The organism is Comamonas resistens (assembly GCF_030064165.1).
Lineage (GTDB): Bacteria > Pseudomonadota > Gammaproteobacteria > Burkholderiales > Burkholderiaceae_C > Comamonas > Comamonas resistens.
The window spans coordinates 5173333-5230851 of record NZ_CP125947.1; the positions used below are offsets into that span (position 1 = coordinate 5173333).

Sequence of the window (57519 nt, forward strand, 5' to 3'; positions counted from 1 at the left end):
ACATCGTCGCCCAGAAGCTCGAAGGTCAGCGGCGCAGCGGCAGAGCTGCGCGCCTCGCCCAAGGGCGGCTTGCGGGCCGCTTGCTGCAGCGCCTGGACACAGGCCTGTAGCCAGGCGGCGCGGTGCAGCTGGAAGCCGACCCAGGCTTCGCGCCACTCCTGCATCTCGCCCTGAACGGTCACTGCAGAACTTTGGTTGCCGAGGAAGGTTTCGAGCTGGCCGGCCACAGCGGGCAAGCCCTGGCAGATGCCATGAGCCCAACGCAAACGCGCCTGCCAGCCCAGTTGTTGCTGGGCCGCAGGCGCGTAGGAGGAAGACTGCGTGGGGGTCATTCCATTAGTGTAAAGCGGCAATCGACCTCAGAGCCGCTGTCGCACCACGACATGGATCAGACCACGGCTCCGGCGTTCGGGTCGTTGGGATCTTGCGACGAAGACTTGGCAGGTCCCTTGACCAGATCTTCACGCTTGACGCCCAGCCACATGGCAATGGCCGCAGCCACGAACACCGAGGAGTAGATACCGAACAAGATGCCGATCGTCAGCGCCAGTGCGAAGTAGTGCAGGCTGGGGCCGCCAAAGAAGAACATGGACAGCACCATGGCTTCGGTAGAAGCGTGGGTGATGATGGTTCGGCTCATGGTCGAGGTGATGGCGTGGTCGATCACCTCGTGCGTGTCGAGCTTGCGGAACTTGCGGAAGGCTTCGCGGATACGGTCAAAGATCACGACCGATTCGTTGACCGAGTAGCCGAGCACGGCCAGCACGCCGGCCAGCACCGAGAGCGAGAACTCCCACTGGAAGAAGGCGAAGAAGCCCAGAATGATGACCACGTCGTGCAAGTTGGCGATGATGGCCGCGACGCCGAACTTCCACTCGAAGCGGAAGGCCAGATAGATCACGATGCCCAGCACCACCATGCCCAGGGCCATGAGGCCATTGTGCATGAGTTCGTCGCCCACCTGAGGGCCCACGAACTCGGTACGGCGCAATGTAACCTCCGCATCCTCAGCCTTGAGAGCAGAAAGCACCTGCTCACTTTGCTGAGCTGTGGTCACACCTTTCTGTACGGGCAGACGGATCATCACATCCTTGGATGTGCCAAAGTTCTGCACGATCACATCGGCATAGCCGAGCTTGGAGATGCTCTCACGCACCTTGCCGATATCGGCGGGCTGGGTGTAGGCCACTTCCATGACCGTGCCGCCCGTGAATTCCACGGACAGATGCAGGCCGCGCGAGAACAGGAAGAAGACGGCCAGCGCAAAAGTGATGAAGGAAACCGCGTTGAGAAACAACGCGTACTTCATGAACGGGATGTCTTTTTTGATACGGAAGAATTCCATGCTCTTCCTCCTTAGTTGTTGCTGCCGCGGCTGGCCACGGAGCGGTGTTCACCGCCTTCTGGCTTCCAGACCTGACCAATGGCGAGGCTCTTGAGCTTCTTGCGACCACCGTACCAGAGATTGACCAGACCACGTGAGAAGAATACCGCCGAGAACATGCTGGTCAGAATGCCGATGCAGTGCACCACGGCAAAGCCGCGCACCACCCCAGAACCAAAGGCCAGCAGCGCCAGACCCACAATCAGCGTGGTCACGTTCGAGTCCAGAATCGTGTGCCAGGCGTTCTCATAACCGGCGTGGATGGCCGCCTGGGGCGAGGCACCGGCGCGCAGCTCTTCGCGAATGCGCTCGTTGATCAGCACGTTGGAGTCAATGGCCACGCCCAGGGCCAGGGCCATGGCGGCAATGCCGGGCAGGGTCAGCGTGGCCTGCAGCATGGACAGGATGGCCAGCAGCAGCAACACGTTGATGCCCAGAGAGATCGTGGAGATCACGCCGAACAGCATGTAATAGACACACATGAAGGCAGCAACAGCCACCATGCCCCAGACCACGGAGTGGATACCGCGGTCGATGTTGTCGGCGCCCAGGCTTGGGCCGATGGTGTATTCCTCGATGATCTCCATGGGCGCGGCCAGCGAGCCGGCGCGCAGCAGCAGCGAGGTGTCGTTGGCTTCCGCCGTGGTCATGCGTCCGGATATCTGCACGCGGCCGCCGCCGATCTCACCGCGGATCACAGGCGCCGTCACCACCTCGCCCTTGCCCTTTTCGAACAGGATGATGGCCATGCGCTTGCCCACGTTCTCGCGCGTCACGTCCTTGAAGATGCGCGCGCCCTTGGCGTCCAGCGTCAGGTTGACGGTGGGCTCCTGGGTCTGGCTGTCAAAGCCGGGCTGGGCATCGGTCAGGTTCTCGCCGGTCAGAGTCACCTGCTTTTGCACGATGACGGCCTGGCCGTTGCGATCCAGGTATTTTTCGGAGCCAAAAGGCACGGGGCCTGTGCCCAGCTCCGCCGAGCGAGCTTCGGCGGACTCATCCACCATACGCACTTCCAGTGTGGCGGTACGGCCCAGAATATCCTTGGCCTTGGCCGTGTCCTGCACGCCGGGCAGTTGCACGACGATGCGGTCCAGACCCTGCTGCTGGATCACGGGCTCGGCCACGCCGAGTTCGTTGATACGGTTGTGCAGCGTCACGATGTTCTGCTTGAGCGCCTGCTCCTGCACCTTGCGCAGCGCCTCGGGCTTGATCGCAGCGACCATCTTGAAGCCCGTGCCATCAGGCTCGGAAGTGCTGGTCAGGTCGGGGAACTGATCGGCGATCAGATTGCGCGCAGCCGTCTGCGTCGCTTCGTCACGCACGCGAATGGTGATGTTGTTGCCATCGCGGCTGATGCCGCCGTGGCGAATGTTCTTGTCGCGCATGGTGGTGCGCAGATCGCTGGCGTAGCTTTCGGCCTTCTTGGTCAGGGCCGCAGCCATGTCCACCTGCAGCATGAAGTGCACGCCGCCACGCAGGTCCAGACCCAGATACATGGGCTTGGCACCGATGGAAGTGAGCCAGTCGGGCGAGCGAGAGACCAGATTCAGCGCCACGATATAGGCCGGGTCGCTGGGATCGCTGATCAGCGACTTCTGGATGATGTCCTTGGCCTTGAGCTGATCGTCAGGCGTATTGAAGCGGGCACGCACCGAAGTGCCCTCCAGCGACAGCGAGTCCGGCTTGAGGCTGGCAGCGCTCAGCGCGGATTCCACTTTTTGCAGCACGGCATTGTCCACCTTCACAGTGGATTTGGCCGAAGACACCTGCACAGCAGGTGCTTCACCGAAGAAATTGGGCAGGGTGTAGAGCACCCCCACCAGCAGCGCGATCACGATGATCGCGTACTTCCAGACCGGGTATCGGTTCATGATCGCGCTCTTTGTATTACAGCAACGCACAAAGGGTACGCACGCCCGGATCAGGCGCCGCACCCCTACTCAAACGACAGACAGGCTAAGAGCGTATTCACGATCTCTACGCCGCCGCGTTGAAGCGCAATCGGAATGAGTTCGAAGCGATGGCTCGCCGCTTGCACCGGAGTGCAAGCAAGAGACAGCGCACAGAAATCGCCCGATTTCGCTCCAACCCTGCGGGACAGCGTCTTTGCGGGCGGTCTGCGGCGTTGCAAATCCTCGCAATAGCACGGCTATTGCTGCGGTGTTGCGCCTGGCATTCCATCCCGCAAAGCCGCTGTCGCGGCGCGAGGAGATTGTGAGCACGCTCTTACTTAGCCGTGCCCTTGGGCAGCACCTGCACCACGGCAGAGCGCTGAATCTGGACTTCCACGCCAGAGGCCACTTCGATGAAGATGAACTGCTCGGCCATGCGGGTCACGGTGCCGATGATGCCGCCGGCAGTCGCCACCTCGTCGCCCTTGGCCAGAGCTTCGATCATGGCGCGATGTTCCTTCTGACGCTTCATCTGGGGACGAATCATCACGAAATACAGCACCACGAACATCAGCACCAGAGGCAGCATGCCGGTGAGCGAACCCATGAAGCCGCCTTCAGCGGCGGCAGCGGGGGCAGTCTGGGCGAAAGCGGAAGAAATAAACACGGATCAAACTCCAATCACAACAATAGCGGTACGGAACCGTTGTTACCGGCCTCGCAAATTAACGGAACATTGTATTCGGCTGAATCGTTCCCGACCCTGGCGAGGGCAGTCACTGCGCGCGCGCTTTCCCTGATGCCGGCAGGGAGTCCTTCTTGCGCGCCGCTCATCAACAGCGACAAATTCAAAATTCATAGCTGTCACCGCTTGATATGGTTTGATTTTTCGATGTTTTAATTGTGAATACCAATGGTGATGAGCGCTATCAGCTATCAAAAGCAGAGACTCCAATACCCACAGCGCCGTGACCAATACAAAGGCCGGGGCGAACCCCGGCCTTTGTCTGACGGCCTTGGCCGCAATTAGTTCACTGCCAGTTTCTGCCCGGCAATGGTCGCGGGCATCGCAGGCGCGCTCCAGCGCTGCATCAGCCCCTGCCACTTGGTGCGGGCCGCCGCCAGGTTGCGCTCCTTCACATGGCCGTAGCCGCGGATCTCCTCGGGGATGGAAGCAATCTCCACGGCCAGTGCCAGCTTGTCAGCCGTCAAGCCCTTGAGCAGGGTTTCGATGCACTGGCGGTATTCGGCAATCAGCGCGCGCTCCGTCTTGCGCTCCTCGGTACGGCCGAACGGATCCAGCGCCGTGCCGCGCAAGCCCTTCATGCCCGCCAGCACGCCCATGGCCTTGTGCATCCAGGGGCCATAGGCTTTCTTCTGCAGCTGCCCCTTGTCATCCTTCTTGGCCGTGGTGGGCGGCGCCAGATGGTGAACGATCTTGAAGTCGCCCTCGAACATCTCGCCGATCTTCTGGGTGAAGACCGCATCGGTGTGCAGGCGCGCGACTTCGTACTCATCCTTGTACGCCATGAGCTTGAACAGATAGCGCGCCACGGCCTGCGACAGACGCGTGCCCTGACCCAGGCTTTCCTCCTGGGCCCGCACCCGGGCCACGAAGTCCTGGTACTGCTTGGCGTAGGCGGCGTTCTGGTAACCAGTGAGGAATTCCACCCGCTTGCCCAGCATCTCGTCCAGCGACGGCTTTTTGACAAACTGGATGACCTGCGAGGCCTGGAACAGCGCGCGCACCGCATTCAGGTCATGGGCGCAGCGGCGACCCCACTCGAAAGCGGCCTGGTTGTTCTCGATCTGCACGCCGTTGAGTTCCATGGCGCGCATCAGCGAGGCACGGGTCAGCGGCACGCGGCCTTTTTGCCAGGCGTAGCCCAGCATCATGGGGTTGGCGTAAATGCTGTCACCCAGCAGCGCTGTCGAGGCTTTTTCGGCATCGAAGCTGCCAACGCCCTCGGCACCCACCGCGTCGGTCAGCGCCTGCACGCAGCGGGAATCTGGCGACTGCCAGTCGGGGTTGCCCACAAAAGCGGCTGTGGGCGAGGCGTGGGTATTGAGCGCGATAAAGGTGCGCCCCGGCTGCATGACCGACATGGTGGTCGGCGTGGCCGCGACGATGGGATCGCAGCCGATCACCAGATCAGCCTTGGCCATGTCCACCTTGGTCGTGTAGATGGCATCCACGCGGTTGGCAATCTGGATATGGCTCCAGGTGGAGCCGCCTTTTTGCGCCAGACCTGCGGCATCCTGGGTGATCACGCCCTTGCCTTCCAGGTGCGCGGCCATGCCCAGCAGCGAGCCAATGGTGATCACGCCCGTGCCGCCCACGCCGGCCACCACAATGCCCCAGGCCTGCTCGGCCACCGGAATCACCGGGTCCGGAATGTTGGGCATGGCGTCCAGGCTGCCTTTTTTCTCTCTCTTGGGCTTTTTGAGCTGCCCGCCCTCGACGGTGACGAAGCTGGGGCAAAAGCCGTTGACGCAGGAGTAATCCTTGTTGCAGCTGTTCTGATTGATGCGACGCTTGCGGCCGAATTCGGTCTCTACTGGCTCAACCGAAAGGCAGTTGGACTTGACCGAGCAGTCACCGCAGCCCTCGCAGACCAGCTCGTTGATGATGACGGTCTTGTCAGGCGTGCTCATGGTGCCGCGTTTGCGGCGGCGGCGCTTTTCGGTGGCGCAGGTCTGGTCGTAGATGATGGCCGTGCAGCCCTTGATCTCACGGAATTCGCGCTGGATACGGTCCAGCTCGTCGCGGTGGAAGACCTCGATGCCCGGAGGCAGGTCATTGATCAGCTCATGGTGCTTGGCACGCGCCGGATTGGCATCGAGCTGATGCGTGCGTCCATGGTATTTGCCGGGTTCGTCCGTCACCACCACCAGCTTGACCACGCCTTCGGCGCGCAGGCTGTGCGCAATCTGGGCCACCGAGTGGCCTTCGGGCCGCTCTCCCACGCGCTGGCCGCCGGTCATGGCCACGGCATCGTTGTACAGCACCTTGTAGGTGATGTTCGTGCCGGCGGCGATGCTCTGGCGGATGGCCAGCAAACCGCTGTGGAAGTAGGTGCCGTCACCCAGATTGGCGAAGACATGCTGCTCCCGGGTGAACGGCGCCTGACCCGCCCAGGTCACGCCCTCACCGCCCATCTGCGTGAAGGTGCTGGTGTTGCGGTCGGGCATCCAGGTCGTCATGTAGTGGCAGCCGATGCCGGCCACGGCGCGGCTGCCTTCAGGCACGCGGGTGCTGGTGTTGTGCGGGCAGCCGCTGCAGAACCAGGGCGTGCGGTCGCCTGTGGCGACTTCCTTGGCCGCCTTCATCGCCGCCTCGCGCGCATCCAGCACGGCGATGCGTTCGTGCATGCGCGTCTCGATATGTTCGGGCACGCCCAGCTTGTGCAGCCGCGCGGCAATGGCACGCGCGATGATGGCCGGCGTCAGGTCGGCCGTGGGGCGCAGCAGCCAGTCCGTGCTGGGGTTGGGCAGCGACCATTCGCCGCCATGCTCGTCGCTGAACTTGCCCACCACATTGGGGCGCACGTCATCGCGCCAGTTGTAGAGTTCTTCCTTGATCTGGTATTCGATGACCTGGCGCTTTTCCTCAACGACCAGGATCTCCTGCAAGCCACGAGCAAAGTCGCGCGTGATCGTGGCTTCCAGAGGCCAGACCACATTGACCTTGTGGAGGCGGATGCCCAGCTGGCGGCAGGTGTCGTCATCAAGGCCCAGGTCGGCCAACGCCTGGCGCGTGTCGTTATAGGCCTTGCCGCTGGCGATGATGCCGAAGCGGTCATTCGGTGTGGCGATCACATTGTGGTTGAGCTTGTTGGCGCGCACATAGGCCAGGGCCGCATACCACTTGTAGTTCATCAGCCGCGCTTCCTGCTCCAGCGGCGGATCGGGCCAGCGGATATGCAGGCCGCCGGGCGGCATGACGAAGTCCTCGGGAATGATGATGTTGACGCGGTCCGGGTCCACCTCGACGGAGGATGAGGACTCCACCACTTCCTGGATGGTCTTCATGCCCGACCACAGGCCCGAGAAACGGCTCATGGCAAAGGCATGCAGGCCCATGTCCAGGATGTCCTGCACATTGCTGGGAAAGAACACCGGCGTGCCGCATGCCTTGAAGATATGGTCGCTCTGATGCGCGGCAGTGGAGGACTTGCTGATGTGGTCGTCACCGGCAATCGCAATCACGCCGCCATGCTTGGCCGTGCCGGCCATATTGGCGTGTTTGAACACGTCGGAGCAGCGGTCCACGCCCGGCCCCTTGCCGTACCAGATGCCGAAGACGCCATCGAACTTTTGGGTATCGGGATACAGATCCAGCTGCTGGGTGCCCCAGACGGCCGTGGCGCCCAGCTCCTCGTTCACGCCGGACTGGAAGACGATATTGTTCGCCTCCATGTACTTCTTGGCTGCCCAGAGCGACTGGTCGTAAGTGCCCAGCGGCGAGCCGCGATAGCCGCTGATGAAACCCGCGGTATTGAGGCCGGCCTGGGCATCGCGCAGGCGCTGCAGCATGGGCAGCCGGACCAGGGCCTGCACGCCACTCATAAAGGCGCGGCCGCGGTCCAGCGAATATTTGTCGTCCAGAGTCACAGACTCCAGGGCACGACGGACTTCATCGGGCAAAGGGGCATTCATGGCTTGTCTCCATGTGGGTGACCACCCGTGGCAGCTGTTGGCTACCAGAGCAGCATATTGCTTTGGACGTTCCTGCGCCATAGGCACCGAACGCAAGCTGTTTGCCCAAAGTTTAAGGAAAACGCCTTGAATAGAGCTTTCTTTTTATTGCCGGGGTTTACCTAGTTTTTGAAAGAATCTTGCTTTACATTTCAAAATATGAATCAAATTGATAGATTTGACTGGGCAATCCTGAATGAGCTGCAAGACAATGCACGCCTCACGAATGCCGAGCTGGCCCAGCGGGTCGGTCTGTCTGCCGCACCCTGCTGGCGGCGCGTGCGTGCACTGGAGGAAGCCGGCTACATCACCGGCTACCACGCCACGCTGGACCGCCACAAGCTAGGCCTGGGCGTACTGGCCTTTGTGCGTGTGGATGCCGCGCAAAACACGGCAGATATCACACAGGGCATGGAGGAATCCATCCGCCTGCTCCCCGAGGTCACTTCCTGCCACTACATCAGCGGAGCAGGCACTTTTGAGCTGCAGGTCGTTGCCCGCGATCTGGAGAGCTTTTCCGGCTTCATCCGCAATGTGCTGCTGCGCCTGCCTCATGTGAAGGACGTGCACACCACGTTTTCGCTGGGGGAAGTCAAATCCAGCAGCTCGCTACCCTTACCGGCTGTGCCGACCAACAAGACTGCCGCTAGCCACAAGCAGCCATAGCATCCAGAAGAGAGGGAGAGCATGAAATCGAATCAAAAACGTCTAACACCTATATCTACCAAGAGCTACAAGCTATTATTTCTGATGAGCCTGGCCAGTGCTTCCATGCTGCACAGCGCACAAGCGGCAAGCATCTACCAATGCAAGCAACCCAACGGGCAGGTCGCATTCCAGCAAGCCCCCTGTGCGCACGGCGATGCGCAAACCCAGATCCGCCAGGCCCCCGGCACCGCTGCTGCACCGCCATCCACATCGCCCCAACCGGCTGCCAAGACCGCAGCCCCCGCCCCCGGCAAAGCCGATATCAGCATGGCAGGCTCCAGCGACCGCCAAGCCTGCAACGACGCTGGCGTCGCTGTTCTTGAGCGCAAGCTCAGCCATCCCCAAGCCGTGTACCAGGCCTGCAAAAAGGAGCTGCCCGGCCGCCAGACGGATCAGGCTTGCATGGAGGCCTGCCTCCAGACCTGGCTGCGTGGCTACGAGAAGAGCTTGAAGAGCCAGTAGGCGAGTCGTTGACGAAATAGGCCTGTTTCGTCCAATGATTGAAACAAAGAGAGCTGCCAGCGCTTATCCAGCATTGATTTCAGATGGTTATCCACTGAAACCCAAAGCCTGACAAGCGCTGGCAGCTCCTGTTTTCGATAAACGCTTAGCGCAGATGCGGCGCCGAACCCGCTAGGCTCTTGGGCCAGAAGGCCCAGAGCTTGAGCGGCTGCTTGATGCGGCCGGCCAGATCGCCGGCCTCGGCGCCCCAGCCCATGAAGTAGTCGGCACGCACGGCGCCCAGGATGGCGCTGCCCGTATCCTGCGCAAACACCAGCCGGTTCAGGGCCACCGTGGGCCCGGGCGTGGACAGCCAGACCGGCGTGCCATAGGGAATGCTGTTGCGGTCCACTGCAATCGAGCGGCCCGGCGTCAGCGCCACGCCCTGCGCGCCCTTGGGGCCGAACTGGGCATCGAACTCATTGAGTTCCTCTTCGCGGAAGAACACATAGCGCGGGTTGCTCCACAGCATTTCATTCACACGCGAGGGATTGGCCGCAATCCAGGCACTGATGCCGGGCCAGGTGGCATCGCGCACCAGGCCCTGATCGAGCAGCCAGCGCCCCACGCTCTTGTAGGGCTGGTCATTCGTGCCCGCATAGGCCACGCGGATCATGCGCTGCGAGCCATTGGCTTCGGTCAGCTGCAGCCGGCCCGACCCCTGGATATGCAGCACCAGCATGTCCACCGGGTCGCGCAGCCAGGCGATCACACGCCCCGACAGTGCGGCCTGCGCCTCGGCATTGGTGTCGATCTGCTGGCGCGTGAACCAGGGCTTGCGCTTGCCGAAGCCCATGGGCGTCTGATAAATCGGCACATTGAAGCCGTCACCCTGCACACGACGCGCTTCGTACATGGGCTCGTAGTACGAGGTCAGCATGCCGTCGGGGCTGCCCGTCGTGGCCTCGATGCGATAAGGCTGAAGCTGGGCCATCATCCAGCTGCGCTGCTCGTCCTCGGTGGCGATGCTCAGGCGGCGCACATCACCGCAGAGCGTGGCAAACACGGTGCTGGGGCGCTCGCAGTTCTTGATCCAGGCATTCCAGGCCTCGTTTAATGAATCTGTCGCGACACCGGGTAAATCCCCCCAGTCCACTGGAACCCAACGGCTCTTTGTGGGTACATTGGCGGTGAACGGTGGCTTCTGGGCAGAGGCGCCGGAGCCGCCATGCGGCTTGAGCTCGGCCACGGACGAGGGATCATTGTGCTGCTTGGTGGTGGTGCAGGCCACCAGGGTTCCGACAATCAGCGCCAGCGAGATACGGCGCAGGAGATGGACATTCATGGGTCTGATTTTGCTTGAAGCATTGCTGGCGTTGGCAATTCTGGTCGCTATTGTGTGGTGGACCATGTTCTCGGGCCGTCAAAAGGGTGAGATACCCTCCGGCACCAAGGCCCAACCCCGGAATGAGGACAACGAGCCACCTTGCTGATCTTGTCACCAGGCCGATCGCCCCTCCCCTACAAAGGGGGTCGCGATTGGCTGTAGTGACAAATTTTTGCATCCGCAATAGGCTCTACGCGTGCGTCCTACGCTTTTAGGTCCCCCGGGCGCAGTACGCTCACTGCCTTGCAGCTTTGACATCAAAGCTGGTGTGTCCGGTCCCATCATCGGGTCAATCAACTAAGGAGTTTTCTATGCGCAAGCAAATGGCTGTGACGGCCGCTCTGGCCTCTGCATTGTTCATCACCGGCTGTGCCAACACCGGCGGCATGTCGGACACCACGCGACGCACTGCCACCGGCGCGGGCGTTGGCGCTCTGGGTGGCGCAGCCATCGGTGCCATCGCCGGCGGTCACGCTGGCTCCGGTGCACTGATCGGTGCCGGCGTAGGTGCCCTGGGCTCCTACATCTGGTCCAAGAACCTGGAAAAGCAGAAGGCTGAAATGGAAGCCGCAACCCGGGGTACGGGTGTGGGCGTGACCCAGACTTCCGACAACCAGCTGAAGCTGGACATCCCCAGCGACATCTCCTTCGCTACCGGCAAGGCGGATATCCAGTCCAACTTCGCCCCCATCCTGGATCGCTTCGCCGACGGCCTGCGCAACAACCCCAACGCGGAAGTCCGCATCATCGGCCACACCGACAGCACCGGCTCCGACGCCATCAACGACCCCTTGTCGCTGCGTCGCGCCGAAGCCACGCGCAACTATCTGACATCGCGCGGCGTCAACGGTGCCCGCGTCCAGGTGCAGGGCATGGGTTCGCGTCAGCCCGTGGCCTCCAATGACACCAACGAAGGCCGCGCCCGCAACCGCCGTGTGGAAATCTTCGTGGGCGAGCGCGCCCAGCAGTAATCAGGTCCCCCTGAAAAAACCAGCCCCGCATTCGCGGGGCTTTTTTTGTGCCTACGGCCCTGACAAAGGCATGCCCCAAACGAGAGACGCCGAGCAAGGGCCGCCCCGCAGCAATGGCGTCGTTCCCCTTTCAGGGGGAAGGCGCGCAGCGCCTCAGGGGGTTCTCAACAAGTTCGCCAGCTCAACCGCCGACTTGACCTGCATCTTGTCAAACACGCGGGCGCGATGCACTTCCACCGTGCGCACGCTGATGTCGAGCTGATCGGCAATCAGCTTGTTGGGAACACCCTCGACCACCAGACGCATCACATCTTTTTCACGGTCCGTCAGCTCCTCCAGGCGACCGCGCACGGCTTCACGCGCACGGTCGGACGCCAGATGCTCGGCCGATTTGAGCAGCGCCTGCTCGATACGGTCCACCAGTGCATTGTCGGAAAACGGTTTCTCGCAAAAATCGAAAGCGCCCCGCTTGACGGTATCCACCGCCGTGGGGATATCTGCATGTCCGGTCAGAAAGATGACGGGCATGGCCTCGATCTCGCCGCGCTCCAGCATGCGATTGAAGAGCGACAGACCACTCATGCCGGTCATGCGCATGTCCAGCAACAGGCAGCTGGGGCGGCGCACCACGGGCGGCCGCCTGAGCACCTCGACCTCAAAGTCTTCGGCACTGCGATAGCACTCACTCAGCAGTCTGCGCGAGCGCAGCAGCCATGCCAAAGCCTCTCGGACATCGGCATCGTCGTCCACGATGTAGACGGTAGCGTCGATTACAGGTTCCATGAAAACTCAGTTCTGCCTTGCATCCCTATGGGCTGGCAGCGTGAATATGAACTCCGTGCCCGAAGGGAGGTGGGGGCGATAGTCAAGATGACCACCATGTTGCTCCACCACGGTGCGGCACAGGCTCAAACCCAGGCCCATGCCCTCGGCGCGCGTGGTGAAAAAGGGGGTGAACAGCTGTTCGGCCACTTCCTTGGGAATGCCGACGCCACAGTCCATGACTGAAAATTCTACCCAACGCGGCTCCTGCTGCTCTTGAGGGGCTTGCCGCACGCGCAAGGTTAATACGCGCTCCTTGAGCTCCGGCAGGTCCATGGCCTGCATGCCGTTGCGTGCCAGATTGAGCAATACCTGCTCCACCATGGTCAGGTCGCAGAGCACGCTGGGCAGACCAGGCTCCAGCTCCACCTGCACCTTGACGCGCAGCTTGTGTGCCTGCAATTGCACCAGCGGCATGACGGCATCGATGAGCTCCGCCGGGGGTACAACCTCCCGCGATTTGTCACGGCGACGCACGAAATCACGCACGCTCTTGATGACACGGCCCGCACGCTCGGCCTGGTCGCCAATACGCTCCATCGCCATGCTCAAATCCTTGAGCTGGCTCTCGGCACTGCTGACCCCTGCCTCATGCTTGAGCATATTGAGCGAACCTGCGGCGTAGCTGGAGATGGCCACCAGCGGCTGCGTCAGCTCATGACTGAGCATGGACGCCATCTCGCCGACGGTGGCCAGTCTGGCCGTGGCCTGCAGACGCTCCTGCGAGGCGCGTGAAAGCTCCTCCATGCGGCGCTGCTCGCTGATATCGATGAAGGCACTCATCCAGCCCGTATGCATGCCCTGGGCATTGATCAGCGGTGCCTCGAAGATCAGCACCGGAAAGCGCGAACCGTCCTTTCGCATGAACACGCTTTCATGTCCTTCTCGCGGTGGAGGCGATGCGCCGGAGAGACGGTTGTCCCGGCGCTGGGTGTACTCCTCGGCCAGCTCCGGCGGCCAGTAAGGGGCAACGCTCAGGCCCAGCAGTTCTTCTGCCGAAAAACCAACCATATTGCAAAACGCCGGATTCACATAGGTGATGCGCCCCTGCAGGTCGCGTGCTCGCATGCCCGTGACCAGCGAGTCCTCCATGGCCTTGCGAAAGGCCAGCGCGTCACCCAGATCACGCTCGGCACGCAGGCGGCGGCGGTTGTCACGCACCAGCACCACCAACACCGAGATCAAGGCAATCGACATGGCGGTGACCAGCGCCGTCATCACATTGGGAAAGACGCTGGGCGCATGGTGCCAGCTGTCCATACGCAACACCAAGGTGCTGCCGGGCAGGTCCAGCAGCTGCTGGGCCGTGAACATGCGCGAGCCGCGCCAGGCCGCGCCCACCAGCGCCAGCCGGGTGCCGTCAGGCTCGGTGAACGAGACTTCCTGCGTGCGCGGTAGCGCCTTGCCTACATGGCTGACCAGGATGCCGTGCAGGCTGTAAGTGCCCAGCACATAACCCACCACATGGCCGTTTTCCGTCAGCGGCATGCAGACCAGCATGGTTTCCGTGCCAAGACCATCGCCGAGCAACTGAAAGCGGCTGGGCGAATAGCTGGGGCCGTTGAAACGGCGTGCCTGGGTGCAGGTCAGCATCTCCGCCGAGTGCAGTTCCGTGCCATGCTTTTCATCCTCCCAGGGCACGGTACGGTATGGCGTCTCCGCATGGGCCTGCAGGCGCATATCCATGCCGCGCCATTCGATACGCATGAGCTCGCGGCGCTGCTGCAGCATCTCGCTGGCATGAGCGCGCCAGGTGTTGGCATCGACGCTGTGGGCATTCAGGGCCTGCAGATCCTGCAGGTTCCGGCTCAGTGCCGCGCGTACATCGCCCACCGCATTGGCCGTGTCGCGCTCCAGCTTTTCCTGCACCTGCGTGGCTTCATAGCGCCCCGCCAGCCACACCATCGTGACCAACATGCTGACGACCAGCGCCACCAGCACGCTCCAGAGCGACCAGCGACGCCAGGCCAGACGCCAGCGACGCCAGGGCCAGCGGGCGAGATGTCGCTCAAACGGGTCGGGGGAAGAGGAATGGGTTTCGGAAGAGGGGTTCACAGCACGCGATGGGTCAGAGCAGGCAATTGTTGCCGCACTTGCTGCATCCGTTCACGACTGAGGCTTCCCAGCACCACGCCGGCGCCGCTGGCTTGTAGCGCCATCACCTCACCCCAGGGGTCTATCAGCAGGCTGTGCCCCCAGGTTCTGCGGCCATTTTCATGCACCCCACCCTGGCCCGGCGCCAGCACATAGGCCTGGTTTTCGATCGCACGGGCACGCAGCAGAATCTCCCAGTGCGCCTGGCCCGTGGTGTGGGTAAAGGCACTGGGCACCAGCAGCAGGTCCGCGCCCTGCGCGCTGAGCATGCGGTAAAGCTCGGGAAAGCGAAGGTCATAGCAAACACTCAAGCCCAGACGCCAGACCTCACCATTTCTGGCCTTGATATCGCAGACCACGGGCTGCGCACCGGCCTGCACCACATCGGACTCGGCGTAATGCTCGCGTCCGTTGTCGAAGCGGAACAGATGAATCTTGTCGTAGCGGGCGACACAGTCGCCCTGCGGCGAGTAGACCAGGCTGGTGTTGAGCACATGCTGCGCGTCATCGGCCTGCAGCGGCAAGGTTCCTGCCACCACCCACAGCCGCAGCTCCCTGGCGGCCCGGGCCATGAAGTCCTGGATGGGCCCCACGCCGAAGGCTTCGCAATAGGCAATCTTGTCCGTGTCCCTGGCACCCATGGCGCAGAAATATTCGGGCAGCACCACCAGCTCGGCCCCCAGGCTGGCGGCCTGCTCCATCAGTTGGCGCGCCTGGGCCAGATTGGACTGCAGCTGAATGCCGGAGACCATTTGCAATGCGGCGATTTTCATGGCGTTTCCTCCTTCTCGACAGGGGCTGCGGGCTCGGCAGGCACTCCCATCGGTGCCTTGTCAGCCGCAGCATCCCTGGGCGTTTTACGGCGCGGCAGCTCGGTCACCTGCGGGTCTTCCCAGCTGCCATGCACGCGCAGCTCCTTGGTCGTGGCTGCAATCAGCGGCCCACGCAGCACCATCTGTGCCAGAAAGCTGCTCAGCCCCACCAGCGGGTTGATGGCCGTGGCCACCAAGGAGGCCGACAGCGCGTTGATCTCGGGCACCACCACCACATGCAGATCCTGGGTTTCCTTGTCGATGTCGGCCACGCCCTCCATCAGCACCGCCGCATTCACCCCCTTCATCTGCATATTGTTGGTCTTGGCAATGCCCTTTGTGATGTTGACATCTCCGCGCATGAAGTCAAACGAGAAGCCGTTGCTGAACACATCGCGGAAGTCCAGCGTCAGCCGCCTGGGCAACGATTGCAGGCTCAGCACGCCCAGCAGCTTGGCCAGACCGGGTTCGGCCTTGAGGAAGCGGCCTTTTTGCACATCCAGATGCACCACTCCGGACAGTGTCTTGAAGTCCGGCGTCACCGGCGATCCCGTCCAGCTGATATCGCCCTGCAGGCTGCCCTGGCCATTGGCCACCACGCCAGGCATCTCGAAACGGTTGAGCAGCTTGCCCACATCGCGCAGATTGAGCTGAAACTGCAGCTGGGTCTGACCAGGATGCTTGTGATCGGCAGAGCTCACGCTCCAGAAGCCCTTGGCGGTCAGCACCGCCTCGGGCGTGCTGATATTGAAGCGCGACAGCTCCCATTCGCGCAGCCCCGGCCCTACGGTCAGCCAGCGGTTGCGGGCCTGCACATCCACACTGCCCAAAGAGCGTTTGCCCAGTTGGAGATCGTCCACGCTGATCTTCAGCGCGGGCAGCTCGCGCAAGGAGTTATCGGCAGGTCCGGCAGGGCTGTCCAGCCCATTGTCAGGCCCTTCGGGTACGGTCAACCGTGCCAGCTTGGCCACTACCAGCCCGCCAGGCTCCTGAGGCGATGCCTCGTGATAGTCAATGCGTCCCGCCAGTTCACGCGCCTGAATCTGGTTGCTCCAGACCTTGCCCGAGCGGCTGAGCTGCAGGGACACATCGTGCAATTTGCGCTCATGCAGCTTGACCTCGCCGGCTTTGAGCATCAATTGCTGCGGCAGCCAATCGCTCCATGGCGCATTGGGTGTGCCGCCAGCAGTGGATTCGCTACCTGCCGCATCGTCGGGCAGCAGATGGGTCCAGGCATCCAGATCCAGCGTTGGCAGCTGCACGCTCGCCTGCAGGCCCGAGGATGGCAAGCTGGGCGTAGCAGCAACCGCCTCCCCCACCTGAATCTGTCCACGCAGCAGACGCGGGCTGGCCGCGCTGATATCGCGCTCGATCAGCGCCACCGCTGCCTTGCCCCATTGCAGACTGATCTGATCGCTCTGCGGCTTGGCAACAGCCGCCACTGTGCGGCTGATACGCAGCGGCAACGCCGCTTCTGCCTGCTTGCCCATGGGTGCAGGCAGTTGCACGCCCATGCCCACCAGGTCCGATTGCAGCTCGATCTCGGGCACATCGTGCAGCACCTTGATCTGCAAGCCATAGCGCGCTTGCCCCTTCAGATGCTGGGCCAGCACCGGCAGGCCCTCCAGCTCCTTGGCATCGCGCAGGCCCTGGGCCGTGGCCAGACCCTCGACGCGCACCAGCACCGGATCCTTGCCGGACTTCATGCCGCCCTCGATACGCACATCGCCCCCTAATGCCCTGGCCTGCACGTTCTGCAGCTGAAAACCGCCTTCGGAGAACAGCACGTTGCCGCGCGCATTGGCCAGCACTGGCACTTCGGGCATCAGTTGCAGGGAATTGCCTGCCAGCGTGATCTCGCCCTGCACCTTGCTGCGCTCCATATGCGAGGTAGGCAGATGCAGATTGAGCTTGAGCCGCCCTTCTCCCGTCGCGCGGGAGCTATCCAAAACATGAGCTGTCAGCGCAGACAGGGCGGACATTTGCACCACTTTCAGCATCTCGTTGAGAGGGCCATTGGCCTTGGCAGCCACTTCCACCTCGGTCAGATTCCAGTCGGCCACGCCGGCCTGGGCCTCTTCCACCACGATGGCGGTATGCCCCAGGAATCCCTTGGCCTTGCGCACGCTCATGGAATTGCGGTCGAAGACCAGCTCCCCGGACAGCCTGGTCAGCGGCGGCCAGGACTTTTCTCCGGGGCTCAGCAGGTAGTCGGGTACAAACTGGTAGTTCACATCACGTACCTGGGCACTGATGTGAAATTCGCCCTGACCGGGTTTCTCGAACGGCACATGGTCCAGCTCACCCTTGACGCGAAAGTTCACCGCGCTGGCCTGGCCCGATGTGATGGACTCGCGCACATAGCGCAGTGCATCCTGCCCCAGGTCTCTGGGCAGATAGCGGTGAATGCGCGCGCCATTGGCCCGGCTCAGTTGCCCCTGCAGGTCCAGCAGGCCAGGAAAGCGCGGCTGCGCATCCGTGCCGGCGCCGGTCTGCCAGCTCGCCTGAGCCTGGCCTGCCGTGTCTTCGTTGGCAAAGCGCAGCCTGGGCACCTGCACCTTGATGGCACGGCCCTGGTCCTGCAACTGCCAGCGCAAGCTGGCCTCCAGCTGGTCCAACGGCACGTCGGGATCTTCGAACACACCGGGGAAGCTCATCATGGCCCGCTCCACACCGGGTGACTTCGTCAGCGTGGCCTCACCGCCGTCCTGGTCGAGCTTGAAGCTGCCGCTCAGGCTCTGTACCCCGGGCACGCCGATGCTGTGCGGCCCATCGTTGGAAGGCTGGGCATGCAAGCCCAGTTGATGCAGCTGGCCCGAAGCCTTGTAGTGCTCGGGATGCTCCAGCGGACCACGCCAGGAAAATTGGATCTGCTGCAACTGGCCGCTGGGCTGCAAGACCTGCAACTGATGCAGCACAGCTTGCGGCACGGGCAGACGCTGCGCCAGCTGGGCAGCAATGGCCAGCTCAATCCCGTCGGCCTGCACCTGGCCATGCTCGCCGCCGCTGCCCTGGCCAGCCGTCCCTGTCGGAAAGTAGCTCAGGCGGAAATCCCCGCGCGGCCAGTGCAAGCCATCGCTGGCAGTGAATTCCAGCCCCTGCACGGAGAACTGATAACCATCGCGCTGGCTGGCGCGCAGCCTTCCCTTGAGCGCCTGCAGCGCCAGCGGCTCGGGCTTGTCCTTCCATTTCAGCTCGAAGGCCTGCACCGCCACATCGGCCACCGCCCCCACAGCTTGACCACGGGCGATATCCACCCAGGCACGCACGGAGCCCTTGCCCTGCTGCAGCCGCCAGTCCTGCGGACTCAGGTAGTGCCCCAGCTGCGACAGATCGACATGGCTGAAATCCAAAAAAGTCTGACCACTCCAGCGCTGGGTCTGGCCCGAGTGCACTGACAGCAGCGGCTCCTTGAAGTTTCCCATGACGGTAAAGCGCTGGCCCCAGTCCTGCGGCGGGGTGGCATCCAGCCGCAGCGAATGCGTCCAGCCCTTGCTGCGCAACACCAGATCCACCTCGCTCAGCGCCAGCGGCGGGGCGGACAGCATTTCATCCACCCATTCCAGCCGTCCATGGCGTATGGCAATTTCGGGTTGGGAAAAAATCCAGTCCGCATTGCCATCGGTGCTGCTGTCCGAGCTGTCGGAAAGCGCAATGCCCGCCACCGAGATCACGCCGTTGGCATTGCGGCGCACGGTCAGCTCAGGAGCCTCGACATAAATCTGCTCCACACCCAGGGTCATCAGCGAACGTGCGGATACGGCGACCACCACCTTGGGCAGTTGCAAGGCCTTGCTCTGGCTGTCCGGGTCATGCAGAACCACATCCGCCAGCTCAACCGCAGGCATCAAGCCGTCGCTGTGCGCCGCCAGCGAACCGATGGTGACGGGTATACCCAGACTGCGTGAGGCCAGGGATTCCAGCTCGGGGCGCCACTCATTGATTCGCGGCACAATCCAGAACTGGAGCACCCCCCAGATAACGGCCAGCATCAGCCACAGGCCCAGCACCAGTCTCAGCGACCACCGTGCCAGGCTGGCCAGCCGGTGGATATGGCGAGATGGGAGAGGTTTCGGTTCGATCATCAGCGGCCCAGCAATGGCAGGAATTATGACCGGCGCCTTGACGCGCATTTTGGTAACCATACGTTGCCAAGCTGGTTTACCACTTGCTGGACACCATTTTTAACGGTCCGTATGCAGTCCCCAGAGCAAGCAATGGCAGAACAAGCCCTCAATGTGTCGTCCCCGGCCCAGTACTCGCGCTTTGTGCAGCGTCTTCACCGCCGCTACGAGAACTGGTTTGATGCCTTGCCCCCAGGCCCTCCCGACCGCGCCTTGATGGAGCAGGCACTGAGCACGCTGCAGGCCCGCGGTCTGGACCTCTCTGCCGCGCTGCGCGTGCTGCGCCAGCTGGTCATGGAGCGCTGCATTGTTCTTGACTGCGAACAAAGCGCTCCTCTTTCCGTAGTGGTCAAGGCAGTCACCGAGCTGGCCGAGCTGGCCCTGGACCGTGCAAGCGTCCAGGTTCGCAACGAACTCGATGCCCGCCATGGCGCGCCGTGCGGCCCGGACGGCCAGAACGTGCAGCTATGGGTCATAGGCATGGGCAAGCTGGGCGCACGCGAGCTCAATGTCTCCAGCGACATCGACCTCATCTATGTCTACGAGCATGACGGCGAGACTGCAGGCCAGACCGACGGCCGTGGCGTGATCTCCAATCACGAGTACTTCGGCCGCGCCGTCAAAGGCATCTACGCCCTGATCGGCGACACCACCGAGCACGGTTTCGTCTTCCGTGTGGACCTGGCCCTGCGGCCCAATGGCAACTCGGGCGCTCCTGCCGTATCCCTGGCGTCGCTGGAGGAATACCTGCAGATCCATGGCCGCGAATGGGAGCGCTTTGCCTGGCTCAAGAGCCGCATCGTGGCGCCGCAGGCCGATATCCAGACGCCCAATGTGCAGGCTCTGCGCGGCGTGGTGCTGCCCTTTGTCTTCCGGCGCTACCTCGACTACTCGGTGTTCGATTCGCTGCGCAGCCTGCACCGCCAGATCCGCGAACATGCCGCCAAGCGCAGCGCCGGCCACCCCGAGCGTGCCAACGACGTCAAGCTCTCGCGCGGCGGCATCCGCGAAATCGAATTCATCGTGCAACTGCTGCAGGTGGTGCGCGGCGGTCAGTTCCCCGAGCTGCGCTGCCGCCCCACGCTGGAAGCCCTGCAGCGCCTGGTGCGCGCCAACCTCATGAGCGAGGAGATTGCCGGCGCCCTGGCTCAGGCCTATACCTTCTTGCGTCAGGTGGAGCACCGCATCCAGTACCTGGACGACCAGCAGACCCATGTGCTGCCCACGCGCGATGACGATCTGCTGTGGATTGCCCGCACCATGGGCTTCCCTGACGCCTGCGCCTTTTTGCATCAGCTTGACGAGCACCGTGAACTGGTAGCCCAGGAATTCGACACCTTGCTCGGCGGCGACGCCCAGCAATGCAGCAACGGCAGGTGCAGCTCGGCCAAAGCCGCCGGGGAAACGCCCTCGCCGCAGGAAATCGAAGACATGATTGAGCTGCTGCCGCCCTCATTGGCGGGTCAGGTGGCCGACTGGCGCAGCAACGCACGCATCACCGGCCTGCGCGATGAGGCCCGCGCCCGCTTGTTCCGTCTGGTGGAGCGCACGGCTCAATGGGTGGAGCGAGGCCAGGCCAGCGAAGAAGCCGCCAGGCGCTTTCTGAACTGGCTGGAGCCGCTGCTGCGCCGCGAAAGCTACCTCGCGTTGCTGCTGGAGCGCCCGGCAGTCCATGAAAGACTGCTACATCTTTTGGGTGCTGCGCGCTGGCCGGCCCGCTATCTGCAACAGCACCCCGGTGTGATCGACGAGCTGGCCAGCGACGCCATCTTCAAGGAGCGCTTTGTCGCCGCAGACTTCGAGCATGAACTAGCCCTGCGCCTGGCTGCACTGCAGTCCACAGGCGAAGACGATGACGAAACCCTGCTCAATCTGCTGCGCCGCGCCCACCATGCCGAGGTCTTTCGCACGCTGGCACGCGATATCGAGGGCCGCATCACCGTCGAGCAGGTCGCCGACGACCTCAGCGCCCTGGCCGACAGCCTGCTGCGCGTCACGGCCCAATGGTGCTGGGATCGCCTGAAAAACCGCCACCGCGAAACACCACGCTTCGGCATCGTGGGTTACGGCAAGCTGGGCGGCAAGGAGCTCGGCTATGGCAGCGACCTGGACATCGTCTTTGTCTTTGACGACGACGACGAACGCGCTCCCGAGGTCTATGCGGCCTATGTGCGCAAGCTCATCAACTGGCTCACGGTGAAAACCGGCGAAGGCGATCTGTTCGAGATCGACACCGCGCTGCGGCCCAACGGCAACTCGGGCCTGCTGGTCACCAGCTTCGAGTCCTATGCCAACTACCAGCAGCAGCGCGGCAGCAATACCGCCTGGACCTGGGAACACCAGGCCATGACCCGCGCCCGCTTCGTCTTGGGCAGCCGTGACTTCCCGTCCCCGGCAGGCGGGCCTGTGACCGATCTGCATCTGCACCAGCGCTTTGATGCCGTGCGCGAGTCCGTCATCACCGCCCCGCGTGACGCCGCGGCGCTGCGCAGCGAGATCAAGACCATGCGCGAGCGGGTGCGCAGCGCGCATCCGGTGCGCGGCGGCCTGTTCGACGTCAAGCACAGCCCCGGCGGTATGGTGGACGTGGAGTTTGCCGTGCAGTATCTGGTGCTGGCCCATTCGGGCAAGCACCGCGAGCTGATCGCCAACGTGGGCAATATCGCCTTGCTGCAGCGCGCCGAAGACGCGGGCCTGCTGCCCAAATCGGTGGGTTACGAGGCCGCCAAGGCCTACCGTGAACTGCGCCGCCTGCAGCACGTGGCTCGGCTCGATGAGCGCTCGGGCCAGCTGGAGCAGGATCAGGCCCAAGCCCAATGCGACGCGGTGCTGGCCTTGTGGCAATCCGTATTCGATAGCCCAATTTGACGGCTCGGCGATGGCCTGGCCCCGAAAACAGGCGTGCAGACATGCCTGTTTTTTAGGCACTGGCAGCATTCATCAAAAAATGCTTACAAGGGACCTGCAGGTCAGCACCAAACTGTTACAAAAATATCACCCATCAGGGCTGGAACTTCTGCAACAGTGTCTCATCTGATAGACAGGTGCAGCGAATTCGAGAGACCTGCTCCCCCAATTTCATGTTGCGAAGCCCTTGGGTCAATCCATTGAAGAAACCCCGGAGCGCTTCTCCTCCCTCCCTCTCTTAATTCGTTTCGGGATGCTTCGCAACTTTTTTATGCCAGCAAAAAGGCCACCGTCAGGTGGCCTTTTTCATGCTGTCAAGCACCGCCCCTACTGTGGAACCGTATTGACAAAGCTGGGGCGGGAGCCGATTTTTTTCAGCAAGGCGTCGAGATTGGGGTGATCTGCACGCCAGTCCAGCTCTGGAAAGCGGAAATCCAGCCAGGCCAGCGCGCAGCAGACGCTGATATCGGCCAGCGTCAGATGCGTGCCGCCGCAACAGAACGGCTTGTCGCCCAGTCCCTGGGACATGACTTTCAGCGCCGCCTTGACCTTGCCCATCTGGCGGTCCATCCAGGCCTGGCTGCGCTGCTCGGCGCTGCGGCCGGGCCAGGTGGCCTCCAGCCGCACCAGAACCGCAGCGTCCAGCATGCCGTCGGCCAGCGCCTCCCAGGTCTTGACCTCGGCGCGCTCGCGGCCCGTGCCCGGAATCAGCTTGCCGACCGGCGAAAGTGTGTCCAGATATTCGACGATGACGCGCGAGTCGAACATCGCCTCCGTGCCGTCCATCACCAGACGCGGCACCTTGCCCAGAGGATTGCCCGTACCGGGTGAAAGCGCTTCCTCCCAAGGGTTCTCTTCGACGAATTGATAGTCCAGCTTCTTTTCGGCCAGCACGACGCGGACTTTGCGCACAAAGGGGCTGGTGGTGGAGCCTATTAGTTTCATAGCAGCGGTTCCATGACACGAGTCACCGGCGACGGGCCGGTGCGATGATTCTATGCGCTGGCATGACGGCACGGCTGCTGCCGCAAAGGGCTTGCATGCCAGCCACGGCCGCCGAGCAACCCAGCGCTGCGTGCGACTGATGCGGCGCACCTACAATTGCGCCACCATGAACCTGTCCTCCCTCACCGCCATCTCTCCCTTGGACGGCCGCTACGCCGCCAAGCTGTCCGCACTGCGCCCCATCATGAGCGAATACGGCTATATGCACCGCCGTGTTCAGGTCGAGGTGACCTGGTTCATCGCCCTGTCCGATGCCGGCTTTGCCGAATTCCCCGCGCTGTCGCCCGAATCGCGTGACTATCTGCACGCGCTGGTCGCCAACTTCTCCGAAGCCGACGCAGACGCCATCAAGGCCATCGAAAAGACCACCAACCACGACGTCAAGGCCGTGGAGTACTGGATCAAGTCCAAGTTCGACGGCCGCGCCGAGCTGCAAAAGGCCGCCGAGTTCGTGCACTTTGCCTGCACCAGCGAAGACATCAACAACACCAGCCACGCCCTGCAGATCCGCGTCGGCCGCGACACCGTGCTGCTGCCCGCCATCGACGGCATCATCGCCAAGCTGCGCGAGATGGCTCACCTCTACGCCGAAGTGCCCATGCTCAGCCGCACGCACGGCCAGACGGCCTCTCCCACCACCGTGGGCAAGGAACTGGCCAACGTGGTCGTGCGTCTGCAAAAGGCCGCCGCCAACATCGCCGGCGTGAAGATTCTGGGCAAGATGAACGGCGCCGTGGGCAACTACAACGCCCACCTGTCGGCCTGGCCCGAGTTCGACTGGGAAGCCTTCAGCAAGAACGTGGTGGAATCCGCCGAGCCCAAGGGTCTGGGCATCAGCTTCCAGCCCTACTCCATCCAGATCGAGCCCCATGACTACATGGCCGAGCTGTTCGACGCGATGGCCCGCACCAACACCATCCTGATCGACCTGTCGCGCGACATCTGGGGCTATGTGTCCCTGGGCTTCTTCAAGCAACGCCTGAAGGCCGGCGAGATCGGTTCTTCGACCATGCCCCACAAGGTCAACCCCATCGACTTCGAGAACTGCGAAGGCAATCTGGGCATGGCCAACGCCATGCTCAAGCATCTGGCCGAGAAGCTGCCCATCAGCCGCTGGCAGCGTGACCTGACCGACTCCACCGTGCTGCGCAACATCGGCGTGGCCTTCGGCTACACCACGCTGGCCTACGCCTCGCTGATGACCGGCCTGAACAAGCTTGAACTCAACGAAGAGCGCCTGCAGGACGACCTGAACCACGCCTGGGAAGTGCTGGCCGAGCCCATCCAGACCGTGATGCGCCGCTATGGCGTGCAGGGTGCCTACGAAAAGCTCAAGGAGGTCACACGCGGCAAGACCGTGCTGGCCGAAGACCTGCACCGCCTGATCAACGGTCTGGAAATCCCCCAGGCCGACAAGGACCGTCTGCTGGCCATGACGCCTGCTTCCTATATCGGCAAAGCTGCCGAGCTGGCCAAGCGCGTCTAAAAAGATAGCTGTCAGCGCTTGATATTCAAGCGCTTCAGCATCAAAGAGCTGCCAAAGCCAAGATTGATTGGCGCTGGCAGCTCTTGTTTTTGAATCTGTTTTTCCATTTTTCGGACTGCCTGCGGGCAGCGCTGCCCACCGCCATGGCCATCAAGTCCACCATCTTCAAAGCCAATCTGTCGATCGCCGACATCGACCACAACTACTACGCCGACCACAACCTGACCCTGGCGCGCCATCCCAGCGAGACCGATGAGCGCATGATGGTGCGGCTCGTGGCCCTGGCGCTCAATGCCCACCAGTTGCAGGATCTGTGCAATGGCGACGGCACGCTGGGCTTTGGTATCGGCCTGTCCAACCCTGATGATCCCGATGTGCACATCACCGACTACACCGGCCAGAAGCGCCTGTGGATCGAAGTCGGCCAGCCCGACGAAAAGCCCATCACCAAGGCCTGCAACAAGTCCGACCATGTGCTGGTCTACCCCTTCCACCACGCTTCCCATGTCTGGTGGAAAGGCCTTGAAGGCAAGGTAGGCCGCCAGGACAAGCTGGAAGTGCTCTACATCGACTCCGACATCGCCCAGCAACTGGGCAGCCTGGCCGAGCGCAGCATGCAGCTGCAGGCCACGATCCAGGAAGGGCAGCTCACGCTGTCGAGCAATCTGGGCACGGTGTTTGTCGAGCCCACGCGCTGGAAATAAGCCTTAGAAGCTCTGGCCACGCCGTTCCGCCGCGCGCTCGGCATAGCGGTTGAAGCGCCAGGAATCGCCCTCGATTGTGATGCGGCGCCATACGGCGCGCTTCTCGGCAGGCTCCATGGCCGTCCAGTGCTGCACCTCGTCAAAACTGCGGCCGCAGCCCTTGCATTTTTCATCGCCCTGGCTGGTGGAGCAGATGGCGATGCAAGGCGTATCAGGCATGGTTTCGAACCAGACCAGCCAGGCCGCCATGGCATGTGACGGGAAGCCCTCCACGGCCACCTCGGACTCGCGTGCATGGATCATCAGCGCATACACCTCGGCCAGGGCCTTGACCTCGGGCGCCATCAGCACGCCGTCGGGTGACGGGGCTCGGCCTCGCCAGTAATTGATGGCCGCTTCGATGTCGGTGATGTGAATGGCAGTCATGGAGCAGGCATCATAAGCCGCTGCCATGAGGCCTGCGCCAGCAAGGTTGCTGCATTTTTGGTAGCTGCCTGCTCTTTGTACAAAAGCGCTGCAAGACAGATATTCAATATAAAACCTGTGAACTAGATGGGTTTTGAAGCTTGTCATCGGCGGCATGCTGTGTTGAAATCCGCAGCTTCGAAGGGGAGTAGCTCAGTCGGCACCGCATAGGAGTCGGCAGCGAACCGGTCGTCAATACGAAGCTTCACGCTTCCGGCCGTTCGGATTGCAGTCACGCTGCAGTTGAGCAAGACCTTTGATGGACCCGTGACGGTCGATCAAAGGACTCCCCGAGCCAGGTTTTTCCTCGCCCGGACGGGTGCTTCGGCTTATGTCGCAAAGGTCATTTGGTATCGGCGGCAATGGCGGTGCGTCTCCGGCACTTGCTCCGAAAACATTCGACAACGAGGAAAACAACACATGGACCTGGACTTTCTCACCCATGCGCCCTTCTGGATCGCACTGGGCCAGATCATCATCATCGACATCCTGCTGGGCGGCGACAACGCGGTCGTGATCGCGCTGGCCTGCCGCAAGCTGCCTCCCGAGCAGCGCCGCAAGGGCATCATCTACGGCACCGCCGGTGCCATCATCCTGCGCATCATCCTGATCGCCTTTGCGATGGTGCTGCTGCAACTGCCGTTCCTGAAGGTCGTGGGCGCCATCCTGCTGGTGTGGATCGGTATCAAGCTGATCGCCCCCGATGACGAAGGTCATGACAACATCGAAGGCAGCGACCGCCTGTTTGCCGCCATCAAGACCATCATCGTGGCCGACCTGGTGATGTCCGTGGACAACGTGATCGCCATCGCTGGCGCCGCCCAAAGCTCGGGCGAACACCAGATGCTGCTGATCGTGCTGGGTCTGCTGATCTCGGTGCCCATCATCGTCTGGGGCTCGCAACTGGTGATCAAACTTATGGAGCGCTTCCCCGTCATCATCGTGGCCGGCGGCATGCTGCTGGGCTGGATTGCGGGCGGCATGCTGGTGACCGACCCCGTGTTCGTCAACACCGAGAAGTGGCTGTGGATGCCCAAGCTGGGCACGACGGACGCACAAGGTCTGGCCGAGATCTCCAAGACCCTGTACTGGTCCGCTCATATTGGTGGTGCGCTGCTGGTGCTGGCTCTGGGCAAGTTCATCGCCAGCCGTCGTCCCGCCCCTGTTGCCCACTGATGCGGTGAGCAGCCCTGGGTGAAAACCCAGAAATTCGTGAAGGATTGCGGAACTGCCCGCGCCTTCACGAATCACAATAAAACAAAGTCAGCAGCCTTCAACAAGACTGCTCCATCCCTTAACCCTGCCCGCAAGGACACACTTTGAACCCCGTCATTGTTTACGTTGATGATGCCGCTTACGCCCAGCCCATGCTGGAGGCGCTGGCCGGATCCAGCCAGTCGGCGTCCTCCCACTGGCTGCTGGTCGCCTGCGCTCCCCGCATGACGCACCGCGTGAGCAAGTGGGTCAGCCACCGCGCCCGTGAGAACTGGCGCGGCAAGTGGGCGGACAAGCTGTTTTCCGCCCTGGTTCCCGTGATGGCGGCCTCCGGTGCCAAGGTCACGCCCGTGCTGGCCAAGGGCCCGCTGACCGAGCTGATTGCCGAGCTGCAGCAAGAGCATGGCACGGCACAGATCATTGATGCGCGCCGCCCCAAGCAGGAAGCGATGCAGGCCGCTCCGGCCAAGCAAAGCGCGCAGGCAGCGCCCATGGGTCGCCGCTGGAATCTGCCCGGCACCGTGGCAGCCATCGCGGCCATGATGGGCTTTGTGATTGACGACTCACTCTCGTTCTAATCCCTTCACCCGCTGACCCTATCAAGCCTTGTGCGGCCAAAGCTGCACAAGGCTTTTTTCATCGCCGGGCCACCTGAAGATGAAAACGCCGTGACCGCCCAGGTCCTCTATCGCAGGGGCAACGGCCACACGCAGTGGGAAGCGTGGGTGTCATTTGTCACGCCCTGGCTGCGTGCAGCGCAAACCACTGCCGCAGTCAGCTGCTATGCTGGTCGGCATGAAAATCCTCGTCAAATGGCTTCTTTGCGCAGCGGCTCTTCTCGGGGTCGCCTATATCTATAGCGGTGTTCAGGTCCAGAGCTTTGGCTCGGCCATGATTGCGGCCCTGGTCATCGGCCTGCTCAACACCATCATCCGCCCCATCCTGGTGGTGCTGACCCTGCCCGTGACCATCATCACCGTCGGCCTGTTCCTGTTTGTGGTCAACGGCCTGATGTTCTGGATGGCCTCGGGCCTGCTGGGCGGCTTTCATGTCGCCGGCTTCTGGGCCGCCATGCTGGGCGCACTGATCTACTCGGCCCTGGGCTTACTTATTGATCGTCTTGTCGCGCAGCTGTTCCCGGAGTAATTCATCCACGGCACGCAAGCGCGTGTCGATGATCGATGCCTCGAAGTAATCGGCCTTGGCCCCTGCCTTGCGGGCCAGGTCCTGTGCGGCCTTGAAGCGGTCCACCGCTGCCGCATAGTCATAGTACGCAACCTGGGCCTCGGCCTCGGCACGCAGGGCCCGCATCTCCTGGCCCTGGCTGCGCCAGACCCTGGCCAGCGTCTGCCAGGCCGTGCCATCACGCGGATGGTCCGTCACCCAGGTCTGCAAGGGGCTGGCCATAGAGGCCGCCTGACCCAGTTTGAGCAGAATATCCGCACGCAGCAGCAATTCTGGCCTGCGCGGCGCCACATGCTCGACCACATCGATGGTGGCAAGACTGGGCCCGGCCTCACGCGGCCCGGCCTCGCGTGGCCCGGCCAGATTGCCGCTGGCCGTGACCTTGGGTGCAGGCTGGGGCGCATTGCTGGACTGTAGCGGCAGGGCCGCAAACGCCGCCTGCGGCTGGTCGGCCTTGTATTCCAGCTCGGCACTCAGCCAACGGGCCTGGATATTGGCCTGGGCATTACCCGCCGTGGCACTGAGCAAACGCTGCACCATCTCGCGCGCCAACGGCCAGTCGCGCAGATAGATGGCGCTGAGCGTGGCCGCATACAGCTGGCCGATCTGCTCTGCCTGCGTCAAGGAAGCAAAGCTGCCCGAGCGCGGCAACGTCGCCCACTGGCGGCGCACATCCACACCGGTGTTGGAGATGACGCGCGCGCGCGCCGCCATCATCACATGCTCCAGCGTGGGCGCCGGCGCAGCGGCACGCTTGCCCGGCGGCACGCGTGAATCCATGTCGGCAATACGCTGCGTGGTCAGCGGGTGGCTGCGCAGATAGGGCCAGCTGCCGTTGTCATTGAGTCGGCTGGCCTGCTGCAGCTTGCCGAACATGCTCACAAATCCTTGGGGAGCAAAGCCTGCCGGCGCCATCAGGCTGTAGCCCATGCGGTCGGCCTCGCTCTCCATGGCGCGCGAGAAATTCAGCTGGTTCTGCATCACGGCGGCCGGCCCACCCATCATGATGGCCATGGCCGCATCGGGGCTGCGTGTGGCTGCCAAGGCCCCCAGCAGCATGGAGGCCAGCATCAGCGGCGTCTGCTTGCCCTGCTGGGACAGCATGCGCGCAATATGGCGCTGGGTGATGTGGCTGGTTTCGTGAGCAATGACCGAAGCCAGCTCGTCCCCGCTGCTGACGACGCCGATCAGCCCCAGATATACGCCCATATAGCCGCCGGGCAGCGCAAACGCGTTGACCTGACGGTCCTTGCCCAGCAGCAACGTCCAGGCAAAACGCTCTTCCAGCTCCTGCGACAGCTCGCCATTCTTGCGCGCGGCATCCTGCAAATGCAGCCAGATACCCTCCACATACTCCTGCAGCACCGGGTCGTCCAGATAGTCAGGGTCACGGTAGAGTTCCTTGACGATGGAATCTCCCAGTCGGCGCTCCTCACCCGTGGTCAACGAGGATGCACCGTCACCCAGAGTGGGAAGGCCTGCAGCCTGAACGGGATGCAGCATGGGGGCAACGCATTGAAGAGCTATCAAAACAGAAGCTGCTAGCGCTTTCAGAGTATGGGCTTTAGGCAGTTTTGGCATCAAAAATGGCATGGCAATCACGACATTGCCAGCATTCAGGACTCTGAGCTACCGGCAGTTCAACACCCTACTATGATGCCCTGATTGATTCGCACTGCAGCATGCCTGCCTGTTACAGCGGGGTAAAGCCTGGACGCAGTGGCGCTCACCCCAAGATTATTGGCGCTGCCCATTGCGGACAGCCCCCTCACCGGAAAGCAAACATGTCCTCTCTGACCCACTTCGATGCCCAAGGCCAGGCCCATATGGTCGACGTCGGCGGCAAGCCCGCCACCCACCGCATAGCGGTCGCCGAAGGCCGTATCACCATGAAGCCTGAGACGCTGGCCATTGTGCAAAACGGCACCGCCAAAAAAGGCGATGTGTTGGGCATAGCCCGCATCGCCGCCATCATGGCCGCCAAGAAGACCAGTGACCTTATCCCCCTTTGTCACCCCCTGGCCCTGACCCGCGTGGCCGTGGAGTTTGAACTGCAGCCCGAATCCAGTTCCATCCTCTGCACCGCCACCGTGGAGCTGACGGGCCAGACCGGTGTGGAAATGGAAGCCTTAACCGCCGTGCAGGTCGGTTTGCTGACCATCTACGATATGTGCAAGGCGGTGGATAAGGGGATGGTAATGGGGGGGGTCAGGGTGCTGGAGAAACGGGGGGGGAAGTCAGGGAGTTGGGCGGTTTGAGGTTTGCCGCCTGCTGAGCATTTTTGATAGCTGGTGGTGCTTGCTAGGATTGGTAAAAGCTTATGCCAATCTGTCGATACCTGCTCAGTCAACCTCAATGACTAGGTAAGGAACCTGCCCCTCAATAAAGGCATCGCGCGAGTCTGCATCGAAGAACTTGGGCTGGTGATCGCCCACCAGCACGATACGCAGGCCGGGCAACGGATGACGCAACAACGCCCCCTTTAGCGACTGCATGAAGTCATACAGCAACGCAGCATGTGCACAGCGCGCACCCTCCAGTTGCAACACGGGGCATACACGATCTGGCACATCGGGAGAACTTAGATCAGCCAGCTTATAGGGCGTATGCGAGTTAAGCGTCATCCAGTAGCTGAACTGCCTCCCAGGCTCGTGCAGTGTCTGTATCACACGGTCCGTAATACTGTAGTCACAAATGCCAGGCATATTGGAACAAAGCCTGCCATCCGCGATGAGCTCAGGCAGAAAGGATCTCTGTGCAAAACCGATTTGCGGATACCAATTCCCGTTTCGATACATGCGGGGCGAGGCTCCGTTAAAGGCCCGTGTTTGCCAGCCCTGTGTGCGCAGACGATTGGGCAGGCAGTTCTCGGCTTGCGGCACATCATCGATACGCAATGTCTGCGGGATCAGGCCGCATAACTCCCGAAGTTCCCCCTGCAAGGTTGAGCCTTGAGAATGGACTATGCCCGTATCCAGTTGTCGCAAAATTGGGGCACGCCATAGATCGCGCCAGAACTGATTTTCCACCTCGTTGCGCGCCAAGCCCCAAGACTCGACCACTACCAGCAATAGCTTGTCTGGCATCGCTGCACCTTGGTTCAGATCACTGAACCGACTCACAGCGGACTGTTTCGGCGCGATCGGCCTGAATACTCCCACATCGGGTGCATAGCCTTCTTCGTAAAAAGCCATCGCCTGTTGCATAAACCGGCTATCCAACATCCACGATCCGGCCAACTTCGCCTGGCGAATACCATAAAGCTTGTCCTCCGTGTGATTGAAGCCGTCGAGCCTAGGCACAGCCACCGCAACACCCATAATCGCCAGCGCCCACAGTAACATGGACCGTCCCGGTGAACCCATACGGTGAACCCGCACGCACAGCCAGCCCCAAGCCGCCAACGCCACCAAGCCCGCTATACCAGCCAGAATCCAGCTAGTATTGGCATAAGGCAAAAAGCCCAACAGCTCCAGCACATCACCGTAGTCCGACGACAGATTGATTTGCGCAAAAGCAAAGAGAAAATCCGCCAACCACAGCACCGTCAAGCCTGCCGCAAACCACAGCGGCCTGCCGCGCGCAGCCAGAGCCAGTAGCAGAAATTCGGCCCAAAACCAAGGTCGGTAGACTTGAAGCGTCAGTGCTGCCGCCAAGCCCGGTAGCATAGGCAGCAGCAGCGAACCCAGCGCGGCACTAGCGGTTTTCCACTCGCCCGCCAGTTGCTTACCGTGCTGCATGTTGGCTCACTCCGTCAATCAATGTACGCACTAGGAAATCAGAGGCCAGCGTGGGCGGATTTATCTCGCCACTACCTAACCAAACTAGATAGTTCCCCGCCTTATCCATCACAAACAGCGCCGCCATGCCGTAAAGATAGCCGCGCTGCTGCCATACTGTGACATCGCCCAACCGGCGGCGCTCCAGAAAGCCATCCATGCAGCTCTCGAACAGGGTTTCGTTGCAGGGAATACCTGGATCGTGCATACCGCGCGCAAAGTCCAGCAAAGCACGGTTGTCAGCCACAAAGCGGGCCAGTCCCTGGGCACTACCTGTCATGCCCATGGGCGCGCGCAATGCCTGCCAGTCAAAGTGTGCTACAAACTCCGGCCCGCGCATTTCGTTGTGCATAAAGTTGTAGGCAATGGGCGAGTCCACCTCATCCATATAACCCAGCCCGTAGCGGGATAGATGCATGTCCTGCTCCAGCGCACTCCAGAGGCTACGGCCCATACGCCGCTCATAGGCCACAGCGGCCAGGCAAAAGCCCAGGTTGGCATAGGCATAGTGTGAGCCTGGGGTGAACTGCAGCGGCGTGTCCGCCAATTTTTCAAGCTGCCCCGGGCACCAGGGCTTTTGGTCGTCAATGACCATGGGATCCTTGACGCGCAGACGGTCAAAACCCGCAGAGTGATTGAGCAAGTGGTGCACTTGTATCTGGGCAATGCGCGGATCACGGAAAGGAGGCGTCAGCCCCAGCACCTCAAACAGAGGCTGGCTCAGCCAGCCTACCTGCCCCAAAGCCTGCTCATGAGTCACGCCAAAGAAAGTCACCAATTTGGACAGGCTGGCAAAGCGAAAGCGTGTATCAGTTGTCACCCGCTTGCTAAAAAAGGGATGGCCTTCCCAGCCATTAACACAGCCGGTCAGCATGCCGGACTGGTCAACCAACGCAATCTGGTTGGCCGGGGAGTCCAACCTGGTGGGAAGTTGCTGCGCCAAGGTTTGCAACCAAGCAGGGGTTGCAGCATCGCAGCGCGTGGACAGCTCCGCCAGATGTCCTGTGAGCGGATAAACCCAGCGCCGCACCATATTACGATCCGTCTCCCAGGCCAGCCAAGGCAGGAAGATGGCGCAGATCAACAAGAAATAAAGGATTGACCGCCGGAACATGGTTAATTGAGACCCACATAAATAAAGAAGCGCCTTAATCAGGCGCTTCTTTCAGTCGGTTTTAAAAAGAAATCAATGCTACAGCATTAAGGAGTGCCAGAGCCAGTGCCAGAGCCAGTGCCAGCGGCACTAGCAGAGCAACCGGCGGGGCGGTACTTTGTGTCAACCGTGGTATGGCAGCCCCATGTACCCGAGACAGCTCGCGTCCAAACCAAAGTCTGCGTCTTCAGTGCCACTGCAGCATTACCACCAAACTTTGCCGTAATCGTAGTAACGTCAGTAGCCTGATCGCCGATCGACACATTGAGGCCAGTATAGATATCTAATGCTGTACCCAGCAGATTGCTCTGGGTCGCGCCCACGTCACACTCATCCGCCTTCGGTGCAGTACCCAATGCAACAGGCTTCAGCTTGCCATCGAGAATACAAGCCTCAACCGCCGTGCGCAGCGAGCCTGTTTCAGACATCACGCGCGACACTTGCGACTTAGCCACATAGGTCTGGTACTGAGGAATGGCGATGGCGGCCAAAATACCGATGATCGCCACAACGATCATCAGTTCGATCAGGGTGAAACCCTTTTGAATGGAACGCTTCATGAAAAACTCCCTTGATTGATAAAGTAACACTTTTATCAAGCAAGCAGCATGCCAGTTATTTTAGAGATTACATTCATCGCGAATTGACACTTTTGCTTGCACATGGTGTCAGAACTGAAACATTTTTGACCGAGGATTCACCCAAGCTGACAATTTTGTCAGCGCACTTGATGTGCCATCAATCTTGGCTCCTATCACTCCACGGTAAACCGCATGGAGCTACCGGCCAGTTCCACAATGTCTCCGTTGAGCAGCGGCACTGACAGAGGTCCGACGATCTGACCATTGAGCTTGAGCGCCTCGCTTTCACCTTCCAGTTGGGTCAGTACAAAGCCATGGGGCTTTTGCGTGATGGAGGCAATGGCGACCCCTGGCTTGCCCAGAGTGGTGACAACCTTGTAGAGCGACACCTCCTTGCCAGCCATGCTGCCGCTCAGCATATGGATGACGGCGTGGCGATCAGGCAGGGAAGAAACGGCGCCTTGGATGGTTGAAGCAAAGCTGGAGATCTCACCAAAGCCCGAAGGACTGGCCAGCTTGGTGTAATCGCTGTCCGGCCCCTCGGAAATATGAGCCAGGGCCTTGGCCGGTGATGTCGTGGGCTTGGCCTTGCTCACCTGCGTATTGTCAAGAAAGCGGATCTTGTAGCGCCCGATATCCAGCAGATCACCGTGCATCAGTTCCTGCTTCTGGATCGCACGGCCATTGACAAAAGTGCCGTTGGTGCTGTGCAGATCTTCGATGACCACCTTGCCGTCCAACATGGTGAGCACGGCATGCTCGCCGCTGACGGCAAGGTTCTCAATCACGATGTCGTTGTATGGACGACGACCCAGCGTGGTGCGCTCCTTGGTGAGAGTCACTTCCTTGATGACGGCGCCGTCAATCGAGATGACCAAATTCGGCATGCTGGATGCTCCTGGGAAAAGGCCAAGATTGCTTGGCGGCACAGATCACGGATCCACCTTGTCAGCACATGGCAAGGCTTGACTTCAAATCGTAACATTGAGAAACATATCAAATACCCCAATGTATTTTACAAAGGCGATGAAGTTTGCAAATTTCAGTCATTTTTCTTGATCCTGCACAGGCCGAGCAAGACATGTGACAGACCTTCCCCGTGGTCAAAGACCTCGCTGAAACAAAAAAAGCCCGCGCTCTCTTTCGAAAGGCGGGCCGTGCATCAGAGCTTCAGGGCTGAGCTTAGAACGGAATATCGTCATCCATATCGTCAAAGCCCGAAGCCGCGCGCTGCGGAGGTGGCGACATGGGAGCAGGAGCGGGACGTGCAGCAGGCGCCGCCGGGCGCTGTTGCTGCATGGGGGCTGGGGCAGGTGCGCGGCGAGGTGCTTCATAGCTGGTTTCGCCATAACCGTCGTCGCCATAACCGCCTTGTGGCTGGCCGCCACCTTGGCGGCTGCCCAGCATTTGCATGGTATCGGCACGGATTTCGGTGGCGTAGCGCTCCTGGCCTGTGGCCTGATCGGTCCACTTGCGGGTGCGCAGGCTGCCTTCCACATAGACCTGGCTGCCCTTGCGCAGGTACTGGCCTGCGATCTCGGCAAGACGGCCGTTGAAAGTCACACGGTGCCACTCGGTGGCTTCGCGGTTTTCACCGGAATTCTTGTCGCGCCAGCGGTCAGTCGTGGCGATGGTCACATTGGCCACCTGATCACCGCTGGGGAAGGTGCGCATTTCCGGGTCACGGCCCAGATTGCCGACGATGATGACTTTGTTGACGGATGCCATAGATTTACCTTTTCAAAAAGTGGCCCGGGTATTCGCTATTAGTCCCAAGCCAATGGAGTGCGCATTTTGCCCCAAGCGGGCCGCGCAGCGTGCGAGATTTCCCTATATCCCGGCCATCAGCCGTGACGTCCTACAGGGCGCAGCGGCCAGGTCACCAACAGCCACACTGCCGTCAGTACCGCCGTCATGATGAACAGACCCGGGACGCCCGCAAATTTGGCCACTGCACCGCCGATGGCACCGCCAGCAAACAGCCCCAGCGACTGCAGCGTGTTGTAGGCACCCAGGGCCGCCCCGCGCAAAGGCGCTGGGGCCATGCGCGAAACCAGGCTGGGCTGCGTTGCTTCCAGCGCGTTGAAGCCGCAGAAGAACAGAAACATCAGCAGCGCCATGCACCAGATGGTGGGAATGGTGCCACTGGCCGCCAGCATGCCCAGGCCGATCTGTACCACCAGCACCAGGACGATGGCACCCAGCAAGGCCTTGCGCAGCTTGCCCTTGCGTTCCATGGAAAACAGCATGCCCATGGCCAGAAAGGACAGCAACACCGCCGGCAGATAGATATGCCAGTGCTGCTCCTTGACCAGCCCTGCCTGCACCAGCATGGCGGGCACAGCCACCCACATGGACATTTGCACCGTGTGCAGGATGAACACGCCGAAATTCAGACGCAGCAAATCCTTCTGGCCCAGCAGATCGCTGAATTTGCCCTTGGGCGCATTCACATGCTGCTTTGGCTCGGGCGGCACCACCCACAGCACTACGGCAATTCCGGCCAGCGCCAGTGCACAGGTCAGTCCGAAGATGCCGGACAGGCCTATCCAGGCGTTGAGCAACGGCGCCAGCACCAGCGCCAGCGCAAACATCAGGCCGATGCTGCCGCCCACCATGGCCATGGCCTTGGTGCGTACGCCATCGCGTGTCAGATCGGCCAGCAACGCAGTCACTGCCGCAGAGACTGCGCCCGCCCCCTGAATCGCACGGCCGACCATCAGGCCGGTCAGCGAATCGGCCATGGCCGCGATCAAGCTGCCTGCTGCAAACACCAGCAAACCCGCCACGATGACGCGCTTGCGGCCGATGCGGTCGGATGCCAGGCCGATGGGCAGCTGAAACACGGCCTGCGTCAGTCCGTACAGACCCATGGCCAGGCCGATCATGGCCGGATCGTCACCGCCCGGGTATTTGCGCGCCTCCAGCATGAAGACGGGCAGCACCAGGAACAGACCCAGCATGCGCAACGCAAAGATCAGCGCCAGGGCACCGCTTGACCGGCGCTCCTGGGACGTCATGGTGGTGGAGGATTTATCGCTGCCCTGCGTGCCCGCATTCGGGGAAATGTTGATATTTTTCACGCTCAAATTTTGCCAAGAGTCAAAGTCTCATGCCCAGGTTAACTAAATCAACAGCGGGCAAAAGAGAGGGAATAAAACCGTAGATTGTCCGTGAACCTGGATCATCTAGTCACGCGCAAGCCCGTCTGACTATCATGGAGAGTTTTCCCCGTCTGGAGCGCCCGTGTCCCTGAAGCCTGATTCGCCCTCTGAAATCCACGATGACAGCCTGTACCTGGGCCGCTCACTCGCGCAGACGCGAATTGCCATTCGCGGCGCACGCACGCACAACCTCAAGAATATCGACCTCGATATTCCGCGCAACCAGCTGGTTGTGATCACCGGCCTGTCGGGCTCGGGCAAGTCCAGCCTGGCCTTCGATACCTTGTACGCCGAAGGCCAGCGCCGTTATGTGGAGAGTCTCTCGGCCTATGCACGCCAGTTTCTGGGCCGCCTGGACAAACCCGATGTCGATCTGATCGAGGGCCTGTCCCCCGCCATTTCCATCGAGCAGAAGGCCACCAGCCACAACCCGCGCTCCACCGTGGGCACGGTGACCGAGATCAATGACTATCTGCGCCTGCTCTACGCGCGCGCCGGCACGCCGTTCTGCCCCGACCACAACCTGCCGCTGCAGGCCCAGACCATCAGCCAGATGGTGGACAGCGTGCTGCAGCTGCCCGAGGACACCAAGCTGATGATCCTCGGCCCTCTGGCGCGCGAGAAAAAGGGCGAGTTTGCCGAGCTGTTCGTGCAGCTGCAGGCCCAGGGCTATGTACGCTTTCGCATCGATGGGCAGATCTACGACGCCCAGTCCCTGCCCAAACTGGAAAAGAACGAGCGCCACAACATCGATGTGGTGATAGACCGCGTCAAGGTGCGCGAGGACATCAAGCAGCGCCTGGCCGAAAGCTTCGAGGCCGCCCTGCGTGCCGGCGGCGCCGATGCCGGCGGCCGCGTGATCGCCTTGGAGATGGACGCTGGCCGCGAGCATCTGTTCAGCGCCAAGTTCGCCTGCCCCCTCTGCGACTACTCCCTGCCCGAGCTGGAGCCACGCCTGTTCTCGTTCAACTCGCCCATGGGCGCCTGCCAGGCCTGCGATGGACTGGGCAATAGCGAAGCCTTCGACCCGGACCGGGTCGTGGCCTTCCCGACCTTGAGCTTGGCCAGCGGCGCGGTCAAGGGTTGGGACAAGCGCAACAACTACTACTTCTCCATGCTGGAGAGCGTGGCCAAACACTATGGCGTGAGCACCGAGACGGCATTCGAGGAGCTGCCCGAGAAGGTGCGCAACGTGATTCTCTGGGGCTCGGGCGACGAGTCCATGGAGTTCAACTATGTTTTCGAGAGCGGCCAGCGCAAGGGGGAGGCCTTTGTCAAGTCACATCCGTTCGAAGGCATCATTCCCAATATCCAGCGGCGCTTTCGCGAAACCGAATCCACCGTGGTGCGCGACGACCTGGCCAAGCTGCGCAGCATCCGCAAATGCCCCGAATGCGAAGGCACGCGCCTGCGCCGCGAAGCGCGTTTTGTACGCGTGGGCGAAGGCGAGCAGGCCCGCGCCATCTATGAGGTCAGCCATGCCACGCTGGCCGATGCGTTGCACTGGTTCAAGCAGCTGGACATGGCCGGGGCCAAGGCCGAGATCGCCAGCAAAATCGTGCGCGAGATTGCCTCGCGGCTGCTGTTCCTCAATGACGTGGGCCTGTCCTATCTGAGCCTGGATCGCAGCGCCGACACGCTCTCTGGCGGCGAGGCCCAGCGCATTCGCCTGGCTTCGCAGATCGGCTCGGGCCTGACGGGCGTGATGTATGTACTGGACGAGCCCTCCATCGGCCTGCACCAGCGCGACAACGACAAGCTGATTGCCACGCTGGAACATCTGCGCGATATCGGCAACAGCGTGATCGTGGTCGAGCACGACGAAGACATGATGCGCGCGGCCGACCAGATCATCGACATGGGCCCGGGCGCCGGCGTGCATGGCGGGCGCATCATGGCCCAGGGCAGCTATGAGGACATCAAGGCCAGCCCCGACTCGCCCACGGGCCGCTATCTGAGCGGTGCTCAAAGCATTCCCGTGCCCAAGCGCCGCACGCCCTGGTTGCCAAAATTGGCAGCCCCCCTGAGCGGCGATGCCGCTTCCCCCAAGGGGGACAATGCCTTCGCTGGGGCAGCCCATGCTACGGGGCGGCCCTTGCCTGGCGTTTCTGAGACGGGCCCGTTGCAGGCGCTGCGCGTGGAAGGCGCCAGCGGTCACAACCTGAAAAAAGTCACGGTGGACTTCCCCGTGGGCCTGCTCACCTGCGTGACCGGTGTCTCGGGCTCGGGCAAATCCACCCTGGTCAACGACACGCTATACGCCGAAGTGGCGCGCCAGGTGCACCGCGCGGGCACCGAGCCTGCCGCGCATGACGACATCCTGGGCATCGACTATTTCGACAAGGTCATCAACGTCGACCAGTCGCCCATAGGCCGCACGCCGCGCAGCAACCCTGCGACCTATACCGGTCTGTTCACACCGATCCGCGACCTGATGAGCGAAACCAACACCGCACGCGAGCGCGGCTATGGCCCGGGGCGCTTTTCGTTCAACGTGGCGGGCGGACGCTGCGAGGCCTGCCAGGGCGACGGCGTGGTCAAGGTGGAAATGCACTTTCTGCCCGATGTCTACGTGCCCTGCGACATCTGCCACGGCCAGCGCTACAACCGCGAAACGCTGGAAGTGCTGTGGAAGGGCAAGAACATCTCGCAGATTCTGGAGATGACGGTGGAAGACGCCCACGCCTTCTTCAAGGATGTGCCCAGCATTGCGCGCAAGCTGCAGACGCTGCTCGACGTGGGCCTGTCGTACATCCGCCTGGGCCAGAGCGCAACCACGCTCTCGGGCGGCGAGGCCCAGCGCGTCAAGCTCGCGCAGGAACTCTCCAAGCGCGACACCGGCCGCACGCTCTACATCCTCGACGAACCCACCACCGGCCTGCACTTTGCCGACATTGCCCTGCTTTTGAAAGTGCTGCACCAGCTACGCGATGCGGGCAACACCATCGTGGTGATCGAGCACAACCTCGACGTCATCAAGACCGCCGACTGGCTGATCGACATGGGCCCCGAAGGCGGCTCGGGCGGCGGTCAGGTCGTGGCCGTGGGCACACCCGAAGAGGTGGCGGCCAACCCGGCCAGCGTGACGGGGCGCTATCTCAAGCCCTACTTGAAGAAGCGTTGAATATTGATGAAACATGCCTTTGACGCTTATCCATCAAGCGTCAGAAGCTACTGAATCAAGAGCAATCAGGGCCGTGGCTGCAAGCGTATCAGCTTGCCGTTCGGTCCATCGGTCAGCAGATAGACCAGCCCGTCAACGCCCTGGCGTACATCGCGTATGCGCTCGCCTGCCCCGGTGTAGAGCCGCTGCTCTGCCGTCACCTTGCCATCCTTGATCTCCAGACGTACCAGGCTGCGTGACTTGAGGCCACCGACCAGCAGGCTGCCCTTCCAGGCCGTGCCATAGCGGTCGCTGGTGACAAACACCATGCCGCTGGGCGCAATGCTGGGCACCCAGTAGTGCAGCGGTTGCTCCATGCCCGCTTTTTGCGTGCCTTCGCCGATCTTGCCGCCGCCATATTCCTCGCCATAGGTGATGACGGGCCAGCCATAGTTTCTGCCGGGCTGGGGCTGGTTGATTTCGTCACCGCCCTGCGGGCCATGCTCGTGCATCCACAGCTGACCATCGGGCCCCATGGTCAGGCCCTGGCTGTTGCGATGGCCATAGCTGTAGATCTCTGGCAAGGCGTTCTTTTGGGAGATGAACGGATTGTCCCTGGGCACGCTGCCGTCCTTGGCGATGCGCACCAGCTTGCCATGATGGTTGTCCAGTGTCTGGGCATCCTGACGCTGTGAATAACGGTCACCCAGACTCAGGAACAGTGTGCCGTCCTTGGCCTCGGCAATGCGGCAACCAAAGTGGGCATTGCTTTTGACCTTGGGACGCTGGCTGAACAGCACTTTGACGTCTTCCAGCTGCCGCTCTCCCGCCGCAATGCGCGCGCTGGCCAGAGCCGTGCTGTTGCTGCCTGCCTCGGTCCCTGGCTCGCTGAAGCAGAAATAGATGCGGCGGTTGCTGGCGAACTGGCTGTCGGGCACCACATCGAGCAGACCTCCCTGCCCGCCATAGGCCACGGGCGGCACGCCGGTCAGCTCTGCCTGTTTCTGGCCCTGGGCATCCAGCAGCCAGAGCTTGCCGGCACGCTCGCTCAGCACAAAGCGCTGATCCGGCAAAGGCGCTATCGCCCACGCGTTGGCTAGCCCCGTGGCCAATATCTGCTGGCGGGGCTCCTGAGTCTGGGCCGATGCGCCAGAGGGCAGCAATACCGCCAGAGAGGTCGCCAAGGCTGCCACCAGCGATGCCGCCAAACGCACCGGCGAGCGCTGCCGCAGCGGGCAAAGAGATGTTTGCATCCATGTCATCGCGGGCCTGACCTTTCATCGGGTTTGGCAGACAGTACCATGCAGGTCATGGATACCGCCAAGACCACCCCACTCGACACCCCGGCCAACCCCGTCTGGGACTTTGTCATCATCGGCGCCGGTATGGCCGGAGCCTCCACCGCCTGGCAACTGGCCCAAAGTGGCGGGGCGACGCCCCCTTCCGTGCTGGTGCTCGAGCGTGAATCCCAGCCTGGCTATCACACCACAGGCCGCTCGGCCGCGCTGTTTGAAGAGCACTATGGCCCGGCCCAGGTGCAGGCCCTGACCCGTGCCAGCCGCGCCTTCTACGATGCGCCGCCCACCGGTTTTGCCGAGGCCGCCATCCTCACCCCACGCGGCGTGCTGTATGTCGGTACCGCAGAACAAAAAGAGCTGGTCGATGCCGCCTATGCAGAGGCCCTCATTCACTCGCCCCAAGCCCAGCGCCTGGATGCTGCGCAGCTCAAGGACTTGGTGCCCTGTCTCAATACCGAGGTGCTGGTCGACGGCTTTCTCGATGGCGGCGCACGCGATATCGATGTGCACGGCCTGCACCAGGGCTTTATCCGCGGCCTGCGCCAGCGCGGCGGCGACCTGTGGTGCAACGCCGAAGTCGAGGCCATCACCCGCGTCAACGACAGCTGGCATATCGCCCTGCCCCAGGGACTGAGCATCCGGGCCAGGACCATCATCAATGCGGCCGGAGCATGGGTGGATCAGATCGCCGCCATGGTGGGTGCAGCGCCCATCGGCATCGTGCCCAAGCGCCGCAGCGCCTTCACCTTCCCGGCCCCCGCTGGCATGGACACCACGCACTGGCCCGCCATCATCAGCGCCGATGAAAACTGGTACATCAAGCCCGATGCGGGCCAGTTGCTGGGCTCACCAGCCAATGCAGACCCCGTGCCACCGCACGACGTGGTGCCCGAGGAGCTGGACATTGCCACCGGCATCTATCACATCGAGGAAGCCACCACGCTGCAAATCCGCCGTCCCTCGCACACCTGGGCAGGCCTGCGCTCGTTCGTGGCCGATGGCGAGCTGGTGATCGGCTGGGATGCCTCTCCCACACCCGTGGCCGGTTTCTTCTGGGTCGCGGCCCAGGGCGGTTACGGTATTCAAAGCGCGGCCGGCTACAGCCTGCTGGCCCGCAATCTGCTGCTGGGAGAGCCCCTGGACACGGCGCTGGCAGAGCAGAAGGTGGACGTGGGAACGCTATCGCCGGCCAGATGCCAGCGATCGCTATAAAGTCGAGAGCTTTCAGCGCTCGTCGGTATTGCGTTACAGCCGGATTTCTTCAAAATCCGGGCTTGCTCAATCCCAAGCAAGGCAAAACGGCCTGCTCCACCAGGAGCAGGCCGTTTTTCAGCTTGAGCAGCCTCGGCGCGATCAGTTCTCGATCTTGGCGAACTGCACAATCTTCGCGTACTTGGCGATCTCGGCATTGATGTACTTGCCGGCATCCACCTTGGGATCGGCCACCACACTGCCGGTCTCTTCCATCTTCTTGCGGAACTCGGGCGAGGCCATGGTCTCGTCCAGCGCCTTCTTCAGCTTGGCGGCGATGGGGGCGGGCAGGCCCTTGGGCGCCATCATGGCAAACCAGCTGTTGATGTCCACGTTCTTGAACTGGGGCAGCTCGGACAGGGCAGGAATGTCGGGCGTGATGGCCGAGCGCTTGGCTTCGGTCGTGCCCAGAGCCACCACCTTGCCCGCCTTGATCTGGGGCAGGCCCGAGGACAGCACGAACATGCCGAATTCGATATTGCTGCCCACCAGGTCGGTGGTCAGAGGTGCTACTCCCTTGTAAGGCACATGGGTCATGTGCAGCTTGCCCTGCTCCTTGATCAGCTCGCCGGCCAGGTGCAGTGCCGTTCCCACACCGGAGCTGCCGTAGCTGAACTTGTCGGGGTTCTTGCTGACCAGGCTCACAAACTCGGCCGCGTTCTTCACGCCGGCCTTGTGCGAGGCCACCAGCACCATGGGCTGCGAACCCACGAGGCCGATGGGAGTGAAGTCGCCGATGTTGTACTTCACGGCCTTGTTGATGAGCTTGGCAATGGCCAGTTCGTTGTTGGCACCCACCATGATGGTGTAGCCATCGGGCTGGGCCTTGGCGACCTTCTGCGCGCCAATGGCACCGCCGGCGCCGCCAAGGTTCTCCACCACCACGGGCTGGCCCAGATGCTTGGCCAGGCCATCGGCCACCAGACGGCCGATCAGGTCGGTACTGCCGCCAGCGGGATAGCCCACTACCATGGTGATGGCCTTGCTGGGGTAGTTGTCGGCCGCAAACGCAGGGGCAGCCAGGCCGGCAGCCATCAGCAAGCCGGCGGCGATGGAAGTGCGGCGGAGGATTTTTGTATTCTGCATGAAACTATTCCGAATCTTTATAACGTCGATTGTGCGAACACCGCGAAAGACTGTTGGTGCCGATACGGCACCAATATGTGCAAATTGAGCACGAAACAACTCAATCAGGACAAGGTAACCACGCCAGGCCTGCAGGTCGTCAGACAAAACCCTGCAAAGCCGCTGGCCAGTGGCCGCGCCGCTCAGGAACGGGTGATATCACCCCAGAACTGCTCGGCCGCGGCACCCAGATGGCGTTTGGGCCGATACAGGCGCACGTCGAAATGCACGTTCAGGCTGCCGTCACCGGCAATCGCCAGACGCCCGGCCTGGCAGTCGCGCTGCACCATGGACCATGGCATCCAGGCCACCCCCAGGCCCTTGAGCACGTACTCGTAATTGGCGTCCGCCGAGTCGCAGTCTATGCAGCGCCGCAGCCTGGGCATGAGCGGATGGCTGGCCAGATGGTCTTCCACCAGCCGCCCCAGCGCCATGCTGTGCGAGAACGCCAGATAGGGCACAGGGCTGGCACCGGCGTGCAAGGCCTGGGCCAGATCGAACAAGGCCTTGCCATCGGCATCGGCGCGCGCCACGGGTACCAGCTTGTCGTGCATCACCGTCAGGTGACTGAACTGCCGCCCATCGAGCCGCACGGCAATGGCCGCATGGTGGTAGAGCAAGGCAAAGCTGACCTCGCCGCGCTGCAGCATGACCACGGTTTCATCGAGCGTGCGGGTGATGACGCGCATCTGCGCCGCTTGCAGCACGCTGCCGTGCAGTGCCAGCCAGTCGGCCACGATGGTGCGCGCCAGGGTGCGCCCCGTGGCCAGCGTGATCACATGGGCCTGGCGCCCGGCCACGGCCTGCAGCTCGTCGTGAGACTGGGCCAGCGTGCGCACCATCTGCTCGGCGGTGTCGCGAAAGGCTTCACCGGCTGGCGTGAGCCGCACCGGCCCGCCCCCTGATTCAATCAGCGGCGTGCCCGCCCAGGCTTCCAGGGCCCGGATGCGGCGGCCAAAGGCCGGGTGGGTGACATGGCGCAGCTCTGCCGCACGGGTAAAGCTGCGCTCCTGGGCCAGGAGCAGAAAGTCTTCCAGCCATTTGCTTTGCATGGCCAGAACCCGTCCTGGCTCAGCTCTGCGCCGCAGCCTGCAGCGTGGCGCGCGTGGCGATGGCCGCTTCGCGCGCGGCCTTGGCGAAATCATCGCCCTGCCCTGCGTACAGAATGGCGCGCGAGGAATTGATGATGATGGGGCCGCCGCCGATGCGGGCCGCCTTCACCGTCGCCACGGCATCGCCGCCCTGGGCGCCCACGCCGGGGATCAGCAGCGGCAGCGTGGGGGCCACGGCGCGCACGCGCTCGATCTCATGGGGGCGCGTGGCGCCCACCACCAGACCCAGCTGGCCGTTGGTGTTCCAGGGGCCCTGGGCCAGCTTGGCCACATGCTCGAACATATGGGGGTTGCCGGGCACATCGGCCAGGGTCTGGGCCTGCAGGTCGTCGCCGCCGGGGTTGGAGGTACGGCACAGCAGAAAAGCGCCCTTGCCTTCGTACTTGAGATAGGGCGTGATCGAGTCGAAGCCCATGAAGGGCGAAAGCGTCACGGCATCAGCACCATAGCGCTCGAAGGCTTCCTTGGCGTACTGCTCGGCGGTGGAGCCGATATCGCCGCGCTTGGCGTCCAGAATCACGGGCACATGGGGCGCCACGCGGCGCATATGCTCCATCAGCTTTTCCAGCTGGTCTTCGGCGCGGTGAGCGGCAAAGTAGGCAATCTGGGGCTTGAAGCTGTTGACCAGATCATGGGTGGCATCGACGATGGCTGCACAGAAGTCGTAGATCTTGGACGCATCGCCCTTCATGGCGCCAGGAAAGCGGCTGGGTTCGGGGTCCAGACCCACGCACAGCATGGAGTCATTGCGCGTGGACGCGTCGCGCAGCATGTCGATAAAAGTCATAAAGCGTGATTTTAATTGCTAGCCCCTTCCAAGCCCCGCTACAGGTCTTGCGCCAAGCCGCAAAGCAGACGCACACACCAACTCAGTGACACCGAGGAAGCGCCGCCGCGCACCGACGGTGTCGTCCCCCTCCCGCGAAGCGAGTGAGGGGGAAGGCGCGAAGCGCCACAGGGGGAGAAAGTCATTCCGGGGGAGATAATCCAGCCCCATGCCTTCGTTCACGCCCAAACAGCTCGTTCTTCTTGTCCTGCTCACCATCGTCTGGGGTCTGAACTGGCCGGTGATGAAGCTCGGCGTGCAACATTTCCCTCCTTTGAGCTTCCGCATGGTCAGCATGTGGATCGGCCTGCCCATACTGGCCATCTTTGTGGTCAGCAATGGGCTGCCGCTAACCATTCCGCGCAGCTACTGGGGCCAACTGGCCAAGCTCACGCTGTTCAACATGGTGCTCTGGCACTGCCTGATCATCATCGCCATCCCCACGCTCTCCAGCGGGCGCGCGGCGATTCTGGGCTACACCATGCCCATCTTCTCTGCCGTGTTCGGCAGCCTGTTCTTCAAGGACAAGCTGGGCGCGCGCGCCTGGGCCGGCGTGGGCGCCGCTTTTGCCGGCGTCCTGCTGCTGCTGTGGCATGAAGTCGGCGCCTTGGGCAGCAAGCCCCTGGGCGTGATGTTGATGCTGATTGCGGCCGCCGGCTGGGCCTGGGGCACGCAGTTGCTGCGCCGCACCGAAGCCCCCGTTCCGCTGATGACACTGTCGCTGTGGATGGTGGCCATCACCACCATGGTGCTGACCGTGCTGGCCTTTGTTTTCGAGCGAAAACAATGGCATATGCCCGACCAGACTGCGCTGGCTGCTATCGCTTTCAATGGCATCCTGGTGCTGGGCTTTGCCCAGGCCGTGTGGTTCTATCTGGCTCGCAGCCTGCCGCCCGTGGCCTCCACGCTGAGCGTGATGATGATTCCGGTGCTCGGCGTGTTTGTGGGCGCCTGGTGGCTGGGCGAGGTCTTGCACTGGCAGGACTGGACCGCAGTCTGTCTAATGGTGGTGGCGATTGCTTCCGTGCTGTGGCCCAGCAGCCAGCCCGGAGCAAGGGCGTCCGGCTAGTCCTTGCCCAGCTCGTAACGCAGCTCGGCCATACTGGCTCCCATCTGCCGCACGGACTGCAGCGCCAGCTTGGGGCCCAGCACCCGGCGTGGGAACAGGGGCTTGCCGCTACCCAGAGTGGCCGAGCCGATCTGCACGATCACCTCATCCAGCAGGCCTGCATCGTAAAACTGCCCTGCCAGATCGCCACCGCCCACGATCCAGATATTCTTGCCTGCCGCCGCCCGCTTCATCTGCGCCCAGACGGGCCCCACGGCACCGCTGGCAAAGCGCACGTCGGCACCTTCGATCAGGGGCAGTTTTCGGCTGGAAAAGACCCACGCCGGCTGGGTATAGGGCCAGGCAGCCCCCGTCTCCTTCAGAACGACCTCGGCATTGCGCAGCATCCATTCATAGGTTGCCGAGCCCATGGCCAGGGCTCCGACCTCTGCGATGAAAGCCGGGTAGCTGGATTCGTTCAGGCTGGACAGGGGAAAGAGCCAGTCCAGGGAGTCATCCTCGGTGGCGAGAAAGCCGTCCAGGCTGGTAGCGGTGTAGTACTGGGTCTTGCTCATGGCCCCTAGTTTGCCGCAGCCAGCTTCTCTTACACCCGGGCATAGAGCCAAACAGCCTCAAGCTCTTACACAGCAAGCGCTAACAGCTACAAAAACAAAAGCGCACCGTGAACCCACGGTGCGCTTTGACGTCAGCAGCTTTTGAAAGGCTTAGGCCGCAACCACTTCCTTCTTGGCGGAACGCGCCTGCATGAACTTGCCCAGACCGACCACCAGCACGGCACCAGCCGCAGCGGCAGCGTAGTGCAGCCAGGGATGTGCCACGGCGTAGCCATGCAGCAGGTTGTCGTTGACGATGGTCTCGCCGCCCACCCAGCCGATCAGCGCCGCGCCCAGCGTGACGATGACGGGGAAGCGCTCCATGAGCTTGATCATCAGCGTGGAGCCAAAGATCACCAGGGGAATGGAGATGGCCAGACCCAGGATCAGCAGCACCATATTGCCCTGGGCGGTGGCGGCCACGGCAATCACGTTGTCCAGGCTCATCACCAGGTCGGCAATCAGGATGGTGCGTATGGCAGCCATCATGGAGCCGTGGCCCTTGGACTCGCCTTCGCCGTCTTCGTCGCCGGTCAGCAGTTGATAGCCGATCCACAGCAGCAGGCAGCCGCCCACGACCTGCAGGAAGGAGAGTTCGAGCAGCTTGGCAGCGACCACGGTCAGCACGATACGCAGCACCACGGCGGCGCCGGAGCCGAACATGATGGCTTTCTTTTGCTGTTCAGGGGGGAGGGAGCGCGCGGCCAGTGCGATGACCACGGCGTTGTCGCCGGAGAGGATGATGTTGATCCAGATGATCTTCACCAGGCCGATCCAGAAATCGGCGCTATTGAGCATTTCCATGATGACTCCACTGTTTTGAATACGAAAGCGCCGCATTGCGCGGCGCTTTCTTTTAAGAGTGGAGGCAGTGTAGGGCGCGAAGCCCGTTTTGCCAGTTCGTAATACTGCGTAAATTCAACGCGGTATCACGAACTTTTGCACGGGCTTACTTCTTCAGCAGGCCTTGCAGCAAACGACCCATTTCGGAAGGGTTGCGGGTGATGGTGAAGCCGCACTCTTCCATGATGGCCAGCTTGGCGTCAGCCGTGTCGGCACCGCCGGAGATCAGGGCACCTGCGTGGCCCATGCGCTTGCCGGGAGGCGCAGTCACGCCGGCGATGAAGCCCACGATAGGCTTCTTCATGTTGGCCTTGCACCACTGGGCGGCTTCGGCTTCGTCGGGACCGCCGATTTCACCGATCATGATCACGGCATCGGTGTCGGGATCGTCGTTGAAAGCGCGCATCACGTCGATGTGCTTCAGACCGTTGATGGGGTCGCCACCGATACCGACGGCGGAGGACTGGCCAATGCCCAGTTCGGTCAGCTGAGCCACGGCTTCGTAAGTCAGCGTGCCGGAACGGGACACCACGCCCACGCGGCCCTTCTTGTGGATGTGACCGGGCATGATGCCGATCTTGATTTCGTCAGGCGTGATCAGACCGGGGCAGTTGGGGCCCAGCAGCAGGGTCTTCTTGCCGCCGGCAGCTTCCTTGGCCTTCATCTTGTTGCGCACTTCCAGCATGTCGCGAACGGGGATGCCTTCGGTGATGCAGATGGCCAGGTCCAGGTCGGCTTCAACCGCTTCCCAGATGGCGGCAGCTGCGCCTGCGGGAGGCACGTAGATCACGGATACGGTCGCGCCGGTTTCCTTGGCAGCGTCCTTGACGGAACCGAAGATTGGGATGTCGAAAATCTTTTCGCCAGCCTTCTTGGGGTTCACGCCTGCCACGAAGCAGTTCTTGCCGTTCGCGTATTCCTGGCACTTTTCAGTGTGGAACTGACCGGTCTTGCCAGTAATACCCTGGGTGATGACCTTGGTGTCTTTGTTGATAAAGATCGACATGTTTCTATCTCCGGGGCGTATTACTTAACGGCAGCAACGATCTTGGTCGCTGCTTCAGCCATGGTGTCGGCAGCGATGATGGGCAGACCGGAATCCTTGAGGATTTGCTTGCCCAGCTCTTCGTTGGTGCCCTTCATGCGCACGACCAGAGGCACGCTCAGGTTCACGGCCTTGCAGGCGGTGACCACGCCGGTGGCGATGGTGTCGCACTTCATGATGCCGCCAAAGATATTGACCAGAATGCCCTTGACCTCGGGGTTCTTGAGCATGATCTTGAAGGCTTCGGTCACCTTCTCGGCCGTAGCGCCACCGCCCACGTCTAGGAAGTTGGCAGGTTCGCCGCCGAACAGCTTGATGGTGTCCATGGTGGCCATGGCCAGACCGGCGCCGTTCACCAGGCAGCCGATATTGCCGTCCAGGGAGATGTAGGCCAGATCGAACTTGGAGGCTTCGATTTCGGCAGCGTCTTCTTCGTCCAGATCGCGGAAGGCCACGATTTCGGGGTGACGGAACAGCGCGTTGGGGTCGAAGTTGAACTTGGCGTCCAGGGCCATCAGGTCGCCCTTGGAGTCGCAGTTCAGGGGGTTGATTTCCACCAGCGACGCGTCGGTGTCCATGTAGCACTTGTAGATCTTGGCGAACAGATCCACGGCCTGATCAACGGACTTGCCTTCCAGACCGATGGCAGTTGCCACCTTGCGCGATTGCGCTTCGGTGATGCCGGTCAGGGGGTCGATCATCTCGGTGATGATCTTTTCGGGAGTGGAGTGAGCCACTTCCTCGATGTCCATGCCACCTTCGCTGGAAGCGATCAGGGCAACCTTCTGTGTGGCGCGGTCAGTCACCAGCGACACATACAGTTCGTTCTTGATGTCGGCGCCGTCTTCGATGTACAGGCGGCGAACCTTCTGGCCTTCGGGGCCGGTCTGGTGCGTGACCAGCTGCATGCCCAGGATCTGCTCGGACAGCTTCTGCACGTCCTCGATGGACTTGGCAACCTTCACGCCGCCGCCCTTGCCGCGGCCGCCAGCGTGAATCTGGGCCTTGACCACCCACACGGGACCACCCAGCTTCTGGGCTGCTTCAACAGCCTCTTGAACTGTGAATGCAGGAATGCCACGGGGGACTGGCACACCAAACTGGCGCAAGATTTCCTTGCCTTGGTACTCATGAATCTTCATGACTTTGTCTCTCTGAACTGAGGGGAAATACCCGTCTGCTACGGACTCTGATGGTCAGGCGAGACGGATCGTATGACATGGCTGGCAGAAATGTACCATGTTGCACCGCGCAAAACGACACCTCAATATGCGCAGAATCCACAATTTCAAGCATCTTTTTCATCCCCATCTGCCAGCCGCAATGCCTTGATATCGTTGAAAAATTTACGCCTACATGATATTTTTTCTTCTCGCAACTTTCTTATGTCTTATATAAAACCTGGCGCAAGCTTGGTGCAAGCTCCGGCGGCGTGAGAAGAACCGTCGCCAAGACGACAAAGATTGGCCTATTTGCAGGGCATTTGCCTAAAAAACAGGCTGCACACATCCGCCATCAGATTCAAGGACAATCAACGCCCGGAAAGCGGCAATGGTGCCGCAGGCAGCGGCATATACCAAGACATGCGCGCGCCGGTGCAGGAGAGAAATGCAATGGCAAAAGTCTTTATCGACGGTGAAGCAGGAACCACAGGTCTGCAGATCCGTGATCGTCTGGTCGATTTTGCAGGGGTGGAGCTGGTCAGCATTGACCCCGCACTGCGCAAGGACCCGGCTGCCAAACGCGCCCTGATTGCCGGTGTGGATCTGGTCATCCTCTGCCTGCACGACGATGCCGCCCGCGAAACCGCCGCCATGGTGAACGCCATCACCGCAGAAACCGGCCGCGCCGTCAAGATCATCGATGCCTCCACCGCGCACCGCACGGCCCCCGACTGGGTCTATGGCTTCCCCGAGCTGCGCGCCGGCCAGCTCGAAGCCGTGAAGAACGCCACCCGCGTCTCCAACCCCGGCTGCTACGCCACGGGTGCCATCGCCCTGCTGGCACCGCTGGTGGCTGCCGGTCTGATCCCTGCCGACTACCCCGTGAGCCTGCCTTCCGTGTCTGGCTACACCGGCGGCGGCCGTCCCATGATAGAAGCCTATGAAGCCGGCTCTGCCGCGCCTTACGAAGCCTATGCCCTGGGTCTGTCGCACAAGCACATTCCCGAAATCCTGCACTACACGGGCATGACCCGCCGCCCCGTGTTCATCCCCGCCGTGAGCAACTTTGCCCAGGGCATGCTGGTGCAGCTGCCTCTGCACCTGGACCTGCTGCCCGGCGCGCCCAAGGCTGCCGACCTGCATGACGCACTGGCCAGCCACTACGCCCGGACCAATACGCCTGCCAACTGGGTCAGCGTGTTGCCGCCTACCGATGACAACAAGCTGGCGGCCGATACCCTGGCCAATACCAACAAGCTGGAACTGCGCGTATTTGCCAACGAGCAGTACCGCCAGGCCGTGCTGATTGCCCGCCTGGACAATCTGGGCAAGGGTGCCAGCGGCGCTGCCGTGCAGAACCTGCAGATCATGCTCGGCCTGTAAGCCCTGCCCCGCTCCCGAAAAAACGGCCCTGGTGGCCGTTTTTTGCTTTCTATGTCTTGGTGAAAATCGCATAAGAAATTAATTTTTCATGTTTTCATATTTTTGAAATTCAAAATTCTTGCTTTGTCCAGACGGAAAAGCACCGGCTGTGCTTTGCACAAGCCACTTCTATAGTCGCCCCATCTGAGCTGTACCTGCCAGAGCCTTTCCCGGCCTTGTGATGCCGGCCGCGCCCGACCCCGGCGCGGCGGCATCCGCGCAGGCAGCAGTGGATGCGCGGAGCTGCTACCCCTGCTCTCGTAGCCGTTCTCAGTCCCACTGTTGTACGAAAGCGAGGAAACCATGTCTTCCATTCCCGTCTCGGCGGCGCACAGCGATGTCAGCACCGTGCAGGAGCGCGACATCACCTTTGGCCGCATCATCTGGCGGCTGATTCCGTTTCTCACCCTGATCTGGTTTCTGGCCTGGGTAGACCGTGTCAACGTCGGCTTTGCCAAGCTGACCATGATGAGCGACCTGCAGTGGTCCGATGCCGTCTATGGCGCAGGGGCCGGCATCTTCTTTATCGGCTATTTCTTCTTTGAAGTCCCCAGCAATCTGCTGCTGCACAAATTCGGGGCCAAGAAGACCATCATGCGCATCACCATAGGCTGGGGCGTGACCGGCATCCTCATGGCCTGGGTGCAGACGCCGATGCAGTTCTATGTGCTGCGTTTCTTGATGGGCGCTTTCGAAGCCGGCCTGCAGCCCGGCGTGATCCTCTATCTGACCTACTGGCTGCCGGCGCACCGCCGCGGCAAAGCCCTGGCGTTCTTTGTCTCGGCGTCGGCCCTGTCGCTGATGCTGGGCAGCCCGATCGCCGCCTATCTGATGGAAACCTTCCACGGCGTGGCCAATCATGCGGGCTGGCAATGGCTGTTCATCATCGAAGGCATTCCGTCCGTTCTCGCAGGCATTGCTGCCTACTTTCTGCTCAGCGACACGCCGGCCAAGGCCCCCTGGCTCAGCGCCCGTGAAAAGCAGCATGTGGCCGAAGAGCTCAAGGCCGAGGAAGCCTCTTTGGGCCAACGCGAGCACAGCTTCTGGGCCTCCATGCGCAACCCTCGCGTGCTGATGCTGATCCTGATCTTCTTCTGCATCGTGGCCGGCAACTCCACGCTGGTGTTCTACGGGCCCAGCATCGTCAAATCCGTGGGCATTACCGACCTCAAGACCTTGGGCTGGGTCATGTCCCTAATCTACGCCTGTGGCTGGATAGGCATGGTGGGCAACGGCTGGCTGTCCGATCGCAAAAAGGAAGTGCGCTGGCACACGGCGATTGCCGCCGCCATGGGCGCTGTCGGGCTGGTGCTGACGGCCTTGTTCCTGCAGCAGGGCAATGTGACCGGCGTTGTCACGTCTCTGGCTCTGTCATCGCTGGGCACCATGGGTTCCATCCCCGTGTACTGGCAGATCCCCAACCGTTTCCTCTCGGCCACGGCCCTGGTCGTGGGCCTGGCGGTCATCAACTCCGCTGCCAATCTGGCCGGCTACTTCTCGCCGCAGTTGCTGGGTCTGCTCAAGTCCAGCAGCGGCTCGTATGCGCCAGGCCTGCTCATCATCGCCGCCGTGGAGTTCTGCGCCGCCGTTCTGGTGCTGCTGTTCGTGAAGCGCGACAGCGCCGAGATCGCCAGACAGCATCCGTGACCCATAGGCCGCAGGCCAGATGCAATATGCGCAAGCAGTTCCACGACAACGATGACAATATGTACGGCATGACCGTCAACGGCAGAGTGCCGGGCCGCACATAACGCAGCCCTCGCCCTTACCCTCCAAAGCCGCAGGTCTGCGGCTTTTTTCATCGCCGGGCCGAAAAACTCCCTCCTGGAGGGGCCGCGACCACACGCAGTGGGGAGCGTGGGGTGTCATTTTTCATGTCTGTGTTCATCAATTTCGCAGCAGCCTGCGCAGCATCTACAAGGGTTACATGGCAGTTATTGTGAATTTTTCAGATAGGACTAGCGTGAACAGCTACTGCTTCGGTAGCAGGAACGGCTGCGCATGAACGCAGCCGCCGCGCAAAAGGCCACGGCCATCGGCCTGATCGCCGTGCTCTGCTGGAGCTGCACCATAGGCCTGATGCGCGCCGTGGCCGAGCCGCTGGGTGCCGTGGGCGGTGCAGCCAGCCTCTACACCATGGCCGCACTGTGCATTGCCGTGGTGCGTGGGCGCAAAGGCTGGCGCGAGCTGGCCCGCTGGCGCAGCATGCACCCCGTCTACCTCTGGGGCTGCGGCGCGCTGTTCGTGGTCTACGAGATCTGCCTGTCCGTGGCCGTGGGCCTGGCCGACGATCGCAGCCAGGCCATGGAGATCGGCGTCATCAACTACCTCTGGCCCAGTCTCACCATCGCCTTCGCCGTGCTCTGGGGCCAGCAGCATGCGCGCTGGTGGCTGTGGCCCGGCCTGCTGATCTGCCTGTGGGGCCTGGCGCGTGTGCTGGGCGGCGAAAGCTTCAGCCTGTCCACGCTCTGGCTGCATGTCCAGGGCAACCCTGCGGCCTATGGCATGGCCTTTGCCGCTGCCTTGCTCTGGCCCAGCTATTCCCTGCTGGCACGCCGCTATGGTGCGGGCTTCAACGCCGTCGGCCTGTTCGTGACCTGGACGGCCATCGCGCTTTGGCTGCAATGGCTACGGCAGGATGCTGCGCCCATGCAATGGCCGGGCTCCACCGCGCTGCAACTGTTTCTGGCCGGGGCGCTGACGGCCCTGGGCTATAGCTGCTGGGAACATGGCATACAGCATGGCAAGCTGGCCGTGCTGGCCGCGGCCTCATATTTCACGCCCGTGCTGTCGGCACTCACGGCCAGCCTGCTGCTGCAGGTACTGCCCGGCTGGAGCTTCTGGCAGGGCGTGGTTCTGGTCACTCTGGGATCGCTGATCTGCTGGTGGGCCACAAGAGCCCCGACGACGGAAAGGTCCGAACATGGAGCTGGATGACACCTTGCGCGCCCTGCTGACGGCCCTGGGCATAGGGCTGATGATAGGCATCGTGCGCGAACGCATGCATGGCGGCCCTCAGACTCTGGCCGCAGGCACACGCACCCATGCCCTGATATGCCTGCTGGGCTGCATAGGCTGGATGCTGGGCAGCGCGGCCTTTGTGGTCTGCCTGCTGCTGGTCGGAGCCCTGACGATTGCCGCCTATCTGCATACCGCCAGGGACGACCCCGGCCTGACCGGAGAAGTGGCCTTGCTGCTGAGCGTGGTGCTGGGCGGCCTGTCGGTAGACCATGCATCGCTGGCTGCGGCACTGGGCGTGCTGGTGGCGATTTTGCTGCTGCTCAAGGCGCCCATGCAGAAGCTCAGCCGGGAACTGATCAGCGAACGCGAATTGCAGGACGGCCTGATGCTGGGCGCCGCAGCACTGGTGGTCATGCCACTGCTCCCCTCCGAGCCGCTGGACCCCTGGGGTACCGTCAGCCCCGTCACCGTCTGGCGTATTGTGGTGCTGGTCATGGCCGTGGGCATGTTTGGCCATATCGCCCAACGCCTGTTCGGCGCACGCTGGGGCCTGCCGATTGCCGGCTTTTTCTCGGGCTTTGTTTCCTCGTCGGCGGCTGTGACCGGCATGGGGCAGAGCGCCAGGGAAAACAGCGAGCAGACCACAGCCTGTGCATCGGCAGCGCTGCTGGCCAATCTGGCTTCGCTGCTGCTGTTTCTGGCCGTGGTGGGCACGATTTCGCCAGTGCTGCTGCGCGCGGCCCTGCCCAGCCTGGGCGCTGCCGTGCTGGCCCTGCTGCTGGTGTCCGCATGTCTGCAGTGGCTGGCTCACCGAAGTGATCTGGTGGTGGCGCAAAGCTCGGGCCGCGCTTTCAAGCTCAGTCAGGCCTTGCTGATCGCGGCGCTGATTGCCGGGGTATCGCTGCTGGCCGCATGGCTGGGGGAGCGCTTTGGCAGCGCCGGCGTGCTGGTCACCACCATGCTGGTGGCACTGGCCGAGGTGCATGCAGCGGCCGCCGGTGTGGCGCAGTTGCAGCTGTCTGGCACCGTGCCGCTCGATGTGGCCTGCTGGGGCATTCTGGGCGTGCTCAGCGCCAGCAGCCTGGCCAAGATCGTGCTGGCCTTTGCCAGCGGCGGCATGCGTTACGGCTTGCAGGTTGCCGCCGGTCTGGTTGCCATGCCCTGCGCTGCGTGGCTGGGTTTGCTGCTATCGAACTGAGGAAAAATCTCAGGCCGTGAGCCAGATGCCAACGCCCAGCACCACAAGGTGCACGGCCATCAAAATCCACAGCAACGTCCATGGCGGCTCGGCCATGTCTTGCAGCAGGCCCTGAATTTTTTCCGCCAGAAAAGCGCGCAGCGCCGGGTCGTCCTTGGCCGCTTCCGTGCCCCATTCGGCGCGGGTATGGCTCCATTCGTCGACCAGATCGGCCAGAGGCAAACGGTTGAGCACTGTACGGACCACCCATTGCACGGCCTTGCCGTCACCCACCCAGGGCTTGAGATGCTCCACAGCGGTGCTGGCGCTCAGCAGATCTGCCGTCTTGTGCAGTGCCTGGTGCGCGCGCGGCATGGACTCCACACGCTGGGCCAGCATCTCGGCAAGGCGCTGCGCCAGCCCTTGTCCATAGCGCGCCACCAGCTTGCCCGTGGCGCGGGCACGCCCGATCATGAGACCGACCATCACATAGGCAGGAATGATGAACACCAGCAGCAGCGCCACGATCAGCGGCGGCGAGGCCAGCAAGGCGATGACGGCCCCTGCACCACCAGCATGGGCCGCAGCAGGCATGCCCGGCCCGCTCAGGCGCAGAAAGTAGAACACTGCGGTGCTGCAGCCCAGCAGCACGGCCAGCGCAATCCCCAGCATCAGACCACCGAGCAAGGATTTGCCAGCGCTCAAACCCACGCGCAGCGCAGAAGGAGGTTCGGTGGCGGGCGCAGCAGCGGGCATGGTCTGTCCTTTGTTCCGGTATGAGGGGACTGCAGTCAGTCGGCGTGATCACTTTCGTCGAAGTCCGCCTCGGAGTATGGGGCCTCCCGCACAACACGCGAAGCCACAGCCGAGGAAAAGCCACGTGCAGCCATGAAGCGCAGCTGCTTGGCCTTTTCCTTGAGGTCTGCAGGCGGCACACCAAAGCGCTTGCGCCACAGCTCCCTGGCACGCAGCAGCTCGGTATCGCGCAATTGATCGCCAGCTAGGCGCACCATCTCGTCATCAAGCCCCTTGCCGCGCAATTCCTGCACCAGCCGCGCTGCACCAAAGCGGCTGGCCTTGCTGTGGATCACGGACTCCACCACTCGCTCCTCGTTGATGAAGCCGCGCTTTTCCAGATCGTCCAGCACCGCGTTCAGATCGTCGCCCTCTTCCACATGCCCGGCCAGCTTGCGCCACAGTTCCAGGCGCGAATGCTCGCGCTGCGACAGCAGCTTCAAGGCCCGTCCTTTGAGCGAGAGCTTGGCAAAGCCCATGAAACACATCTCCTAAAGCAAAAAAGCGCAGGACAACCTGCGCAAAGATGGCAAAACTGGCTCCCCCTGAGCCGCTTCGCGTCTTCCCCCAGGGGTCGACGGCCTTTGCTTCATGGCGGCCGTTGCTGGCCGCCCCTCGCGGGGTCAGCACCGCTTTTTGAGGCGCTGTATATCTGCCGCGCTCTCTCGATTTCTCAAGAGAGCACTGATGAGCTTCAAGCCTGAATCACACCGTCCTCGTCCACGGCGCTGTTCTTGTCGGCCTTCTTGCCTTTGGCGG

The 57519-nt window shown here is 62.1% G+C and carries 49 protein-coding genes (2 of these 49 cut by a window edge); 19 read left to right on the top strand and 30 right to left on the bottom strand.

Features of this window, described 5'->3' with window-relative positions:
* The 5 genes from QMY55_RS24185 to QMY55_RS24205 form a co-directional block, all read right to left on the bottom strand.
* A protein-coding gene (locus tag QMY55_RS24185) for a DUF1631 domain-containing protein (protein WP_283486620.1) crosses the window boundary here: on the bottom strand, positions 1-332 show its start. 2074 nt of this gene lie to the left of the window's left edge; only the first 332 of its 2406 coding nucleotides appear in the window; its start codon is at positions 330-332; its stop codon lies beyond the left edge, outside the window.
* Positions 333-388: 56 nt separating this feature from the next.
* Positions 389-1345, bottom strand: coding sequence for a protein translocase subunit SecF (gene secF, locus QMY55_RS24190; RefSeq protein WP_283486621.1), 957 nt, complete (start codon positions 1343-1345; stop codon positions 389-391).
* An 11-nt stretch (positions 1346-1356) separates the two neighbouring features.
* Positions 1357-3255 carry a protein translocase subunit SecD gene (secD, locus tag QMY55_RS24195; protein WP_283486622.1) on the bottom strand — a complete coding sequence of 633 codons (1899 nt, stop codon included), beginning with the start codon at positions 3253-3255 and terminating at the stop codon, positions 1357-1359.
* Between the two features lie 355 nt (positions 3256-3610).
* Positions 3611-3943 carry a preprotein translocase subunit YajC gene (gene yajC / locus QMY55_RS24200; RefSeq protein WP_283486623.1) on the bottom strand — a complete coding sequence of 111 codons (333 nt, stop codon included), beginning with the start codon at positions 3941-3943 and terminating at the stop codon, positions 3611-3613.
* A gap of 359 nt (positions 3944-4302) precedes the next feature.
* On the bottom strand, positions 4303-7935 hold the full coding sequence (locus QMY55_RS24205; protein ID WP_283486624.1) for an indolepyruvate ferredoxin oxidoreductase family protein: 3633 nt from the start codon (positions 7933-7935) through the stop codon (positions 4303-4305).
* Positions 7936-8133: 198 nt separating this feature from the next.
* Between QMY55_RS24205 and QMY55_RS24210 the strand changes: the two genes are divergently transcribed.
* Complete coding sequence (locus QMY55_RS24210; protein ID WP_283486625.1) at positions 8134-8640, top strand: Lrp/AsnC family transcriptional regulator; 507 nt, start codon at positions 8134-8136, stop codon at positions 8638-8640.
* A gap of 21 nt (positions 8641-8661) precedes the next feature.
* A complete protein-coding gene (locus QMY55_RS24215) occupies positions 8662-9144 on the top strand; it encodes a DUF4124 domain-containing protein (protein WP_283486626.1) in 483 nt (160 codons plus the stop codon).
* Between the two features lie 145 nt (positions 9145-9289).
* Here the strand turns inward: QMY55_RS24215 and mltA are convergent, their stop codons facing one another.
* Positions 9290-10468, bottom strand: a complete 1179-nt coding sequence (gene mltA / locus QMY55_RS24220) for a murein transglycosylase A (protein WP_283486627.1) — start codon at positions 10466-10468, stop codon at positions 9290-9292.
* On the opposite strand from mltA, the gene QMY55_RS24225 reads away from it, so the two are divergent.
* Positions 10467-10616 carry a hypothetical protein gene (locus QMY55_RS24225; protein ID WP_283486628.1) on the top strand — a complete coding sequence of 50 codons (150 nt, stop codon included), beginning with the start codon at positions 10467-10469 and terminating at the stop codon, positions 10614-10616. The genes mltA and QMY55_RS24225 overlap by 2 nt on opposite strands.
* Positions 10617-10821: 205 nt before the next feature.
* Complete coding sequence (locus QMY55_RS24230) at positions 10822-11481, top strand: OmpA family protein (protein WP_283486629.1); 660 nt, start codon at positions 10822-10824, stop codon at positions 11479-11481.
* 153 nt (positions 11482-11634) lie between these two features.
* Here QMY55_RS24230 and QMY55_RS24235 read toward each other — a convergent pair whose 3' ends face one another.
* The 4 genes from QMY55_RS24235 to QMY55_RS24250 are packed head-to-tail and all read right to left on the bottom strand — an operon-like array spanning position 11635 to position 19294.
* Positions 11635-12264: a response regulator transcription factor gene (locus QMY55_RS24235; protein WP_283486630.1), complete on the bottom strand. Its 630-nt coding sequence runs from the start codon at positions 12262-12264 to the stop codon at positions 11635-11637.
* Positions 12265-12270: 6 nt separating this feature from the next.
* Positions 12271-14358: a two-component system sensor histidine kinase NtrB gene (locus tag QMY55_RS24240; protein WP_407650576.1), complete on the bottom strand. Its 2088-nt coding sequence runs from the start codon at positions 14356-14358 to the stop codon at positions 12271-12273.
* Positions 14355-15170 carry a carbon-nitrogen hydrolase family protein gene (locus tag QMY55_RS24245; protein ID WP_283486631.1) on the bottom strand — a complete coding sequence of 272 codons (816 nt, stop codon included), beginning with the start codon at positions 15168-15170 and terminating at the stop codon, positions 14355-14357. The genes QMY55_RS24240 and QMY55_RS24245 overlap by 4 nt, the downstream gene beginning before the upstream one ends.
* Positions 15167-19294: a YhdP family protein gene (locus QMY55_RS24250; protein WP_283486632.1), complete on the bottom strand. Its 4128-nt coding sequence runs from the start codon at positions 19292-19294 to the stop codon at positions 15167-15169. Before QMY55_RS24250 ends, QMY55_RS24245 begins: the two co-directional genes overlap by 4 nt.
* A gap of 111 nt (positions 19295-19405) precedes the next feature.
* On the opposite strand from QMY55_RS24250, the gene glnE reads away from it, so the two are divergent.
* Complete coding sequence (gene glnE / locus QMY55_RS24255) at positions 19406-22201, top strand: bifunctional [glutamate--ammonia ligase]-adenylyl-L-tyrosine phosphorylase/[glutamate--ammonia-ligase] adenylyltransferase (RefSeq protein ID WP_283486633.1); 2796 nt, start codon at positions 19406-19408, stop codon at positions 22199-22201.
* Positions 22202-22567: 366 nt separating this feature from the next.
* On the opposite strand, the gene QMY55_RS24260 is transcribed toward glnE, so the two are convergent.
* Entirely contained in the window at positions 22568-23185 is a 618-nt protein-coding gene (locus QMY55_RS24260) for a glutathione S-transferase family protein (protein ID WP_283486634.1), read from the bottom strand.
* A 166-nt stretch (positions 23186-23351) separates the two neighbouring features.
* Between QMY55_RS24260 and purB the strand changes: the two genes are divergently transcribed.
* Both purB and QMY55_RS24270 read left to right on the top strand, forming a co-directional pair.
* Positions 23352-24731: an adenylosuccinate lyase gene (gene purB / locus QMY55_RS24265; RefSeq protein WP_283486635.1), complete on the top strand. Its 1380-nt coding sequence runs from the start codon at positions 23352-23354 to the stop codon at positions 24729-24731.
* 143 nt (positions 24732-24874) lie between these two features.
* Positions 24875-25435: a YaeQ family protein gene (locus QMY55_RS24270; RefSeq protein ID WP_283489054.1), complete on the top strand. Its 561-nt coding sequence runs from the start codon at positions 24875-24877 to the stop codon at positions 25433-25435.
* 3 nt (positions 25436-25438) lie between these two features.
* Here QMY55_RS24270 and QMY55_RS24275 read toward each other — a convergent pair whose 3' ends face one another.
* Positions 25439-25888, bottom strand: a complete 450-nt coding sequence (locus QMY55_RS24275) for a DUF3717 domain-containing protein (RefSeq protein WP_283486636.1) — start codon at positions 25886-25888, stop codon at positions 25439-25441.
* A gap of 432 nt (positions 25889-26320) precedes the next feature.
* Between QMY55_RS24275 and QMY55_RS24280 the strand changes: the two genes are divergently transcribed.
* The 3 genes from QMY55_RS24280 to QMY55_RS24290 all read left to right on the top strand — a co-directional run bounded on the left by QMY55_RS24280 (position 26321) and on the right by QMY55_RS24290 (position 28261).
* On the top strand, positions 26321-27076 hold the full coding sequence (locus QMY55_RS24280; RefSeq protein WP_283486637.1) for a TerC family protein: 756 nt from the start codon (positions 26321-26323) through the stop codon (positions 27074-27076).
* A gap of 143 nt (positions 27077-27219) precedes the next feature.
* Complete coding sequence (locus tag QMY55_RS24285; RefSeq protein ID WP_283486638.1) at positions 27220-27693, top strand: hypothetical protein; 474 nt, start codon at positions 27220-27222, stop codon at positions 27691-27693.
* Positions 27694-27910: 217 nt separating this feature from the next.
* Positions 27911-28261 (top strand): phage holin family protein, encoded by a 351-nt coding sequence (locus tag QMY55_RS24290; RefSeq protein WP_283486639.1) that lies wholly within the window; start codon positions 27911-27913, stop codon positions 28259-28261.
* Here the strand turns inward: QMY55_RS24290 and QMY55_RS24295 are convergent.
* Positions 28220-29881 carry a M48 family metalloprotease gene (locus tag QMY55_RS24295; RefSeq protein WP_407650578.1) on the bottom strand — a complete coding sequence of 554 codons (1662 nt, stop codon included), beginning with the start codon at positions 29879-29881 and terminating at the stop codon, positions 28220-28222. The two genes, QMY55_RS24290 and QMY55_RS24295, sit on opposite strands and share 42 nt — an antisense overlap.
* A 203-nt stretch (positions 29882-30084) precedes the next feature.
* On the opposite strand from QMY55_RS24295, the gene moaC reads away from it, so the two are divergent.
* The gene (gene moaC, locus QMY55_RS24300) at positions 30085-30558 is read left to right on the top strand and encodes a cyclic pyranopterin monophosphate synthase MoaC (RefSeq protein ID WP_283486641.1); all 474 of its coding nucleotides are present in this window, start codon (positions 30085-30087) and stop codon (positions 30556-30558) included.
* A gap of 84 nt (positions 30559-30642) precedes the next feature.
* Here the strand turns inward: moaC and QMY55_RS24305 are convergent, their stop codons facing one another.
* The 6 genes from QMY55_RS24305 to QMY55_RS24330 form a co-directional block, all read right to left on the bottom strand.
* Positions 30643-32040, bottom strand: a complete 1398-nt coding sequence (locus QMY55_RS24305) for a sulfatase-like hydrolase/transferase (RefSeq protein WP_283486642.1) — start codon at positions 32038-32040, stop codon at positions 30643-30645.
* Positions 32027-33166, bottom strand: coding sequence for a serine hydrolase domain-containing protein (locus QMY55_RS24310; RefSeq protein WP_283486643.1), 1140 nt, complete (start codon positions 33164-33166; stop codon positions 32027-32029). Before QMY55_RS24310 ends, QMY55_RS24305 begins: the two co-directional genes overlap by 14 nt.
* Positions 33167-33279: 113 nt before the next feature.
* The gene (locus QMY55_RS24315) at positions 33280-33792 is read right to left on the bottom strand and encodes a pilin (protein ID WP_283486644.1); all 513 of its coding nucleotides are present in this window, start codon (positions 33790-33792) and stop codon (positions 33280-33282) included.
* A 194-nt stretch (positions 33793-33986) separates the two neighbouring features.
* Complete coding sequence (locus QMY55_RS24320) at positions 33987-34700, bottom strand: FHA domain-containing protein (protein ID WP_283486645.1); 714 nt, start codon at positions 34698-34700, stop codon at positions 33987-33989.
* 295 nt (positions 34701-34995) lie between these two features.
* On the bottom strand, positions 34996-35541 hold the full coding sequence (ssb, locus tag QMY55_RS24325) for a single-stranded DNA-binding protein (RefSeq protein ID WP_283486646.1): 546 nt from the start codon (positions 35539-35541) through the stop codon (positions 34996-34998).
* A 116-nt stretch (positions 35542-35657) separates the two neighbouring features.
* A complete protein-coding gene (locus QMY55_RS24330; RefSeq protein ID WP_407650718.1) occupies positions 35658-36887 on the bottom strand; it encodes an MFS transporter in 1230 nt (409 codons plus the stop codon).
* A 172-nt stretch (positions 36888-37059) separates the two neighbouring features.
* On the opposite strand from QMY55_RS24330, the gene uvrA reads away from it, so the two are divergent.
* On the top strand, positions 37060-40101 hold the full coding sequence (uvrA, locus tag QMY55_RS24335; RefSeq protein WP_283486647.1) for an excinuclease ABC subunit UvrA: 3042 nt from the start codon (positions 37060-37062) through the stop codon (positions 40099-40101).
* 65 nt (positions 40102-40166) lie between these two features.
* Here uvrA and QMY55_RS24340 read toward each other — a convergent pair whose 3' ends face one another.
* Entirely contained in the window at positions 40167-41333 is a 1167-nt protein-coding gene (locus QMY55_RS24340; RefSeq protein WP_283486648.1) for a PQQ-dependent sugar dehydrogenase, read from the bottom strand.
* A gap of 48 nt (positions 41334-41381) precedes the next feature.
* Between QMY55_RS24340 and QMY55_RS24345 the strand changes: the two genes are divergently transcribed.
* Entirely contained in the window at positions 41382-42590 is a 1209-nt protein-coding gene (locus QMY55_RS24345; RefSeq protein WP_283486649.1) for an NAD(P)/FAD-dependent oxidoreductase, read from the top strand.
* 141 nt (positions 42591-42731) lie between these two features.
* Here the strand turns inward: QMY55_RS24345 and QMY55_RS24350 are convergent, their stop codons facing one another.
* The 3 genes from QMY55_RS24350 to pyrF all read right to left on the bottom strand — a co-directional run bounded on the left by QMY55_RS24350 (position 42732) and on the right by pyrF (position 45653).
* Complete coding sequence (locus QMY55_RS24350) at positions 42732-43715, bottom strand: Bug family tripartite tricarboxylate transporter substrate binding protein (RefSeq protein ID WP_283486650.1); 984 nt, start codon at positions 43713-43715, stop codon at positions 42732-42734.
* A 182-nt stretch (positions 43716-43897) separates the two neighbouring features.
* Complete coding sequence (locus tag QMY55_RS24355) at positions 43898-44806, bottom strand: LysR family transcriptional regulator (RefSeq protein ID WP_283486651.1); 909 nt, start codon at positions 44804-44806, stop codon at positions 43898-43900.
* Positions 44807-44825: 19 nt separating this feature from the next.
* Complete coding sequence (gene pyrF, locus QMY55_RS24360) at positions 44826-45653, bottom strand: orotidine-5'-phosphate decarboxylase (protein WP_283486652.1); 828 nt, start codon at positions 45651-45653, stop codon at positions 44826-44828.
* A 208-nt stretch (positions 45654-45861) separates the two neighbouring features.
* On the opposite strand from pyrF, the gene QMY55_RS24365 reads away from it, so the two are divergent.
* Complete coding sequence (locus tag QMY55_RS24365; RefSeq protein WP_283486653.1) at positions 45862-46761, top strand: DMT family transporter; 900 nt, start codon at positions 45862-45864, stop codon at positions 46759-46761.
* On the opposite strand, the gene QMY55_RS24370 is transcribed toward QMY55_RS24365, so the two are convergent.
* The 4 genes from QMY55_RS24370 to sucC all read right to left on the bottom strand — a co-directional run bounded on the left by QMY55_RS24370 (position 46758) and on the right by sucC (position 50384).
* On the bottom strand, positions 46758-47315 hold the full coding sequence (locus QMY55_RS24370) for a dihydrofolate reductase family protein (RefSeq protein ID WP_283486654.1): 558 nt from the start codon (positions 47313-47315) through the stop codon (positions 46758-46760). The genes QMY55_RS24365 and QMY55_RS24370 overlap by 4 nt on opposite strands.
* Positions 47316-47465: 150 nt before the next feature.
* Entirely contained in the window at positions 47466-48158 is a 693-nt protein-coding gene (locus tag QMY55_RS24375) for a TerC family protein (RefSeq protein ID WP_283486655.1), read from the bottom strand.
* A 145-nt stretch (positions 48159-48303) separates the two neighbouring features.
* On the bottom strand, positions 48304-49203 hold the full coding sequence (gene sucD, locus QMY55_RS24380) for a succinate--CoA ligase subunit alpha (protein ID WP_003064739.1): 900 nt from the start codon (positions 49201-49203) through the stop codon (positions 48304-48306).
* Positions 49204-49223: 20 nt separating this feature from the next.
* The gene (sucC, locus tag QMY55_RS24385) at positions 49224-50384 is read right to left on the bottom strand and encodes an ADP-forming succinate--CoA ligase subunit beta (RefSeq protein ID WP_283486656.1); all 1161 of its coding nucleotides are present in this window, start codon (positions 50382-50384) and stop codon (positions 49224-49226) included.
* Positions 50385-50456: 72 nt separating this feature from the next.
* Here sucC and QMY55_RS24390 point away from each other — a divergent pair, with 72 nt between their 5' ends.
* The 5 genes from QMY55_RS24390 (at position 50457) to QMY55_RS24410 (ending at position 55986) form a co-directional block, all read left to right on the top strand.
* Complete coding sequence (locus QMY55_RS24390; protein ID WP_283486657.1) at positions 50457-50678, top strand: hypothetical protein; 222 nt, start codon at positions 50457-50459, stop codon at positions 50676-50678.
* Between the two features lie 177 nt (positions 50679-50855).
* Entirely contained in the window at positions 50856-51788 is a 933-nt protein-coding gene (gene argC, locus QMY55_RS24395; RefSeq protein ID WP_283486658.1) for an N-acetyl-gamma-glutamyl-phosphate reductase, read from the top strand.
* A 342-nt stretch (positions 51789-52130) separates the two neighbouring features.
* Positions 52131-53474: an MFS transporter gene (locus QMY55_RS24400; protein WP_283486659.1), complete on the top strand. Its 1344-nt coding sequence runs from the start codon at positions 52131-52133 to the stop codon at positions 53472-53474.
* 354 nt (positions 53475-53828) lie between these two features.
* On the top strand, positions 53829-54764 hold the full coding sequence (yddG, locus tag QMY55_RS24405) for an aromatic amino acid DMT transporter YddG (protein ID WP_283486660.1): 936 nt from the start codon (positions 53829-53831) through the stop codon (positions 54762-54764).
* The gene (locus QMY55_RS24410) at positions 54751-55986 is read left to right on the top strand and encodes an MgtC/SapB family protein (RefSeq protein ID WP_283486661.1); all 1236 of its coding nucleotides are present in this window, start codon (positions 54751-54753) and stop codon (positions 55984-55986) included. The genes yddG and QMY55_RS24410 overlap by 14 nt, the downstream gene beginning before the upstream one ends.
* 9 nt (positions 55987-55995) lie before the next feature.
* Here the strand turns inward: QMY55_RS24410 and QMY55_RS24415 are convergent, their stop codons facing one another.
* The 3 genes from QMY55_RS24415 to recA form a co-directional block, all read right to left on the bottom strand.
* Positions 55996-56721 carry a hypothetical protein gene (locus QMY55_RS24415; protein ID WP_283486662.1) on the bottom strand — a complete coding sequence of 242 codons (726 nt, stop codon included), beginning with the start codon at positions 56719-56721 and terminating at the stop codon, positions 55996-55998.
* A 35-nt stretch (positions 56722-56756) separates the two neighbouring features.
* Positions 56757-57239, bottom strand: coding sequence for a recombination regulator RecX (gene recX / locus QMY55_RS24420; RefSeq protein WP_283486663.1), 483 nt, complete (start codon positions 57237-57239; stop codon positions 56757-56759).
* 215 nt (positions 57240-57454) lie between these two features.
* On the bottom strand, positions 57455-57519 hold the end of the coding sequence (recA, locus tag QMY55_RS24425) for a recombinase RecA (RefSeq protein ID WP_283486664.1). It continues 1057 nt past the right edge of the window; only the last 65 of its 1122 coding nucleotides appear in the window; its start codon lies off the right edge, out of view; it ends in the stop codon at positions 57455-57457.

What these genes read in the sequence shown, in the direction of transcription:
- secF (WP_283486621.1), bottom strand. Translation starts at nt 1,345, where the DNA reads ATGGAATTCTTCCGTATCAAAAAAGACATCCCGTTCATGAAGTACGCG.
- secD (WP_283486622.1), bottom strand. Translation starts at nt 3,255, where the DNA reads ATGAACCGATACCCGGTCTGGAAGTACGCGATCATCGTGATCGCGCTG.
- QMY55_RS24205 (WP_283486624.1), bottom strand. Translation starts at nt 7,935, where the DNA reads ATGAATGCCCCTTTGCCCGATGAAGTCCGTCGTGCCCTGGAGTCTGTG.
- QMY55_RS24210 (WP_283486625.1), top strand. Translation starts at nt 8,134, where the DNA reads ATGAATCAAATTGATAGATTTGACTGGGCAATCCTGAATGAGCTGCAA.
- QMY55_RS24215 (WP_283486626.1), top strand. Translation starts at nt 8,662, where the DNA reads ATGAAATCGAATCAAAAACGTCTAACACCTATATCTACCAAGAGCTAC.
- QMY55_RS24225 (WP_283486628.1), top strand. Translation starts at nt 10,467, where the DNA reads ATGGGTCTGATTTTGCTTGAAGCATTGCTGGCGTTGGCAATTCTGGTC.
- mltA (WP_283486627.1), bottom strand. Translation starts at nt 10,468, where the DNA reads ATGAATGTCCATCTCCTGCGCCGTATCTCGCTGGCGCTGATTGTCGGA.
- QMY55_RS24230 (WP_283486629.1), top strand. Translation starts at nt 10,822, where the DNA reads ATGCGCAAGCAAATGGCTGTGACGGCCGCTCTGGCCTCTGCATTGTTC.
- QMY55_RS24235 (WP_283486630.1), bottom strand. Translation starts at nt 12,264, where the DNA reads ATGGAACCTGTAATCGACGCTACCGTCTACATCGTGGACGACGATGCC.
- QMY55_RS24245 (WP_283486631.1), bottom strand. Translation starts at nt 15,170, where the DNA reads ATGAAAATCGCCGCATTGCAAATGGTCTCCGGCATTCAGCTGCAGTCC.
- QMY55_RS24250 (WP_283486632.1), bottom strand. Translation starts at nt 19,294, where the DNA reads ATGATCGAACCGAAACCTCTCCCATCTCGCCATATCCACCGGCTGGCC.
- glnE (WP_283486633.1), top strand. Translation starts at nt 19,406, where the DNA reads ATGCAGTCCCCAGAGCAAGCAATGGCAGAACAAGCCCTCAATGTGTCG.
- QMY55_RS24260 (WP_283486634.1), bottom strand. Translation starts at nt 23,185, where the DNA reads ATGAAACTAATAGGCTCCACCACCAGCCCCTTTGTGCGCAAAGTCCGC.
- purB (WP_283486635.1), top strand. Translation starts at nt 23,352, where the DNA reads ATGAACCTGTCCTCCCTCACCGCCATCTCTCCCTTGGACGGCCGCTAC.
- QMY55_RS24270 (WP_283489054.1), top strand. Translation starts at nt 24,875, where the DNA reads ATGGCCATCAAGTCCACCATCTTCAAAGCCAATCTGTCGATCGCCGAC.
- QMY55_RS24275 (WP_283486636.1), bottom strand. Translation starts at nt 25,888, where the DNA reads ATGGCAGCGGCTTATGATGCCTGCTCCATGACTGCCATTCACATCACC.
- QMY55_RS24280 (WP_283486637.1), top strand. Translation starts at nt 26,321, where the DNA reads ATGGACCTGGACTTTCTCACCCATGCGCCCTTCTGGATCGCACTGGGC.
- QMY55_RS24290 (WP_283486639.1), top strand. Translation starts at nt 27,911, where the DNA reads ATGAAAATCCTCGTCAAATGGCTTCTTTGCGCAGCGGCTCTTCTCGGG.
- QMY55_RS24295 (WP_407650578.1), bottom strand. Translation starts at nt 29,881, where the DNA reads ATGCCAAAACTGCCTAAAGCCCATACTCTGAAAGCGCTAGCAGCTTCT.
- moaC (WP_283486641.1), top strand. Translation starts at nt 30,085, where the DNA reads ATGTCCTCTCTGACCCACTTCGATGCCCAAGGCCAGGCCCATATGGTC.
- QMY55_RS24305 (WP_283486642.1), bottom strand. Translation starts at nt 32,040, where the DNA reads ATGCAGCACGGTAAGCAACTGGCGGGCGAGTGGAAAACCGCTAGTGCC.
- QMY55_RS24315 (WP_283486644.1), bottom strand. Translation starts at nt 33,792, where the DNA reads ATGAAGCGTTCCATTCAAAAGGGTTTCACCCTGATCGAACTGATGATC.
- QMY55_RS24320 (WP_283486645.1), bottom strand. Translation starts at nt 34,700, where the DNA reads ATGCCGAATTTGGTCATCTCGATTGACGGCGCCGTCATCAAGGAAGTG.
- ssb (WP_283486646.1), bottom strand. Translation starts at nt 35,541, where the DNA reads ATGGCATCCGTCAACAAAGTCATCATCGTCGGCAATCTGGGCCGTGAC.
- QMY55_RS24340 (WP_283486648.1), bottom strand. Translation starts at nt 41,333, where the DNA reads ATGCAAACATCTCTTTGCCCGCTGCGGCAGCGCTCGCCGGTGCGTTTG.
- QMY55_RS24345 (WP_283486649.1), top strand. Translation starts at nt 41,382, where the DNA reads ATGCAGGTCATGGATACCGCCAAGACCACCCCACTCGACACCCCGGCC.
- QMY55_RS24350 (WP_283486650.1), bottom strand. Translation starts at nt 43,715, where the DNA reads ATGCAGAATACAAAAATCCTCCGCCGCACTTCCATCGCCGCCGGCTTG.
- QMY55_RS24355 (WP_283486651.1), bottom strand. Translation starts at nt 44,806, where the DNA reads ATGCAAAGCAAATGGCTGGAAGACTTTCTGCTCCTGGCCCAGGAGCGC.
- pyrF (WP_283486652.1), bottom strand. Translation starts at nt 45,653, where the DNA reads ATGACTTTTATCGACATGCTGCGCGACGCGTCCACGCGCAATGACTCC.
- QMY55_RS24365 (WP_283486653.1), top strand. Translation starts at nt 45,862, where the DNA reads ATGCCTTCGTTCACGCCCAAACAGCTCGTTCTTCTTGTCCTGCTCACC.
- QMY55_RS24370 (WP_283486654.1), bottom strand. Translation starts at nt 47,315, where the DNA reads ATGAGCAAGACCCAGTACTACACCGCTACCAGCCTGGACGGCTTTCTC.
- QMY55_RS24375 (WP_283486655.1), bottom strand. Translation starts at nt 48,158, where the DNA reads ATGGAAATGCTCAATAGCGCCGATTTCTGGATCGGCCTGGTGAAGATC.
- sucD (WP_003064739.1), bottom strand. Translation starts at nt 49,203, where the DNA reads ATGTCGATCTTTATCAACAAAGACACCAAGGTCATCACCCAGGGTATT.
- sucC (WP_283486656.1), bottom strand. Translation starts at nt 50,384, where the DNA reads ATGAAGATTCATGAGTACCAAGGCAAGGAAATCTTGCGCCAGTTTGGT.
- QMY55_RS24390 (WP_283486657.1), top strand. Translation starts at nt 50,457, where the DNA reads ATGACATGGCTGGCAGAAATGTACCATGTTGCACCGCGCAAAACGACA.
- argC (WP_283486658.1), top strand. Translation starts at nt 50,856, where the DNA reads ATGGCAAAAGTCTTTATCGACGGTGAAGCAGGAACCACAGGTCTGCAG.
- QMY55_RS24400 (WP_283486659.1), top strand. Translation starts at nt 52,131, where the DNA reads ATGTCTTCCATTCCCGTCTCGGCGGCGCACAGCGATGTCAGCACCGTG.
- yddG (WP_283486660.1), top strand. Translation starts at nt 53,829, where the DNA reads ATGAACGCAGCCGCCGCGCAAAAGGCCACGGCCATCGGCCTGATCGCC.
- QMY55_RS24410 (WP_283486661.1), top strand. Translation starts at nt 54,751, where the DNA reads ATGGAGCTGGATGACACCTTGCGCGCCCTGCTGACGGCCCTGGGCATA.
- QMY55_RS24415 (WP_283486662.1), bottom strand. Translation starts at nt 56,721, where the DNA reads ATGCCCGCTGCTGCGCCCGCCACCGAACCTCCTTCTGCGCTGCGCGTG.
- recX (WP_283486663.1), bottom strand. Translation starts at nt 57,239, where the DNA reads ATGGGCTTTGCCAAGCTCTCGCTCAAAGGACGGGCCTTGAAGCTGCTG.